We start from the raw sequence: 56,786 nt of genomic DNA, 5'->3' as shown, positions 1-56,786 counted from the left end.
TTGGTGACGTTTCCTCGGCGCGGATCGCGCAGTCGTCCCGCCTCGGCACGATCATGCTGTCGGGCCCCTCCAAAATCGAGGTCGAACGACAGACCGGTCCCGATGGCAGTGACCGGCTGTCGGCACGGCACGACGGCTATGTGAAGCGCTTCGGTGTCCTGCATGAGCGAGAGATCCGGATCAACGAGCAGGGCACCAAGATCGCCGGGCGGGACCGCCTGCTGTTGCCGGACGGCCTGCCGACTCCCAATCTGCCGGGTGCAGAGGTCATTGCGCGTTTCCATGTTCATCCGACAATCACCGTCGAGCGTTCCGACGATCGGAAGATCAGGCTGGTGGCTCCTGATGGCGAGAGCTGGTCCTTCTCCATCCCCGTCGGCGAAATCGCCATTGGTGAAGATGTCTTCTTCGCCGATGTTTCGGGCATCCGTCCGTCGCAGCAGCTGGAGATCGTCTTCGAGGGGCCGGAAATACGCTGGTTTCTCGCGCATCACGCCTGATGGCGGGCATCTTGCGGTTTCCTCACAGGTGAAGCTGTGCTAGGCGGCGGCATCGCGCCCGCTGCCGCATTTCCGGGCGCCCGCCAGCTCGGAGTGAACCATGGCCGTCGTTTCCAAAAAGATCCCCGCCCCTGACCTCGTGCGCGTGCGTACCGCACTTCTCTCGGTCTCCGACAAGACCGGTATCGTCGAATTCGCGCAGGCGCTGCACCAGCGCGGCGTACGTCTTCTGTCGACTGGCGGCACCCACAAGGCTCTTGCTGCGGCCGGCTTGCCGGTCATCGATGTCTCCGAGATCACGGGCTTCCCCGAGATCATGGATGGCCGCGTCAAGACGCTGCATCCGCTGGTCCATGGTGGTCTGCTGTCGATCCGGGATGATGCAGAGCATGTCGAGGCGATGAAGGCGCATGGCATCGAAGCCATCGATCTCTCGGTGATCAACCTCTATCCCTTCGAGCAGGTTCGCGCGGCCGGTGGCGACTATCCGACCACCGTTGAAAACATCGACATTGGTGGACCGGCCATGATCCGCGCTTCGGCGAAGAACCACGCCTATGTCACGGTCGTCACCGATGCTGCCGACTATGCCGAGGTGATTGCCGCGCTCTCCGAAAATGACGGCCAGACGACCTATGCGCTGCGCCAACGGCTTGCGGCCAAAGCTTATGCCCGCACCGCTGCCTATGACACTGCGATCTCCAACTGGTTTGCAGAAGCGCTCGAGATCGAGATGCCTGCCTACCGGACCGTTGGCGGCGTCTTGAAGGAAAAGATGCGCTACGGCGAGAACCCGCATCAGAGCGCGGGCTTCTATGTCACCGGCGACCACCGTCCCGGTGTTGCGACCGCGACGCTGCTGCAGGGCAAGCAGCTTTCATACAACAACATCAACGATACGGATGCGGCGTTCGAACTCGTCGCCGAATTCCCGCCGGAAAACGGCCCGGCCTGCGCGATCATCAAGCATGCCAATCCTTGCGGCGTCGCGACAGGTTCAAGCCTGGTCGAGGCCTACAAGCGAGCGCTCGCCTGCGACAGCACCTCGGCGTTCGGCGGCATCATCGCGCTCAACCAGCTCCTCGATGCCGAGACCGCGCAGGAAATCGTCAAGCTCTTCACCGAAGTCATTATTGCGCCTGAAGTCACCGACGAGGCCAAGGCGATCATCGCCGCCAAGCCGAACCTGCGCTTGCTGACCACGGGCGCCCTGCCCGATCCGCGCGCCCGCGGCGTCATGGCCAAGACGGTCTCCGGTGGTCTGCTTGTCCAGAGCCGCGACAATGTCATGGTCGAGGATCTCGACCTCAAGGTGGTGACCAAGCGCGCGCCGACCGCCACCGAGCTCGAGGATATGAAGTTCGCCTTCAAGATCGCCAAGCACGTGAAGTCGAATGCCGTCATCTACGCCAAGGACGGCCAGACCGCCGGCATCGGCGCCGGCCAGATGAGCCGCGTCGATTCCGCCCGCATTGCAGCGCTGAAGGCCGAAGACGCTGCCAAGGCTCTCGGCCTTGCGGCACCGCTGACCAAGGGTTCGGCCGTTGCATCCGAGGCATTCTATCCCTTCGCTGACGGTCTTCTGGCCGCGATCGCAGCAGGTGCCACGGCTGTCATCCAGCCCGGTGGTTCGATGCGCGACGAAGAAGTGATTGCAGCCGCCGACGAGCACGGCGTGGCGATGGTCTTTACCGGCGTCCGTCACTTCCGCCATTGAGGAAGCCCGATCGCTGATGAAAACAAATGGCCGGTGGGGCGATCCACCGGCCTTTTTTTATAGGCTCGTCCCCTTGTCCGTTGCCGGGTAATTCGTCCTCAAGAGAAGGACGAGGCCGCCAATCAGAAACACCAGCAGTGTGGCCATGCCGGCACGCGGCGAGCCCGACCATGCGGTGACCACAGAGAAGGACAGCGTCGCGAGGAAACTCGTCGCGCGGCCTGACAGGGAGTAGATACCGAAATAACGGCCGGCTTCGTGCAGTTCGACGCTGCGGGCGAGATAGGAGCGCGACGAGGCCTGGACAGGGCCGAAGGACATGCCAATCAACAGGCCGTAGAGGACATAGGCCTTTTCGGCGGGGGTGGCGAACAGTCCGTCGGTGCCTGTGATCGGCAGGCTCACCAGCCCGAAGAGGGTGAAGTCGACGCCGGTCGAGATGATCCCGAAGGTGGCAATGATCAGCAATCCCAAGCTCACCAGTACCACCACTTTGGAGCCGAGTGCCCTATCCACGCGACCGGCCACGAGGCAGCCGAAGATCGCGACGATGTTGAGGATGATCCCGTAGATGCCGATTTCCATCGTCGACCAGCCGAACATGGCGGCAGCGAAGACACCGCCCAGCACGAGAAGTCCGTTGACGCCGTCCTGGTAGATCATCCGGGCGATGAGGAAACGCAGGATATTGCTGCGGTGGCGTAATTCGCCAAGTGTCGAGCGGATCTCGCGAAGACCCGACCGGACGGCCGCGCCCAAAGCTTTGCCCTTCGCTGCATCCGGGGTGAAGAAGAACATCGGCAAGATGAAGATCAGATACCAGACCGCGGAAATCGGGCCGGTGATGCGAGCATCCTCGCCCGCTGCCGGGTCCAGCCCGAACAGCGGATCGAACCCGATCAGCGTCTTTCCGGTCGTCGGGTTGCCGGCAAGGAAGAGCACCACGAAGATCAGCACGATCATGCCGCCCATATAGCCCATGCCCCAGGCAATGTTGGACACCCGCCCGACATCCTGCTGGCTGACAAGGCGCGGCATCATGGAATCATTGAAGACGATGGAAAACTCCGCTGCGATACTGGCGAGGATCATCAACAGCATCACGAGAGCGACGGGCGAGCCCGGAGCGGCTGTCCAGAGAAGGGCGAGGCAGGCGATCTTGATCAGCGCGAAGAAGGCGATCCAGGGCTTCCTGGACCCGGACTCGTCGGCGATTGAACCGAGAATGGGTGCAAGGATGGCAATGATGACGCCGGAAATCGTCGCGGCATTGCTCCAGGCGGTCTGGGCGCTCACCGGATCATCGGTCATCCGTGAGACGAAATACGGACCGAAGATGAAGGTCGTGACTACGGTGAAGAAGGGTTGCGCTGCCCAGTCAAAAAACATCCAGCCACGGACACCCCTGTCGATGGGGCCGTGGCTGGTCTTCACGTCTTCACTTGTCGTCACAGGCATCCCCCAGAGGCTCTAAAGCCCCGGGACAGTGTCACCTCACGTGGTCCTGTGCAAGATCACCCAGAAGTCCGGCAGCGACCGCGAGTTTGGAAATGCTCGGTTCGCCGCTGTCGACGATCGATGCCAGTTCCTTGCCGATCCGCTCGACACGGTTCTTGTCCGTCGCGATCCATGCCTGAACCGGTTGTGGATCCCTGCCGTGGCTCGTCAGCGCCACACAGACGATCTGTCTGCGTGCCTGACCGATACGGTCGAGGCTGCGCGTCAGGGCCAGACTGTCATAGTGGTCCGTTGTCTGGATCCGTCCGGCATTCTCGATAATGCGGCCGATACGGAAGGCCTCGGAGACAGCGAAGAAGCCGCGCATGGCTCCGGCGAAATCGGCGCCGGTTCGTTCGGCAATCTGCAGGATCTCGGGCAGCAGCTGCATGGTCTGCAGATTGACGACCTCAGCCGCCAAGGCTTGCGGTGCGCCGGCTTCGATGAGGGCGGCAATCTGGTCGTCGAAATGCTGGCGAAGGGCGGCCGGAACCGTCTTCTTGAACACGGGTGACGCCGAAGCCACCGCAGCCTTCAACTGCGTCACGGCATCGCCGATCGATCCCTTGACGAAGCCGGTATCGATCAGCAACCGGGTCATGGCCGCATAGATCTCCGAGATGATCGCGTAGAGCCTGTTCTGCGTCTGCCCCGGGATGCGGGCGTCCAGGGCGTCGATCTTGTCCCAGAGCGGCGTCAGACCGAGCGCCTCGCGGGTGACCAGTGCGGCCTTGACGACGGTGTCAGGAGAGCTCCCCGTCGCGTCGCAGACCGAAACGACAAAGCCGGGGCCGCCTCGGTTGATGGCGTGGTTGGCAAGAACCGTCGCGATGATTTCACGGCGGAGGCGATGTGCAGCGATGTCGGTCGCAAAGGTATCGCGCATGGCGGCCGGGAAGTAGTTGAACAGCGTCGCCTCGCAATAACTGTCGTCCGGAAGATCCGACTCGATCAACTGATCGAAGAGCACGATCTTCGCATAGGAGAGAAGCACGCCGATTTCCGGTCGGGTCAGCGCCTTGCCCGAGACGTAGCGCTCTGCGACGCCTGCGGAATCCGGAAGTGTCTCGACCTTGCGGTTAAGGCGCCCCATGCCCTCGAGATAATCCATGAGCCGGCTCAGCTCTTCGCGGTTGCCGGCACCCTTGGCTTCAGTAAGTGAGATCGAGAGCGACTGGAGATAGTTGTTGCGCAACACGAGATCTGCAACTTCGTCCGTCATCTCGGCGAGCAGCACATTGCGCTTCTCGCGTGGCAGACGCCCTTCCAGCATGGCCGGGCTCAGGGCGATCTTGATGTTGACCTCGACGTCCGAGGAATTCACCCCGGCCGAGTTGTCGATCGCATCGGAATTGCAGCGACCTCCATTCAAGGCATAGGCGATACGGCCTTTCTGGGTGACGCCCAGGTTGGCACCTTCGCCAATGACCTTGGCACGGACATCCGCCGCGTGGACCCGGATTGCGTCATTGGCGCGATCACCGACTTCGGCGTCGGTCTCCGCCGCCGCCTTGATGTAGGTGCCGATGCCGCCGAACCAGAGGAGATCCACCGGCGCCTTCAAGATTGCCGTCATGATGTCCATCGGCGTGGCGGTGGTCGTTGCAAGGCCGATTGCCTCGGCCGCCTCCGGGGTGAGTTTCACGGATTTCTCTGCACGAGAGATGATCATCGCCCCGGCCGACAGGGTTGAGCGGTCATAGTCCTGCCAACTGGATCGCGGCAGGTTGAACATCCGCTTGCGTTCGGCAAACGAGATGGCCGGATCGGGATTGGGATCGATGAAGATGTCGCGGTGGTCAAAGGCCGCGATCAGCCTGATCTGTTCCGACAGCAGCATGCCGTTGCCGAAGACGTCGCCCGACATGTCGCCGACGCCAGCCACGGTGAACGGCGTCTTCTGGATGTCGGTATCGATTTCACGGAAGTGACGCTTGACCGTTTCCCAGGCGCCGCGGGCGGTAATGCCCATCTTCTTGTGGTCGTATCCAGCAGAACCGCCAGAGGCGAAGGCATCGTCGAGCCAGAAGCCGGCTTCCTGAGCGAGGCCGTTCGCCGTGTCGGAGAAGGTCGCCGTGCCCTTGTCGGCGGCCACGACGAAATAGGGATCATCGCCATCCGGCCGGAGGGTGTCTGCTGGCGGAACGATCTCACCGGCAACGATGTTGTCGGTGATCGACAGGAGGGTGCGGATGTAGGTCTTGTAGGCTTCCGTGCCGGCTGCGAACCAGGCTTCGCGGTTGGTCGCAGGGGGGAGCTGTTTGGGGAAGAAGCCGCCCTTCGCACCGACCGGCACGATCACGGCATTCTTGACTTGCTGCGCCTTGACGAGGCCAAGCACTTCCGTGCGGTAGTCCTGCGCGCGATCCGACCAGCGCAGACCGCCTCTGGCGACCTTGCCGAAGCGCAGATGGACGCCTTCGACCTCGACGCCGTAGATGAAGATTTCGCGGAACGGACGCGGTTCGGGTAGGCCTTCCAGCTTGTGCGGATCGAACTTGAAGGCAAGCATCGGGCGATCGCTCTGTTGATAGCCCTTCTGGTAGAAGTTGGTTCTAAGTGTCGCCTCGATCGCATTGATGTAGCGACGCACGATGCGGTCTTCATCAAGGATCTTGACGTCGTTCAGCTTGCTTTCCAGCGCGTCAAGCAGTTCTGCGTGGCGGGTCTTGCGGCTTTTCTCAGCCAGCGAGACATCGAAGCGGTTCTTGAAGAGGGTCACCAGGTCCGCTGCGATGGCCGGGTGCTTCGTCAGCGTTTCCGCCATGTAGGTCAGGGGATAGACCGCGCCGGCCTGCCGGAGATAGGCGGCATAGGCCCTCAGTACCGATGCTTCGCGGGCAGTGACGCTCGCCGCCAGGATCAGGCGGTTGAATGCGTCGTTATCGACCGCACCCGTAAAGGCCGCAAGAAAGGCCTCTTCAACCTGTATCGCATGCTGTTTGATGTCGAAGTTTATCCCGTCTGGAACCTGCAGTTCCATGTCGTGGAGAACGACAACACTCTGGTCGTCGTCGGAGCGACCGATGCCGATGTCGAAGGTACGCTCGCTTATCACCCGGAAACCGAGGTTTTCAAGCAGAGGGACACGACGCGACAGGGGCAGATGATCACCCATGTGGAAGATCTTGAGATAGAGAAGCGGGCCGCGCTCGTCCGTCACCTGGTGGAATTCGAGCGACAGCGGGGCTCCTGCGATGCAGGCCTTGATGTGCTTGAGATCGCTGACCGCCTCTTCGGGGGTAAAGGCTTCCTCGAATGCCTGCCCCACTTCAAGCGTCGGCGCGCCTTTGCCGGCAAGGGCCACGAACCGATCCGCCCAGCGAGCGGTGATCTGACGAACCGCCTCTTCAAGCGTCGCCTGGGGGATCTGAGGCGTCGTCCCTTCGCGTCGGCCGATAATGATGTGCACGCGGGCCACGCCGCCTTCGGGGAAGGCCGGATAGAAGGCTGAAACATGCCCCTTGTAGACGGACTGGAAATAGAGGCCGATCTTCTCGCGGACCATGGAGTTGTAGTCTTCACGGGGGACGTAAACGATCAGGGAGACGAAACGATCGAAATGGTCGATGCGCGGCAAGACGCGCACCCGCGGGCGTTCGGAGAGATCGTTGATCTGTTCGCAGAACTTTGCCAGCAGGTCCGGTGTGATCTGGAAGAGGTCGTCGCGGGGATAGTTTTCCAGCGTGTTCTGCAGCATGCGGCCGGAATGGCTACGAGGGTCGAAGTCGAAATGGGACACGACCTTCTCGACCTTGGCGCGCAAGAGCGGGATCTGATTGACCGAGCGCGTATAGGCGGTGGCTGTAAACAGGCCGACGATGCGGAGCTCGCCTGCGACCTTGCCGTTCGGTCCGAAGCGCTTGATGCCGACATAGTCCATGTAGGCGCGGCGGTGGACGACGGATTTGACATTCGCCTTGGTGACGATGAGGTAGTCGGGACCTTGCAGGAAGGCGAGGATCTCGGGGGTCGTCGTGACCTGATTCTGCCCCTGGCGAAGCACGCGAACATCAGGGTCCGAGAGAATGCCGAGGCCGCTGCCCTTGTCGCGCTCAACGGTCGCTTCGGCTCCATCGCCCGAATAGGTGTATTCCCGCATGCCGAGGAAGGTGAAATTGTTGTTGCGCAGCCACTCGACGAAGGCAACCGCCTCGTCGCGCTCGGCTTCGGTCCGCCCGGCAGACAGGTCCCGAAGCTCGGAAAGCGCTGTTTCCAGCAGATTGAGCATGGGCTTCCAGTCGGTCGCCGCCATCTTGACCTGCGCCAGCACGTTCTGGAGCCGCCCTATCAAATCGGCGGACTGCTCCGCCGAGAGCGGCGCCAGATGAAGTTGAATATAGCTGACCTTGATCGCGCCTTCCGGATCGGAGTCCGGGTTGGAGAGCGAGATGTCACCGCGCGGTGTCACGGCAAGGATAGGATGGACCGCCATATAGATGTCGCGATAGTGGCTGGTCACCTCGCCCATCAGCGAATCGTAGAGGAAGGACTTGTTATGGTCGACGATGGAGAGAACGCTGACCGGAATGCCGTTCGGGCTGACGCCCTCGATGGTATCGATGCTGATATGGGGTGTCGTGCGATCCCAACCCGCAATGTCACTTGCGGCTCTCGAGGCCGATCGCGCCAGCATGGACGCTTCGTAGCGATCCAGGTCGTCGTTGCTTGCCCTTCCGAATATGACTTTGGGCGATACATGGGCACCGCCCTGTTCTCGCGCCATCTGCTCCGCATTTTCCAGCAATTCATCCCGCTTGCTGAACCCGGTCCTGCCCATGTACCCCTCCGTAAATCGCGCCTTTGCGCTTCATCTTCACGCAAATGGCTTGCAAAAGTATGTATGGAACAGGAATAGGAAAAAATCAGGCGAAAATATGCGGTCAAATTCGTAAGATTCAGGAAATTTTTGTACCAGATGGTGTCTTTCCAGTTCGATTGCTGGCTTAGAAAGCGAATCACATAAAATGCGCGAATTCAGCAAGGGTGCAGTTATCGTCATTTCGAGCCATGTGGTCCGAGGATCCGTGGGCAACAGAGCCGCCGTGTTCGCCCTGGAAGTCCTGGGTCGGCCAGTCTGGGCACTTCCGACAATCGTGCTTCCCTGGCATCCGGGACATGGTCCGGCGACGCGTCTGCGATTTCCCGATGACGACTTCGACAGCGTGATCGATGACCTGATCAGGGCGCCCTGGCTCGGAGAGGTTTCCGCGATATTATCCGGATACTTCGGCAGCGCCCGCCAGCCGGCAGCCGTGGCTCGTCTCGTTGAGGCTGCAAAAGAAAAGAATTCGGATCTGATCTATGTGTGCGATCCCGTGATTGGCGATCTCGGAGGACTTTACGTGCCGGTCGAAACCGCAACGGCCATCCGAGAGCGGCTCATTCCGCTTGCCGATCTTGCGACACCCAATCGCTATGAACTGCAGTGGATGGCAGGACGCGAGCTGCCAAGCAATCAGGCGATCATAGAAGCGGCGGGCGATCTCGGACCGAAACGCATGCTGGTCACCTCCGCGGTGCCAATGATGGCCAAGGGAACAGGAAACCTCCTGCTCAGCGGTCGCTCGGCCCTGCTCGCCGAGCACCGGCTCATCGACAATCCGCCAAACGGTCTGGGCGATCTCCTGGCCGCCGTCTTTCTGGCGCGTCTTCTCGAAGGCATGGACGAAGAAAAGGCGCTGCAACTGGCGACGTCCAGTGTCTTCGAAATTCTGATGCAAACAGCCAAGCGCGGCGGTGACGAGCTGACTCTGGAGAGTGACGCCTCCAGCCTTTCGACCCCCATGGCCATGGTACAGATGCGCCGCCTCTTGCATCCCGCCCTGCGGAGGCCCGGTAGCGGCTCCTGATTTCCCAGGCAATTCTCTGGCGGCACTTGGTTGCCAGTGCCGTTCACGCGCTGTAATCGGTAGCGATGAGCCAATTTCCCTCCGCACTTCTCAACGGCTATCGCAACTTCATGAGCGGCCGGTATCACGATCAGCGTGACCGCTATCGCGTCCTTGCCGAGCAGGGGCAAAAGCCCAATACGCTGGTGATTGCGTGCTGCGATTCCCGGGCTGCGCCCGAGGTGATCTTCGATTCCATTCCGGGCGAGCTCTTCGTTGTCCGCAATGTTGCCAATATGGTGCCGCCCTACGAGCCGGACGGGCAGTACCACTCAACCTCGGCTGCCCTCGAATTCGCCGTCCAGGCCTTGCGTGTGCAGGACATCATCGTCATGGGCCACGGGCGATGCGGCGGTATTCGTGCAGCCCTTGATCCGAACGCCGAGCCACTCTCGCCGGGGGATTTCATCGGCAAGTGGATGAACCTCGTCGCGCCCGCTGCCGAGCAGATCCAGGGCAACTCCACCATGACGCCAGCCGAGCGCCAGACGGCCCTCGAGCGCATCTCCATCCGAAATTCGATTGCCAATCTGCGGACTTTCCCTTGCGTGAAGATCCTTGAGGAGCGCGGCAAGCTGCGCATCCACGGTGCCTGGTTCGACATCAGCAATGGGGAATTGTGGGTCATGGACCCGAAGACCAGGGACTTCGAACGTCTCGGCGCCGAGACCGGCAATTGATCAGCCGGTTATCGACTTTCGCCTTTACCTGAAATGCGAAACGGCGGCCTGTGGCCGCCGCTTTTTCTTCACTTATTCGGCGTCGATCTGCGCACCGATATAGGCAATCGCCTGCTGGTATACCTTTGCCGCGTTCCAGCCCTCAATGGCGACGAAATTCGGTTCGCCCTGCTGGTAACCCCACCCGGCTGCCAACCATGTCCGCGGAGGAAGTTGGCGGTTGACGCAAGCGCGTCTGAGCGCGAACGAACCATATCGATGTGGCCGTCACCATCGCCGTCAGTCCCGTAAAGAACGACGTTGCGCGGCAGAAACTGCGTCTGGCCGATTTCGCCGTGGGCTGCGCCCTTGGCGTTCACATCGAGGTTGCCGGCCTGAACGAGTTCCAGCGCTGCGTAGAACTGGTCGGTGAAGAATGCACTGCGGCGGCAATCGAAGGCGAGCGTGGCGACGGCCGAGAGGGTGTGCTCCTTGCCGAGGAAGGAGCCGAATCCGGTCTCCATGCCCCAGATGGCGATCAGCGGACCTGCCGGGACGCCATAACGCTTCTCAAGCCGTGCAAAGAGAGCCGCGTTGTTCTTCTTCATCGTCTTGCCGCGGTTGATGATAGTCTGTCCGCCGCGCTTCTGCATGAACTGATCGAAGGAGAGCTTGAAGCTCTTCTGACCGCGGTCTGCACTGATGGTGCTGCGGCTATAGTTGACCGCGGAGAAAACCTTATCGAACATGCGCGGGCTGAAGCCCTGGGCAGCAGCCTGCTGCTTGAAAGCGGCGCTCCAATCTTCAAAGCCAGCGGAAGTGTTGCTGCAAGCAGCGGCGGCGGCGTGTTGCGTGCCGGCGAACAGCGCGACGACGGAAACGAGAGCCGCCGACAAAGTGGATGTCAGTCGCATTGATGCCTCATAACGGACTGTGGAGGGCGATTCGGCCGCACCATGCCAGTGAAAGATGACTCTGTCATCCGTCCAAAGCTAATGTAGGGCCGTGAAGGTCTCAAATCGGATCACTTTCAGCTGAAAGCGCCGTTCGAGGCTTCCCGTGTTCAATCGGGAAGCCTCTGCTGCAATAGATCAAGCGGCTGCGCGGGGCTTGATCAAGCCGCGATTGACGAGCAGCTCGGCAATCTGGATGGCGTTGAGGGCTGCACCCTTGCGCAGGTTGTCGGAGACGACCCACATGTTGAGACCGTTCTCAACCGTCGCATCCTCGCGGATACGGGAAATAAATGTGGCATCTTCTCCGGCGCATTCGACGGGCGTGATGTAGCCGCCGTTTTCATGCTTGTCGATGACAAGGCAGCCCGGAGCCTCGCGCAGGATGTCGCGGGCCTGATCGGCTGTGATCTCGTTCTCGAACTCGATGTTGACGGATTCCGAATGACCAATGAAGACCGGAACGCGCACGGCAGTGCAGGTCACCTTGATCTTCGGATCGAGCATCTTCTTCGTCTCGGCCAGAACCTTCCACTCTTCCTTCGTGTAGCCGTCTTCCATGAAGCTATCGATATGCGGGATGACGTTGAAGGCGATGCGCTTGGTGAACTTCTTCGACTCGACCGGATCGGCGACGAACACGGCGCGGGTCTGCGTGAACAGTTCGTCCATGCCTTCCTTGCCGGCGCCGGAAACCGACTGGTAGGTCGAGACGACGACGCGCTTGATTTTGGCGACATCATGCAGCGGCTTCAGAGCTACGACGAGCTGGGCGGTCGAGCAGTTCGGATTGGCGATGATGTTGCGCTTCTTGAAATCGACGATGGCGTCCGGATTGACTTCCGGAACGATCAGCGGAACGTCCGAATCGTAACGCCAGGCCGAGGAGTTGTCGATGACGACGCAGCCCTGCGCGCCGATCTTCGGCGACCACTTCTGGGAGATGGTGCCACCGGCCGACATCAGGCAAATGTCCGTGTCGGAGAAATCATAATTGTCGAGGTTGGAAACCTTCAGGACCTTGTCACCGAAGGAGACTTCCGTGCCCTGCGAGCGCGCCGAGGCAAGTGCCACGACTTCCGATGCCGGAAAGCCGCGCTCGGAGAGGATGTTCAGCATTTCGCGCCCGACATTGCCGGTTGCGCCTACGACTGCAATCTTGAAACCCATGTCTATGCTCTCTTTCTGTCTCTCCTCGGGTGGTGAGGGGGAAGCTCGCGACGGGTGCGCAACCTTCCTTGTCCCCGGCCGTGCCGGGGAGAGAGCGGTGGCCGAAGACGTCAGACGGTTTTCGTCGTCGTTTTGGCCTTGGTCGTGGATGCAAGAGAAAGGCATGCGCCACCGGCAGCAGACTGCTGCAGGGGGTGGAAGACCGCAAAGGGTTGCCCGAAAGCGTGCATGGACCGAATTCCTCTTCGCGGCGAGGGATTACAAGGTTTTCAGCGCGAGTCAAGCCGACACACCCGCCGCTTCGGCGAAAAGCGAAGGTGTTGGGATCGATCGCAGTGTCACCGTTACACTCCGGCGCTTGTCTCGCCTGTCAGCACGTGGATAAACAAGCAGGTTGACCGGAGTAGTTGCATGAATCTCGAAATTCGCGATCTGATCCCTGACGACCTTCCGCAGGTGACTGCAATCTACGCAGACGCCGTGGTCAACGGAACCGCAAGCTATGAGCTCGTTTCGCCCGATCTCGAAGAGATGTCGGGGAGATTTGCCGCCCTCAAGGCCAAGGGCTATCCTTATCTCGCTGCTGTCGATGAAAAGGGATCGCTTGCAGGCTATGCCTATGCATCGGCCTTCAGAACCCGTCCGGCCTATCGATGGCTCGTCGAAGATTCCATCTATATCGCCCCTTCGGCTCGCGGTCGCGGTGTCGGGAAGGCTCTGCTGAGAGAACTGCTGATACGGTGCGAGGCGCTGGGTTTTCGCCAGATGATCGCGGTCATCGGCGGTGCGAGCGAGGCGTCCATGGCGGTGCATCGCAGTTGTGGCTTCGAACCCGCCGGACGCCTGGTCGGAACCGGCTTCAAGCATGACCTGTGGCTCGACACCGTCTTCATGCAGAAGGTGCTGGGCGAGGGGAATTCGACCATGCCCGATCTGTCCAGCTATCCCGGCACGATGCCTTGATCGTCAGTCGAGGGCTTTCAACGCCTTGTCAAAAATCTTGAGGACCTGGCGAAGGTCGTGGCCGCGCTTCAGGATCCGGCCATCCGTTGCGATGACCGAAAATGCGCCCTGCTTGGCCGCAAGCTTCGGATTCTTTTCGATGCGGTAGAGCGGATATTCGCCTGACCTTTTGAAGACGGAAAAAACGGCTCGATCCTTGAGGTGATCGATCGCATAGTCGCGCCATTCACCCTCCCCGACCATGCGGCCATAGATCCAGAGGATCGCGTCCAGTTCGCGGCGATGGAACGTGACGGGAAGAGGGTCGAGGGATTGCCTGTATATGCCGAGATCGACTACGCCGGTGGCGCTTTTCTCGGCTCCCTCGTCTTCACGGCGCTGCCCTTCCGGCTGCTCTGTCATCAATGCTCCATGAGCTGCGATTCATGACGGCTGGGTGACAGTGTGCCTGACATGCCCGAAATTGCAAGCTTATCGGGGTCCCGCGACCATGGTCTCAGCGTCCCCTGCTCAGGAATCGACTGAGCAGCAGCTCACGCAGCCGTGCTGCGATCGGCGACAGACGTTTGCCGCTCAGGGTGATCAGATGATAGGGCGTCACTTCGATCGGCGTATCGAGTTTCAGCGTGGTCAGGTCGCCGACGGGCGTCTGTCGACAGAGAAGATCGGCGACTTCACGCGACATGGGAGCGATCGCGTTGGACGAGGCGAGCATCGCGATCATGACCAGAAGAGATGTGGTGTTGACAATGTTGCGCGGAATGGGGGCGCCTTCTTCGATGAAGACATTCTCCACCGCCTGGCGCAGGGGGGTGCCGGGCGCCTGCATGACCCAGGGGAAATGGGCCATGTCCGAGATGTTGAGCCGGTCCACGTTGACCAGCGGATGAATGCGGTGCACGACGATCTCCACCTCTTCCATGGTCGCGCCGTCGACATGAAACTGTCGCGCGTCGATGCCGGCCGGGATGCGCCCGAGAACGAAGTCGTACTGGCCTGACAGAAGATCGCGGATCATCTCGCCGCTCGGTGCAACGTCGACATGTATGTCGACGGTGGAGGCTTCAGCCTTCAAAGCCCGGATGGCGGGCACAACGTAACCGACCGCTCCGCCGGTGACGGCGCCGATCCTGACCTTGCCTGTCAGCCCGCGCTGGATAGCTTCCACCTCGCGGGCGGCTTCGCGCATTTCCTCCAGTACGTTCTGTGCACGGCGAGCAAGCGCACTGCCGACAGCTGTCGGCTCCATGCCTTTGGGCGTGCGGACGAAGATCGGTGACCCGACATAGCGTTCGATTTCGCCCAACATGCGGGAAGCCGCAGGCTGCGTCAGCGCAAGCTCCTGAGCGGCCAAGCTTAATTGCCCGAGCTCCGCGATCGAGCGGATGAGGTTCAGATGCTTTGGTTGCAATCGGTGGACATGAATTTCGGCCATAAAGGACATATCAACCATGGTATGCAGAAAGTCAAAATAATCATTTGATCGGTATATTGGCCACGATAAGACTCGCCACGGAGCTGGGGGCTGCCGCGTCAGCCGCTCGTTCTTGTTTCAGCGAGTGCCAGGAGGAGCTTGGCCTCGCACGGTATGACCAGGGAGGTTACCATGAAGAAACTTGGCGCCCTGATTGCGTCGCTCGCAATCGGCATCGCATCATTCGCGCCCGCGTCCTTCGCACAGGACAAGGGCATGGTCGGCATTTCGATGCCGACGAAGACGTCGACCCGCTGGATCTCCGATGGTGAGACCATGGAAAAGCTGTTCCAGGACGCTGGCTACACGCCGGACCTGCAGTTCGCTGACGACGACATTCCGAACCAGCTGGCCCAGATCGAAAACATGGTCACCAAGGGTGCCAAGGTTCTCGTGATCGGCGCCATCGACGGCACCACGCTCTCCGACATCCTGCAGAAGGCCGCCGATGCCGGCGTCAAGGTCATCGCTTATGACCGCCTGATCCGTGACTCGGGCAATGTCGACTACTACGCCACCTTCGACAACTTCCAGGTCGGCGTTCTCCAGGCAACCAGCCTCGTTGATGGCCTCAAGGCCAAGTTCCCGGACACCAAGCCGTGGAACGTCGAACTCTTCGGCGGTTCGCCTGACGACAACAACGCCTTCTTCTTCTACGACGGCGCCATGTCGGTTCTGCAGCCGCTCATCGACAGCGGCGACATCGTGATCAAGTCCGGCCAGCAGGGCATGGACCAGGTCGGTACGCTGCGTTGGGACGGCACCGTTGCCCAGGCTCGTATGGAAAACCTGCTGTCCTCGACCTACACCGAAGACAAGCTGCATGGCGCTCTGTCTCCTTATGACGGCCTCTCGATCGGCATCCTGTCTGCTCTCAAGGGCGTAGGCTACGGTTCGGGCGACATGGCGATGCCGGTTGTCACCGGTCAGGACGCCGAGCTGCCCTCGATCAAGTCGATGCTTGCCGACGAGCAGTACTCGACCGTCTTCAAGGACACCCGCGAACTCGCCAAGGTTGCCGTCTCGATGGTCGAAGCCATCATGGAAGGCAAGGAGCCCGAGATCAACGACAACGAGACCTACAACAATGGTGTTAAGGTCGTTCCGTCCTACCTGCTGAAGCCTGTCGCTCTCGACAAGTCGAATGCCAAGGACGTTCTCGTCGGCGCCGGTTACTACACCGCCGATCAGATCGACAACTGATCCTTCGGATCGCATCCGGGTCCGCGATCCGTCGCGGACCCCTTTTCTATACGCATTGAGGGAGCTCGCGCCTCCGGCTCGATCCAGATAGGATCGCTGGCTTGGCGCAGGAATTCTGTACATGGACAACATCATTCTCGAGATGCGCGGCATCACAAAGACATTCCCCGGCGTGAAAGCGCTGGACAATGTCAGCTTCAAGGTGCGCGAGGGGGAGATCCACGCGCTGGTCGGCGAAAATGGCGCCGGCAAGTCCACGCTGATGAAGGTCCTGAGCGGCGTCTATCCTGCGGGCACCTATGACGGCGATATCTATTACGACGGCGAAGTCCGTCGCTTCGGCCGGATTTCCGACAGCGAGGAACTCGGCATCATCATCATTCACCAGGAACTGGCACTCGTGCCGCTCCTGTCGATCGCCGAAAACATCTTTCTCGGCAACGAGATCGCCGACAAGGGCGTGATCCACTGGCCCCAGACCTTCGCGCGGACGAAAGAGTTGCTGGCGAAGGTTGGCCTGAAGGATTCTCCTTCCACCCGCATAACCGACATCGGTGTCGGCAAGCAGCAGCTGGTCGAAATCGCCAAGGCGCTGTCGAAGAAGGTCCGGTTGCTCATCCTCGACGAGCCGACCGCTTCTCTCAATGAAACGGATTCGGACGCGCTGCTGACGCTTCTGATGGAATTCCGCAAGCAGGGGATGACCTCGATCATCATCTCCCACAAGCTCAACGAGATCCGCAAGGTCGCCGACAAGATCACCATCATTCGTGACGGTGGCACTGTCGAAACGCTCGACTGTCACACGCAGGAAATCACTGAAGACCGGATCATCAAGGGGATGGTCGGCCGTGACATGGAAGACCGTTATCCGAAGCGCGAACCGAAAATCGGGGACATGCTTCTCGAAGTGAAGAACTGGAACGTCTTCCACCAGAACCACCGTGATCGTCAGTTCCTGCACGATATTGCCTTCAACGTTCGGGCGGGTGAGGTCGTCGGTATCGCCGGGCTCATGGGCGCCGGCCGCACCGAGACGGCGATGAGCATCTTCGGCAAGTCCTGGGGTCACAAGATCACCGGTGACGTCTGGATGCATGGGAAGCCGGTCGACGTCTCGACGATCCCGAAGGCGATCGATGCGGGACTTGCCTACGTGACCGAAGACCGCAAGCATCTCGGTCTGGTCCTGCAGAACAACATCAAGGAAAACACCACGCTCGCCAATCTCGACGGCGTTTCCAGCGGCACCGTCATCGACGATCGCAAGGAAGCCAAGGTGGCGGCCGACTATCGTCAGAAGCTTCGGATCCGCTCACATTCGATCTACCAGGAAGCCGTCAACCTGTCCGGCGGCAACCAGCAGAAGGTTGTGCTGTCGAAGTGGTTGTTCACCAACCCCGAGATCCTGATCCTCGACGAGCCGACCCGCGGCATCGACGTTGGCGCAAAATTCGAAATCTACACCATCATCAACCAGCTTGCCGCCGAAGGTAAGGGCATTCTGATGATCTCATCGGAAATGCCGGAACTGCTCGGCACCTGCGACCGCATCTACGTCATGAACGAAGGTCGCATCGTCGCGGAACTGTCCAAGGAAGAAGCAAGCCAAGAGTCCATCATGCGTGCCATCATGCGCTCTGGGGAGAAACACTAATGGCCATCGACACAAGAACCGAAACCCCCAAGGTCTCCGTGGGCGACTATCTGCGCAACAACATCCGCGAATACGGACTGCTGCTTGCACTCGTCGTCATCATGTTGCTGTTCCAGTTCCTGACCGAGGGCGTTCTCTTCCGCCCGGTCAACATCACCAACCTGGTGCTGCAGAACTCGTTCATCGTCATCATGGCGCTCGGCATGTTGCTGATCATCGTGGCGGGGCATATCGATCTGTCGGTCGGCTCGATTGTCGCCTTCATCGGCGGCATATCGGCGATCATGCTGGTCAAATGGGGCTGGCATTTCTCCCTCGTCGTTCCGCTATGTCTGATGCTCGGCGGCATCATGGGTGCCGCCCAGGGCTACTGGGTCGCCTATCAGAAGATCCCGTCCTTCATCGTGACGCTCGCCGGCATGCTGGTTTTCCGCGGTCTGACCTATGTGGTCCTGCAGGGACGCCCTATCGGTCCGTTCCCGAAGGAATTCACGCTGCTGTCGACCGGCTTCATCCCGGATTTCATGCCGCTGACGGATGTTGCGACGACGGGTATCGCCAACCATGTCGCGATCATCGTGGTCGTGCTGCTCGTTGCTCTCGCCATCTTTAACGGCATGAAGCACCGTCGCCTGAACGAAGAGCATGGCACGGAAAACGAACCCTTCGTCTTCTTCGCCGTGCAGATGGGCATCATCAGCGTTGTCGCGATCTTCCTCGGCTATCAGCTGGCGACCTATCGCGGTCTGCCGAACGTGCTCGTCGTCATGGGCATTCTGATTGCCCTCTATTCCTTCGTCACCACCCGCACGACCATTGGCCGTCGCATCTATGCGCTGGGCGGCAACGAGAAGGCCGCAAAGCTCTCCGGCATCAACACCGAACGTCTGGTGTTCCTGACCTTCGTCAACATGGGCGTTCTCGCAGCGCTCGCCGGCATGATCATCGCGGCGCGCCTCAATTCGGCGACGCCGAAAGCCGGTGTCGGCTTCGAACTCGACGTCATCGCGGCCTGCTTCATCGGCGGTGCTTCTGCATCCGGCGGCGTGGGCAAGATTACCGGTGCTGTCATCGGCGCCCTGATCATGGGTGTCATGAACAACGGCATGTCGATCATGGGTATCGGCATTGACTACCAGCAGCTCATCAAGGGCCTCGTGCTTTTGGCTGCTGTCTTCTTCGACGTTTACAACAAGAACAAAGCAGTCTGAGGATAGGCTTATGTTTCTCTCGCAATTGAAGGCTGGCGGCATCATTTGCCGCCAGGGTGAGGCTGCGCGCCTTGTCCCTGGATTTAACTCCACATACGAACTGGCCAAGGCGGCGATAGCCGCCGGGACCTCCGTTGCCGCCCTGATCGAAAAGCAGGGCCAAGGCGACACCGTCGACCTCGTCGCGCTTGCGGCCGAAGGCAAGCTCGATTGCCCGGTCCGTCATCCGGATCCGGCCCACATGTACCTGACCGGTACGGGTCTCACCCATACGGGTTCGGCATCTGCGCGAGACAACATGCATGCGGACACCGCCGGCATGAGCGACTCGATGAAGATGTTCCGCATGGGTCTGGAAGGCGGCAAGCCGAAGCCCGGCGAAACCGGCGTACAGCCCGAGTGGTTCTACAAGGGCAACGGTTTCAACGCTGTCGCACCCGGCGACGACCTCGTGTCGCCATCGTTCGCTCTCGATGGTGGTGAAGAACCCGAGATGGCCGGTTATTACATCATCGGCGACGATGGCACCGCGCATCGCCTGGGCTTCTCCGTCGCCAACGAATTTTCCGACCACGTGACCGAGAAGATCAACTATCTCTTCCTCGCCCACTCCAAGCTGCGTCCGGCCTCCTTTGGTCCGGAACTGCGCGTCGGCGCCCTACCTGACCACGTCGAAGGTACCTCGCGCATCGTGCGCGGTGGCCAGACCGTATGGGAGAAGCCGTTCCTCTCGGGTGAGGCAAACATGTCGCACACGATCGCGAACCTTGAATACCACCATTTCAAGTATGCGCTCTTCTGCCAGCCCGGCGACCTCCACATTCACATGTACGGCACGGCGACACTGTCCGTGGCGGATGGTTTTGTGACGCAGGAAGGCGACGTATTCGAAATCGAGTCGCCGCAATTCGGTCTTCCGCTGCGCAACCGCCTGGCAAAGGCTGCTGTAGAGACCGTCAAGGTGAAGATGCTCTGAGCGGATCGGCCCTCCGACCCGCCCATTCAACAGAGACAGGACGATAGCCATGAGCAAGTTCAAACCGGCGGCCTGGCCGCGCCAACTGAGATCGCAGCACTGGTATGGCGGCACGTCGCGTGACACCATCTACCACCGTGGCTGGATGAAGAACCAGGGTCACCCGCACGACCTGTTCGACGGTCGTCCCGTCATCGGTATTCTGAACACCTGGTCCGACCTCACCCCCTGCAATGGCCATCTGCGCGAATTGGCCGAAAAGGTGAAGGCCGGCGTTTGGGAAGCCGGCGGCTTCCCGGTCGAGATCCCGGTTTTCTCGGCGTCGGAAAATACCTTCCGCCCGACGGCCATGATGTATCGCAACCTTGCGGCGCTCGCCGTCGAGGAAGCCATGCGCGCGCAGCCGATCGATGGTGCGGTCCTGCTAGTCGGCTGTGACAAGACCACGCCGTCGCTGGTGATGGCTGCCGCTTCCACCGACCTTCCGTCGATCGTCGTGACTGGCGGTCCGATGCTGAACGGCTATTTCCGTGGTGAGCGCGTCGGATCCGGCACCCACCTCTGGAAGTTCTCCGAAGCCGTGAAGGCCGGCGAGATGACCCAGGAAGAATTCGTCGAAGCGGAAGCCTCGATGTCGCGTTCCAGTGGTACCTGCAACACCATGGGCACCGCCTCGACCATGGCCTCCATGGTTGAAGCGCTCGGCATGGCTCTGTCCGGCAATGCCGCGATCCCGGCCGTCGACAGCCGCCGCAAGGTGATGGCGCAGCTTTCGGGTCGTCGCATCGTGCAGATGGTCAAGGATGATCTGAAGCCTTCCGACATCATGACCAAGGAAGCCTTCGAAAACGCGATCCGCGTCAATGGCGCGATCGGTGGATCGACCAATGCCGTCATCCACATGCTCGCCATGGCGGGCCGTGTCGGCATCGATCTCACCCTCGACGACTGGGATCGCCTGGGCCGTGATGTACCGATGATCGTGAACCTCATGCCGTCGGGCAAATATCTGATGGAAGAGTTCTTCTATGCCGGTGGCCTGCCTGTCGTCATCAAGATGCTCGGTGAAGCCGGCAAGCTTCACAAGGACGCACTGACTGTCTCTGGCGAAAACATCTGGGACGAGGTCAAGGATGTCCGCAACTGGAACGAGGACGTCATCCTGCCGGTCGACAAGGCGCTGACCCAGCAGGGCGGTATCGTCGTCCTGCGTGGAAATCTCGCACCCAAGGGCTGCGTGCTGAAGCCGTCGGCTGCCTCTCAGCATCTGATGAAGCATCGCGGCCGTGCCGTGGTCTTCGAAGACATCGATGACTACAAGGCGAAAATCAACGACGAGGCGCTCGATATCGACGAAACCTGCGTCATGGTCCTCAAATACTGCGGTCCGCGTGGTTATCCGGGCATGGCCGAGGTCGGCAACATGGGCCTGCCGCCGAAAGTGCTGCGCAAGGGGATCACCGACATGGTCCGCATCTCCGATGCGCGCATGTCCGGTACCGCCTACGGCACTGTCCTGTTGCACACCTCGCCGGAAGCGGCGCGTGGTGGTCCGCTCGCGATCGTCAAGAACGGTGACTTCATCGAAGTCGATGTCGAAGCCCGTCGGGTGCATCTCGACATCTCGGACGAGGAAATGCAGCGGCGTCTGGCCGAATGGCGCCCGCCGGTCGAGCCGCCGGCCAGTGGTTATGCCAAGCTCTTCCACGATCACGTCGAGGGTGCCGATACCGGAGCAGACTTCGACTTCCTGAAGGGTTGCCGCGGTTCGCCGGTCGGCAAGGACGCACACTGAGGGATATCAAGATGGCAGAACGTATCCCGCTGGCGCTGGTCGGCATCGGCAAGATTGCCCGCGACCAACATATTCCGTCGATCGCAGGCGGTGACGACTTTGTCGTTGCCGTCGGCGTCAGCCGGCATGGCAAAGTCGACGGTGCGGAAAACTTCACCGATTTCGATGAGTTTCTCGCAGCGCGCCCGGATATCAAGGTCGTATCGCTCTGCACGCCGCCTGAAGTCCGCTTCGACATGGCAAAGGCTGCGATTGCTGCCGGTCGCCATGTGCTGATGGAAAAGCCGCCTGCAACCACACTCGGCGAAGCGGAGGCCCTTTCGGAGCTTGCCGCCAAGGCCGGCGTCACCTTGTTTGCCACCTGGCATTCGCGCTTTGCGCTCGGTGTCGAGCCTGCGAAGCAGTGGCTCGCAGACAAGGTCATCCAGTCGATCTCGATCGTCTGGAAGGAAGACGTGCGTCGCTGGCATCCCGGCCAGGCCTGGATCTGGGAACCGGGCGGCTTCGGCGTCTTCGATCCCGGTATCAACGCGCTTTCCATTCTGACCGAGATCGTCCCCGGGCATATCATGGTCGAGAAGTCGGTTCTTGAGTTCCCTGAAAACAAGAAGCAGCCGATCGCCGCTTCCATCGCCATGCGGACCGTCGAAGGCGCGCCGGTTACGGCCGAATTCGACTGGCGACAGGAAGGCCCGCAGACGTGGGACATCACAGTCCAGACGAATGCCGGCGAGTTGCGTCTTTCAAAGGGCGGCTCGGAACTCTATATCGGGGGTAAGGAACAGGCGTCCGGCCCGGACCGCGAATATGCTGGAATCTACGAACGCTTCGCCCACCTCATCCGCTCCCGCCAGAGCGACACCGACTATCAGCCGCTGCGCATCGTGGCGGATTCGTTCCTTTGCGGGGAACGAAAAGTCGTCGCTCACTTCGAAGACTGACATCAAAAGGAGGCCCATCCCATGGCCTATACACCGACTGGAAAACACCTGATCGCCGGCAACTGGGTTGCCAGCACGGATACTTTCACCTCGTCGCCTGCCACGGGCTCCTCCCACACGTTTTCGAAGGGCACGCCTGCCCTGGTCGATCAGGCGGTCAAGGCCGCCGAAGAGGCCTTCGAAACCTATGCCTATTCGACGCGCGAAGAACGGGCCGCCTTCCTCGATGCCATCGCTGAGGAGATCGATGCACGCGGCGACGCGATCACCGAGATTGGCTCCCAGGAAACCGGCCTGCCGGAAGCCCGCCTGATCGGTGAGCGCGGCCGTACCACCGGCCAGCTTCGCCTGTTTGCCGCCCATATCCGCAAGGGTGATTATCTCGACCGCCGTCACGATGAAGCCCTGCCGGATCGCAAGCCGCTTCCGCGTTCGGACCTCAGAATGGTCCAGCGCCCGATCGGCCCTGTCGCCGTCTTCGGTGCCTCAAACTTTCCGCTCGCCTTCTCGACGGCTGGTGGTGATACGGCTGCAGCCCTTGCTGCCGGCTGCCCCGTCGTGGTCAAGGCGCATGATGCCCATCCGGGCACCGGCGAAATCGTGGCGTCTGCAATCGATGCCGCGATCAAGCGTTGCGGCGTGCATCCGGGCGTCTTCTCGCTGGTGCATGGTGGCAGCCGGGACGTCGGCCAGGCACTGGTCCAGCATCCGCTGATCAAGGCTGTCGGGTTCACCGGTTCGCTCGGTGGCGGTCGCGCGCTCTTCGATCTCTGCGCCCAGCGCCCTGAACCGATCCCGTTCTTCGGCGAGCTCGGCTCGGTCAACCCAATGTTCATGCTGCCCAAGGCTGTTGCCACCCGTGGCGAAGCCATCGCCAAGGGCTGGGTCGGTTCGCTGACCATGGGTGCCGGCCAGTTCTGCACCAATCCGGGCATCGTTGTGCTGCTCAAGGGCGCCGACGCCGACAAGTTCGTCGAGACGGCAACCGAGGCCCTTTCGGGTGTCGGACCGCAGACCATGCTGACCGACGGCATCGCCAAGGCCTATCGTGACGGCGCAACCCGCATCGCCGGTACCGAGGGCGTGCGCTCGGTGCTCACCTCGACCTGCGACCTGCGCAACGCTACCCCTTACCTGTTCCAGACTACAGCCAAGGACTGGCTCGACAATCACGTGCTCGGCGAGGAAGTCTTCGGACCGCTCGGCCTGATCGTCATCGCGGAAAGTGAAGACGAAATGGTTGCCATGGCCCGCAGCCTTTCCGGCCAGTTGACGGCATCTCTGCATGTTGACGCCGGTGACGAAGCGCTTGGCAAGCGGTTGATGCCGATCCTGGAGCGCAAGGCTGGCCGCGTGCTCGCCAACGGCTTCCCGACTGGCGTCGAAGTGGCCGATTCCATGGTTCATGGTGGCCCCTACCCGGCGTCCACGAACTTCGGCGCGACCTCGGTCGGTACGCTGTCGATCCGTCGCTTCCTGCGGCCGGTCTGCTTCCAGGACATCCCGGCGGCGCTTCTGCCGACCGATCTCGCCTGAGGACATCCCGTGACTGCATCAGCCTTTGCCGCGCTCGTCGATTGGGGCACCAGCAACCTGCGTATCTGGCTCGTTGACAGCCAGGGCGCGGTCCTTGGTGAAAGGCAGTCACCCGAGGGAATGGGCAGCCTGGATAAGGCTGCCTATCCTGCCGTGCTGGAAGGGCATCTTTCCGCACTCGGCGCACCATCGGATCTGCCGGTGGTGGTGGCCGGCATGGCCGGTGCCCGCACCGGCTGGCGGGAAGCACCCTATGTGGAAACGTCAGCACCCCTGGTCGGCCTGTTCCAGCATGCGGTCCAGCCGGAGGGCGTCAATCGCCCGGTCTATATCCTGCCTGGCGTCTGCCAGCGCGAGGGCGGTGCCTTTGACGTCATGCGCGGCGAGGAAACGCAGTTGGCCGGTGCCCTGGAGCAGGGCCTCGACAATGCCCTCTTCTGCTTGCCTGGAACCCATTCCAAATGGGCCTTGGTCGAGAACGGTCAGGTGAAACGCTTCTCGACCGTCATGACCGGTGAGCTATTCAATCTGATTAGCCGGCAATCGATCCTGCGGCTTTCCGTTCCGGAAGACGGTGATGCGGAAGCCGATCCCGACATTTTCGACGCTGCCGTCGATCAGGCGCTGCAGCCCGGGTTTGCGCTGACCTCCGTGCTGTTTTCGATCCGTGCCGAAAGCCTGCTTGCTGGCCAAGGCGCAAAGGTCAATCCGGCAGCTCGTCTTTCTGGCCTTCTCATCGGTGCCGAGATCGCTGCCATCCGCGATGACCTTCTGCGCCACGGAAAGGCCTATCTGATCGGTACGGGCAAGTTGACTCGTCTTTATGCGCGCGCCATCACCAAGGCCGGCGGTGAGCCTGTACTGCTTGATGGCGGCCTGCTGGTACGCCGTGGCCTGCTCGCCTCGGCGCTTTCGCTTTTCGATCATGAATTCAAGGACTGAACGATGACTGCCTCCGTTGCCTGGCCCGCCCTTCGCCGCAACCTCGTTGCCATCCTGCGCGGCATCAAGCCGACCGAGATCGAGGCAACCGTCGATGTTCTCATCGAGGCTGGCTTCGAAGCGATCGAAGTGCCGCTGAATTCCCCTGATCCCTTCGTCTCGATCGAAAAGGCGCGCAAGCGCGCTCCCGCAAACGTGCTGATCGGCGCCGGCACCGTGCTCGAGGTTGCCCAGGTCGATCGCCTTCATGACGTCGGCGGAAATCTGCTCGTCACCCCGAATGTCGAACCCGACGTTATCAGGCGTGCCGTCGCCCATGGCATGGTCGCAATGCCGGGCGTCTTCACGCCGACCGAAGCGCTCCTTGCCGCCAAGTGTGGTGCTGCTGCGCTGAAGTTCTTCCCGGCAAGCGTTCTCGGACCAGGCGGTATTTCGGCGATCAAGGCCATCCTGCCACCGAATCTGCCGATCGGCGCGGTCGGCGGTGTTTCCGATTCCAACTTTGCCGATTACTGGAAGGTCGGCGTTCGTGCCTTCGGTCTTGGCTCCAGCCTGTACAAGCCGGGCGACGATGCCAAGCTTATTGGCGAGCGTGCCGTCAGAAGTGTGGAGGCCTACGACGCCCTGCAGGGCTAAGTGGGAACGACCTTATCTGCATTAAGAGCCCGTCCGCCTGCCGGACGGGCTTTTTTCGTTTCAACTTATGAATATGGCGTGTGACCGATATCACGCGTCAAATCAGATAAACGTGCAGCTGCCCAAATTTGAACATACCTGCGCCGCTTTTTGCGATATAGTATAACTAACTTGGTTGGCGCGGTGCGCCAAAAGGTCCGGTCTGGCGCATTGACCCCTTACCCCCAGCCCCCCAATGCTTCCGGGCCGGACCACACCAGGTTGTTTTCCCTCACAGCGTATTCGGCTTCACCATCATCATCGTCGCACCGACGATATGGGAGGGGTTTCCTTTTTCATCTGCCGTTTGCAGCAGGATCGCACAGCCGTCGCTCTTGTCGTCGCCCATGCGTCTTGCGGGCAGCGTGATGTCCAGAGGCTTCCCGTCCCACATGCCGACAGTCTGCACATCGGTCACGCTGTGCCAGTAGTCCAGGTTCTGTCCGGTGTTTTCACCCTTCAGGACCTCGACGGTCTGATGCTGGCGGAAGTAAACGACGACAACATTGGCCTTGCCGCGACCGGCACCCACCGAAATCGTCAGCTGGTCGTCGTGCCGCGAGGCGCGGATGGGCACAAGCAGGCCCTTGCCGGCAGACTGGAGCTTCTGGAGGCGGCGGTCGATATCCGTTGCGTCGGTGCCCTTCAGGTGCTCACGACCGTTGAGAACCGCTTGGGGCGTGTAAACGCCGCTTCGGCCAAAGGCCTTCGCATAGGCGTATTGCCGCTCGGTGTTCTCGGGCGTGGCAAGTGTATCGGCCCAACCGAGATAATTCCAGTAATCGACGTGATAGGAGAGTGCCACCACCTCGCCCTGGCGGACCAGTTTCTCGAAGGCGCGATCGGCAGGTGGACATGAACGGCAGCCCTGCGAGGTGAAGAGCTCGACGACACCCTTAGGTTCGACAAATTCCTCGGCCGTGCCTTGCCCCGGAAAGAGGAACAGGCTTGCGGCGGCGAGGGCCACCATTGCCCATGCCGTGACCCATGCCGTTGTCTTGTCAGAATTCTTGTGCCGCATGCTATCGAGATGCCTTCACTTGAGTGCAGCACTGATAGCGCCAAGAGCGCCATGCGGGAAGTCACGATGGGGTGAAACTTTCGGCACCGGCCGAGCGTGCTGGTGCAAAAGAGAAGGCCGCCGGTTTCCCGGCGGCCTCTCTTGGTTTTGTGCTTTAACCGATCAGGCGGCGAGATCGCGCAGAACGGTCTGCAGGATGCCACCATTGTTCATGTAGGTCACTTCGTCGAGCGTATCGATGCGGCAGAGCAGCGGTACGTCCTTCACGGTGCCGTCGGAGTAGGTGATCTTGGCGATCTTCTTCTCGCGCGGCCTGATGTCGCCTTCCAGGCCTTCGATCGTCACGATCTCGTCGCCCTTGAGGTTCAGCGAAGCCCAGGTGGTACCTTCTTCGAAGGTGAAGGGCACGACGCCCATGCCCACGAGGTTCGAGCGGTGGATGCGCTCGAAGGACTGGGCGATCACGGCCTTGACGCCGAGAAGGTTGGTGCCCTTGGCTGCCCAGTCGCGCGACGAACCGTTGCCGTATTCGACGCCGGCGAAGATGACGAGCGGAACGCCCTCTTCCTTGTACATCATGGCTGCATCATAGATCGACAGCTCTTCCTTGGACGGATAGTGGACGGTGTAGCCACCTTCCTTGCCGTTCGGGCCGAGCATGTGGTTGCGGATGCGGATGTTGGCGAAGGTGCCGCGCATCATGACTTCATGATTGCCGCGGCGTGTGCCGTACTGGTTGAAGTCCGCCACGCCGACGCCGTTGTCGGTCAGGTAGGCACCTGCCGGAGACGCTGCCTTGATCGAACCGGCCGGAGAGATGTGGTCGGTGGTGATCTTGTCGCCGAAGAGACCAAGGACGCGGGCGCCGTTGATGTTCTTCAGGCCCGAGCCAGTCTTGCCCATGCCGACGAAGTAAGGCGGGTTCTGCACATAGGTCGACTTGTCATCCCAGGCATAGGTCTGACCGGCGGGGACCTGAACGGCCTGCCAGTTTTCGTCGCCCTTGAAGACGTCGGCATACTTCGATTCGTAAAGTTCGCGCGTGACGTATTTCAGGATGAATTCCTGGATCTCGTGCGAGGTCGGCCAGATGTCCTTGAGGAAGACCGGGTTGCCGTTCTGGTCTTCACCGAGCGGCTCCGTGGTCAGGTCCTTCTGGACCGTGCCGGCAAGCGCGTAGGCAACGACCAGCGGCGGAGATGCCAAGTAGTTGGCCTGGACGTCAGGCGAGATGCGGCCTTCGAAGTTACGGTTACCCGAAAGTACGCCTGCGGTGATCAGGCCCTTGTCGTTGATCGTCTTCGAGATTGGCGCCGGCAGTGGGCCGGAGTTGCCGATGCAAGTGGTGCAGCCGAATCCGACGAGATTGAAGCCGAGGGCATCGAGTGAAGTCTGAAGGCCCGACTTGGCGAGATATTCGCCAACGACCTGAGATCCCGGCGCAAGCGAGGTTTTCACCCACGGCTTGGACTTCAGGCCCTTGGCAACGGCGTTGCGCGCGAGAAGGCCAGCTGCAATCAGCACGCTCGGGTTCGAGGTGTTGGTGCAGGAGGTGATTGCGGCAATCGCCACGTCGCCATGGCCCAGGTCGAAGTCCGTGCCTTCAACCGCGTAGCGGTTCGAGAGCTGGCCGGGCTTCTTGTAATCGCCTTCGAGCGCCGTTGCGAAGTTAGGAGCAATGGTTTCGAGCGGCAGGCGGCCTTCCGGACGCTTCGGGCCGGCCATGGACGGGACAACGTCGCCGAGATCGAGTTCCAGCGTGTCGGTGAAGACGAGATCCGAACCGTCGCTGTCACGCCACATGCCCTGAACCTTCGAATAGGCTTCGACGAGGGCGATACGGTCCTTGGTGCGGCCGGACATGGTCAGGTAGTTGATGGTTTCGCCATCAACCGGGAAGAAGCCGCAGGTCGCGCCGTATTCCGGACCCATGTTGCCGATCGTTGCACGGTCGGCGAGCGACATCGAATCAAGGCCGGGGCCGTAGAATTCGACGAACTTGGAGACGACGCCCTTCTTGCGCAGCATCTGCACGACGGTCAGAACGAGGTCGGTCGCGGTCACGCCTTCCTTGACCTTGCCGGTCAGCTTGAAGCCGATGACTTCAGGCAGCAGCATGGAGACCGGCTGGCCGAGCATGGCGGCTTCAGCTTCGATACCGCCAACGCCCCAGCCGAGAACGCCGAGACCGTTGATCATCGTGGTGTGGCTGTCCGTGCCGACGCAGGTGTCCGGGTAGGCGGTGGTTTCGCCGTCCTCATCCTTGGTCCAGACGGTCTGGCCGAGGTATTCCAGATTGACCTGGTGACAGATGCCGGTGCCGGGCGGCACGACGCGGAAGTTTTTGAATGCCTGCTGGCCCCACTTCAGGAAGCGGTAGCGCTCGCCGTTGCGCTCGTATTCGAGTTCGACGTTGCGGGCGAAAGCTGTCGGCGTGCCGAATTCGTCGACGATGACCGAGTGGTCGATGACGAGGTCGACAGGAACCAGCGGGTTGATCTTTTCCGGATCACCACCGAGATTGACCATGGCGTCGCGCATGGCGGCGAGGTCGACAACGGCGGGAACGCCGGTGAAGTCCTGCATCAGCACGCGGGCCGGACGATAGGCGATTTCTGCCTCGGTCAGGCCCTTGTTAGCAAGCCATTCGGCAACGGCCTGAATGTCCTTCTTGGTGACCGAACGGCCATCTTCGTTACGGAGAAGGTTCTCGAGAAGCACCTTCATCGAGTAAGGGAGCTTCGATACACCGGCAAGACCGTTCGCTTCGGCCTTCGGGATGCTGTAGTAGACATAGTCTTTGCCGTCAACGGTCAGGACCGACCGGCAATTGAAGCTGTCGAGAGATTTAGCCACGGATAGAAACCCCGCATATTCTGATAGCCAACACAATCGTGCGGACGCCTATGCACTTCATGCACATCAGGATGCGGGTACGACCATTTCCGCTGTCCGCACGTGAAAATCGCTCCTCGCGATATTCAAGTTCGGCACAAGGATGAACTTCACGCCGGCCGCTGGCGTGGTTGCAGGTCTTATAGATAATTTCTAAGAAAGGCGCCAGACCGACGAAGGACGAAAACGGAATTTTTTATGAGGCAGGCCTCATCCTGCCAGAAGGCGACCATGATCAGGTTCGAAGCCGAAAATCTCTCAGCGCGCCGTGGCGAGGATCTGATTTTCGTTAATGTTTCCTTTAAGTTGGCTCCAGGAGAAGCGATGGTTCTGACGGGCCGAAACGGCTCCGGAAAATCGACGCTTCTGCGCGTCATTGCCGGACTTCTTCGTCCGGAGACAGGCCGGGCGGTCTGTGTCTCCGACGCGGACGTAGAGGCCCGGCCCGCCGGAGAATTCAGCCATTACCTCGGCCATCGAAACGGCATGAAGCGCGAACTGACGGTCGCCGAGAACCTCGCCTTCTGGAAATCCTTCCTCGGCGATATCCGCGGAGGAGTGGGGCTCAGCGTGGAGGAGGCGGCTGCGGCCGTCGATCTTTCCGGCATCACGCATCTTCCGTACGGCTATCTTTCTGCCGGACAGCAGCGGCGCTTCGCCATGGCGCGGCTTCTTGTCGCGCATCGCCCGGTCTGGATCCTCGACGAGCCGACGGCCGCACTCGACCGCAAGGCGGACGCGATGTTCGAAGAGCTCGTGCGCCGTCACCGGCAGTCTGGCGGTATCGCACTTGCCGCAACCCATCAGCCGCTCGGGATGGAAGGAGCCCAGACCTTGGAGATGCTCGGCTTCGATGGCGTCGAATTGGAGTATTCCGCATGATGGCGCTTTTTCTCCGGGATCTGAAACTCTCCGTCCGTGCCGGCGGCGGCGCGATGATCGGTGTCCTGTTCTTCACCACGGTCGTTGCCGTCATCCCCTTCGGTGTGGGGCCGGATCTCAATCTGCTCTCGCGGATCGGACCTGCCATCGTCTGGATCGGGGCCCTGCTCTCTGCCCTGCTCGGCCTCGATCGGCTGTTCCAGGCCGAACGCGACGACGGGTCGCTCGACATTCTGCTAATGCAGGAAACACCGCTCGTGCTCACAGTGCTCGTCAAATGTCTGGCGCATTGGGTTGCGACCGGTCTGCCGCTGGTGATCGCCTCGCCGCTTCTCGGCCTTTTCATGAACATGGATGAGGTCGCCATCGGCGCCGTGATGCTGACACTGCTGGTCGGATCGCCGGCGATCACCTTCATCGGTGCGGCCGGTGCCGCGGTCGCCGTCGCCCTGCCCCGCGGTGGTCTGCTGGTGTCCATTCTCGTGCTGCCGCTTGCCGTCCCCGTGCTGATCTTCGGTGTCAGTGCCTCCTATGCGGCGGTGGAGGATCCTGCCCCTTTCCTGCCGCCCTTCATGTTCCTTTCGGCCATCACGCTTCTCTTTGCCGTGATCGGACCCGTGGGTGCGGCCGCCGCCTTGCGCAGTTCAGGCGATTGAGACAATTCGGCTTGACTAGGATCAATTGCAGGGCCGGCTGAGACAGGCTAGAACAAGGCATGACCGACAATAGCATCGCCCTGACCAAGATTATCGATCTCGCCAACCCGACGCGATTCCTCGCTTTTGTCGAGCGGGCCCTGCCGTGGTTTGTCGGCATCACCGCGCTCCTCTTTGTCGTGGGGCTATACCTTGGTTTCACGTCAGAGACGGACTACCAGCAGGGTGATACCGTGCGCATCATGTATGTGCATGTGCCTGCCGCCTGGCTCTCGATGATGTGTTATTCCGTGATGGCACTCTCGGCGATCGGCACGCTGGTCTGGCGTCATCCGCTGGCGGATGTCAGCCACAAGGCTGCTGCCCCGCTCGGGGCGGCCTTTACGCTGATTGCTCTCGTCACCGGTTCGCTGTGGGGCAAGCCGATGTGGGGCACCTGGTGGGTCTGGGATGCGCGCCTCACCTCGGTCTTCGTGCTGTTCCTGATGTATCTGGGCCTGATTGCGCTTAATCGATCCATGGACGACCCGTCCAAGGCTGCGCGTGTCAGCGCCGTCCTGATCCTGGTCGGCTTCGTCAACATCCCGATCATCAAGTTCTCGGTCGACTGGTGGAACACGCTGCACCAGCCGGCCAGCGTCATGCGCCTCGACGGTCCGACCATCCATCCCGAGTTTCTCTGGCCGCTCCTCGTCATGGCTTTGGCCTTCACCCTCCTCTTTTTCACGCTGCATCTGATGGCGATGCGCAACGAGATATGGCGCCGCCGTGTCGGCGCACAGCGCCGCATGGCAGCCCGTCAGGCTGGCCGGGAGCATCAGGCATGACGCACGCCTTCTACGTCATTGGATCTTATGTACTGACAGCTGCCATCTGTCTCAGTTTGGCCGTCTGGATCTATCTCGACGGTCGGGCCCGACAGGCGGAACTGAAAGCACTTGAAGGACAGGGCATTCGCCGCCGTTCGGCCTCTGCCGGACAGGACACGTCGGCATGACCGAGCGCAGCGAAACCGAAGTAGCCGGTTCCAAGGGGCGTGGGCGGTACTTCATTGCCGCCTTGCCGCTCGTCCTGTTTGCCGGTCTGGCTGCGGTCTTCATGACCCAGCTTCAATCCGGTCGCGACGTATCGGAGATCCCGTCGGCCCTGATTGGGACCAAGGCACCGGTACTCGATCTTGCCGCTCTTGAGGGCTCCGAGCGCCCGGCGCTGACCACGGCCGCCATTTCCGGCAAGCTGACGCTGGTCAACGTGTTTGCCTCCTGGTGCGTGCCCTGCCGCCAGGAACACCCGATGCTGCTCGAACTCTCCAAGGACCCACGCGTCAATGTCGTCGGGATCAATTACAAGGACCGCAACGACAACGCGCTGCGGTTTCTTGGCGAACTCGGCAATCCCTACGACGCGATCGGGGTTGATCCAAATGGCAAGGCTGCCATCGATTGGGGTGTCTATGGCATTCCGGAAAGCTATCTCGTGGGACCCGATGGCATGATCCTCTACAAGAAGGTCGGTCCCTTCGATCCGGAGAGCTTCAAGACCCAGCTGATGCCGGCGATCGAAAAGGCCCTGGCCGGCAGCTGAGCCTCCTCGATCAGAGAGCTCCCTGCCATGTCTTCACCGCCTCGATCGGCCAAACCAGCATGACGACGTTTAGCGTCAGGTTGTCTCTGATGACGATGGCCGTCAGGATTTCGAACGCGATCGTGAGCACCACCGTCAGCCAGATCGGCGCGCGCACCGCAAAGAAGAAACCGGCGATCATCGCGACCATATCCATCCCCGAGTTCAGGATGCTGTCGCCGCTATAGCCGACCGCCATGGTGGCCGTCCGATAGCGGTCGAGGACAAGAGGCGAGTTTTCCAGGATTTCCCAGCCGGCTTCGATCAACGCTGCGAGCGCGAGCTTTGCCGCGAGCGGCTTTTTGCGCAGCACGAGCCAGCCGAGGCCATAAAAGAGGAAGCCGTGAATGATGTGAGACGGAGTGTACCAGTCAAACAGATGCTGGGAGTTTCCAGGCGTGTTCACGCCCGCTTCGAAAAGCTTCACATAGCCGCATTCGCAGATCCAGAGCCGCCCCATCAGATACTGGGAGACAACCTGAACGAGGATGATGACGAAGGTCACCGCCAGCCAGAAATGCGTCGTCGAGTTCTCGCCCGCCTGGCTGGTCGTATCGGTCATTCCGCTTCCTTCTCTTCCAGCGAGTGCTTCATGATCAGCGGCATCTGGGCGAGCGTAAAGAGGATGGTGATCGGCATGGTGCCCCAGACCTTGAAGCTGACCCAGACATCATCGGAAAAATTGCGCCAGACGACCTCGTTCAACACGGCGAGGAAGAGGAAGAAGATGCCCCAGCGGAGCGTCAGCTTCCGCCAGCCTTCAGCGTCCAGCTGGAAGGCAGCGTTGAACACGTAACCCAGAAGCGAGGTGCCGAAGGCCAAGCCCCCGAGCAGAACGACGCCGAAGAGCGTGTTGACGATCGTCGGCTTCATCTTGATGAAGGTGTCGTCCTGGAGCCAGATCGACAGGCCGCCGAAGACCAGGACGACAATGCCCGAGACAAAGGGCATGACCGGCAGGTGCTTGAAGACGATCTTCGAAATGATCAGCGAGAGGATGGTTGCGGCCATGAAGAGGGCGGTCGCAATCAAGAGCGGCCCGCCGATCGCTGTCAGCTCCGGAAATGTCCGGGCCAGCCATTCGCCGCGCAGGTTGCCGAAGAAGAAGATCAGGAGCGGCCCGAGTTCAAGCGCCATCTTCAGCAGGGGATTCTGTTTCTCGGCCTTGGAGGCGTGGGTATCGGTGGATGTATCCGACATGATGTCGTTCCCTAAAGTTTCCGGCGCTCAGCGCGCGATGCCGGCAATGGCGCTGGCGAAGTCTTCCGCCTCGAAGGGTTCGAGGTCGTCGATGCCTTCGCCGACGCCGATGAAATAGACTGGCAGTTTGTGTTTTGCCGCGATGGCAACCAGTATGCCGCCGCGCGCCGTGCCGTCGAGCTTGGTCATGATCAGGCCGTTGACGCCCGCCACATTGCGGAAGATCTCGACCTGCTGCAGGGCGTTCTGGCCTGTCGTGGCATCCAGCGTCTGCAGCACCGTATGCGGCGCATCCGGATCCAGCTTGCCGAGAACGCGGACGATCTTTTCGAGTTCCGCCATAAGCTCCGTCTTGTTCTGCAGCCGGCCGGCGGTATCGATGATCAGGACATCGGATTTTTCCGCCTTGGCCTTCTCGAAGGCTTCATAGGCGAGGCCTGCGGCATCGGCGCCGAGCTTGGTGCCGATGAAGGTCGAGCCGGTGCGGTCTGCCCAGATTTTCAGCTGCTCGATGGCGGCCGCACGGAAGGTGTCGCCGGCGGCGAGCATAATCTTGAGACCCGAGCCCGACAGCTTGGCGGCCAGCTTGCCGATGGTTGTCGTCTTGCCGGTTCCGTTCACACCAACGACGAGAATGACATGCGGCTTGTGGCTGAGATCAAGGGCCAGTGGCTTGGCGACCGGCTTCAGCACCTTGACGATCTCTGTCGCCATGATCTTGGTGACGTCCTCACCGGTCACATCCTTGCCGTAACGCTCGGAGGCCAGCGTGTCGGTGACGCGGAGCGCCGTTTCGACGCCAAGGTCGGCCTGGATCAGCAGGTCTTCCAGCTCCTCGAGCGTCTCGTCATCCAGCTTGCGCTTGGTGAAGAGCGCGGTGATCTGGCTCGTCAGCTGCGAGGAGGTGCGGAAGAGGCCGGCTTTCAGGCGCTGGAACCAGCTCAGTTTCTCCGCCTGGGCGGGTGCTTCGGGTTCTGGCGCTCTGGTCTCAGCGGAGGCGAAACCCTTGGGCAGGACGGGGACCACGGGCTCCGATACAGAATCCAAGGCGGCCGCGGTTTCAATTTCTGCTTCCGGCTCGTCGGCTTCCGCCTCGAGCAAGTCTAGCGGCACCATGGAGAGATCTTCAGGCGACAGATCGTCCGCCGGTCCGCCGGCCGTTTCCATCTCTTCTGCGAGAACCGGGTCCTTGGCCACGACTAAATCTTCGTCGTGATCTTTCGGCTCGCTTTCGGCATAGATCGCAGCCTTCTCCTCGGCCGTCAGCTCCGCCGGTGCTGCGGGCGTTTCTGCCGGCTTCTCCTTGCCGAAGGTGAAGACTTTCTTGATGAAGCCGAGGGCCATGGTCACTCTATTCCGTCTCTCAGGCAGCCGCGTCAGCCGCTGCCGATACAATCGTCAGATGGCGACCGTTATGGCCGCCTATCGAGACCTCGACGAGGCTGCCAGGGTTCATGCCGGGCGCTGCAACGAGGGTGAAGTCTTCCGTATGCGCCATTTCGTTGCGCTCGACCAGCAGCTTCTGCCGGGTCCCGACACGCGAGGCGAGATGGATAGCCTGCAATTGATCGGCGACGGCCCGAAGGTCTGCGGCACGCGCCTTGACGAGTGCCCGGTCCAGCTGCGGCATGCGCGCTGCCGGCGTGCCAGGGCGGGGGCTGTAGGGAAAGACATGCAGGTGCGCTATGCCGATCTCCTCGGCAAGGCGCGCGGAGTTTGCTGCCATCTCCTCGGTCTCCGTCGGGAAACCGGCGATCATGTCGGCGCCGAAGGCAAAGCCGGGGCGCAGCCGCCGGACCTGCTCGGCAAAGGCAATCGCGTCGGCGCGCGAGTGCCGCCGCTTCATGCGCTTCAGGATCATGTCGTCGCCATGCTGCAGCGATAGATGCAGATGCGGCATGAAACGCGGTTCCTCGGCGATCAGGTCGAAGAGATGGCTGTCGGCCTCGATGCTGTCGATCGAGGAGAGGCGCAGCCGCAGGATCTCCGGCACCTGCTTCAGGAGCGTCTTGGCGAGAAGGCCAAGCGTCGGATTGCCAGGCAGGTCCGCGCCATAACTCGTCGCATCCACCCCGGTCAGCACCACTTCGCGATAGCCGTTCTCGACAAGCTTGCGCGCCTGGTCGACGACGGCGCCCATCGGCACGGAGCGCGAATTGCCGCGGCCATAGGGAATGATGCAGAAGGTGCAGCGGTGATCGCAGCCATTCTGCACCTGCAGGAAGCCGCGCACATGGCCGTCGATATGCGCCACCATCTGCGGTGCCGTTTCGGTCACGCTCATGATGTCGTTGACGGCAACCTTCGCTTCCGCCGAGACACCGAAATCCGGCAGGCGGCGGTAGTGCTCGGCCTTGAGCTTTTCCTCGTTGCCGAGGACGGCGTCGACCTCGGGCATATCAGCGAAGTTTTGCGCCTCCGTCTGGGCAGCACAGCCGGTGACGATGATACGGGCTCCCGGGTTCTCCCGGCGCGCCCGGCGGATCGCCTGGCGGGCCTGGCGCACGGCCTCCGAGGTGACCGCACAGGTGTTGACGAGGATCGCGTTGTCGAGGCCGGCCTTGGCGGCTTCGGCCTTCATGACTTCGGATTCATAGGTGTTGAGGCGACAGCCGAAGGTGATGACCTCGACAGAACCCTTTTGCACGGAAGTCACGGGGTGGCGGCCTCTGCATCGGCGCTCATATCGCGCTGCCAGCTGCCGGTGGCCGGATCAACCATGCCCGACCATTCCCATTCCGCGGGGCCGGTCATCACGACCTTGTCGTCGGCGCGCCAATCGATGGTCAGCGTGCCGCGATTGGGGCTCGACGCCACCGTGATCGTTACCTTGCGCTCGGTGCGGCCGGTGCGCGCAGCAGACACGCCAGCGGCGCAGGCAGCAGACCCGCAGGCAAGCGTCAGGCCGGCGCCGCGTTCCCAGGTGCGTGTCACCATTGATGTCTTCGAGATGACCTGGGCCAGCGTGATATTGGCCTTTTCCGGGAAGATCGGATGGTTTTCGAGGAGCGGCCCGAAACGTTCCAGGTCATAGGTCATCGGGTCGCGATCGACCCAGAACACAGCATGCGGATTGCCCATCGACATGGCCGAGGGCGAATGCAGGATCGGCGCGTCGATCGGACCGATCTGCAGCTCGATGCGGCTGGTGTCGTGGAATTCTTCCGAGAGCGGGATCTTGTCCCAGGCAAAGACTGGCTTGCCCATGTCGACGGAGATCGTGCCATCCGCATGCTCTACGGCGTTGAGGATGCCGGCGATGGTCTGGAAGGTGAAGCTCTTGCGACCGGTTTCGCTGGCGAGTGCCTGCACCACGCAGCGCGTGCCGTTGCCGCAGGCCTGCGCCTTCGAGCCATCGCAATTCAGGATGTCGATATAGGCGTCCGTGCCGTCGACCTTGGGATCATGGATGGCCATGATCTGGTCGAAGGCCGTTGCCTGTTCGGCGGCGAGCGCGACTGCGGCAGCCGGGGTCACCCGGTCGGTGCGACCGCGCATGTCAATGACCAGGATCTTGTTGCCAAGCCCGTTCATCCTAGCGAATTCGACCCGATCCGACATCGTCACTCCATACAACTGCACTTTCAGCCTATATGGCGGAAATACAGCCAAATTACCAGTAGAGCGACCAAAACCGCGCAACCATGGTCAACGCCATGGCTCGGTGACTCCAAGCCATTCGCGAGTTCGCGCCTCCGGATCGGCATTGAGCGTGATGTCGGTGACCACGGCCGCACTGTCGCCACCTGCCGCAAAGACACCGGGAAGCCGGTCGGGGCGAAGCCCGCCGATCGCGACCAGGGGCAGGGGGGCGATCTTTTCTTTCCACATGGTCAGCCGTTCCAGGCCCTGCGGGGCCCAGGGCATCTTTTTCAGGATCGTCGGATAGACAGGGCCGAGGGCAACATAATCAGGCTTGGCGGCGAGCGCGGTTTCGAGTTCGGCCTCGTCATGGGTGGAGAGGCCGAGCTTCAGGCCCGCGCTGCGGATCGCTGCGAGATCGGCCGTTGCCAGATCCTCCTGGCCGAGATGGACGAAGTCGCAGGCCTCGTCGATGGCGATCTGCCAGAAGTCGTTAACGATGAGCTGGCAGCCTTGGTCGGCACAACATTGCCGGGCGCGGCGGATGTGCTGGCGAAGCACAATTTCCTCTGCGTCCTTCATCCGCAGCTGCACTAGCTTCACACCCAGCGGCACCAGCCGCTCGATCCAGTCGGCATTGTCGACGATCAGGTAGAAGGGATCGAGCTTCATGCGAAAACCCCCTTTCCGATGACGGGGGTGGATGGCACGGCCATGTCGCGCGGTTCCAGCATGCCGGCATGATGGGCGATATGTCCTGCCTCGATTGCCTTGGCAAAGGCCTCGGCCATATCAGCCGGATCGCCGGCGCTGGCGACGGCGGTGTTGAGCAACACGGCGTCATAGCCGAGTTCCATCACAACAGTCGCATGGGAGGGACGACCGATGCCGGCATCGATGATCAGCGGCACGTCGGGGAATTCCGCCCGCATGGATTTGAGTGCCGGCAGATTCTGCGGCCCCATGGCACTGCCGATCGGGGCGCACCAGGGCATCAACACCCGGCATCCGGCGGCGAGCAGCTTCTCCCCGACCACCAGATCGTCTGTCGTGTAGGGGAAGACCTCGAAGCCTTCGGCGTTCAAGATCTTCGCCGCGTCCACCAGTTCGAAAACATCAGGCTGCAGCGTGTCGTGATGGCCGATCACCTCGAGCTTGATCCAGCTGGTGCCGAAGACCTCCCGCGCCATCTTTGCCGTCAGCACCGCCTCGCGGGCGCTGTGGCAACCGGCGGTGTTGGGCAGGACGTGGACGCCGAGGTCGCGGATCAGCTGGAAGAAGGCCCCGCCCGCCTTGCCGCCTGCGGTTTCCCGGCGCAGCGACACGGTGACGATCTCGGTCTTCGATCGCCGCACCGCCTCCGCCAGGATCGCGGGCGAGGGGTAGCGCGCCGTGCCGAGCAGCAGGCGCGAGGAGACGGTCTTGCCATAGAGTTCCAGGGCCATGTCAGCCTCCCTGCATGGGCGAGAGGATCTCGATCCGGTCGCCATCGTTCAGTGCCTGCGACGATCGCTCCTCGCGAGGAACCAGGTCGCCATTGACGGCGGTTGCCAGCCAGTCGCCCTCGTAGTCGAGCTTGGCGAGGAGATCGGCGAGGTTGCCGGCATCGAGCTCCAGAGCTTCTCCGTTGACGGTGAGCTTCATGCGCTCCTCCTTCTCTCGATTGCGTTTGTGGTCGTGAGCCTGTCCGCCGCCTCACGCGCCAGTGCTGGAGCCAGCAAAAAGCCGTGGCGGTGCATGCCGGCCACTGCCAGGCCGTCTGAGGTTTTGATGAGGCGTGGCACATTGTCCGGGAAAGCCGGGCGGATGCCGGTGCCGGTTTCCACGATGCGCGCCTCGGCAAAGGCCGGGTGCAGCGCATAGGCGGTGTTCAGCAGCTCCATCATCGAGCGCGCCGTGATCGGTCCGTCATCGTCAGTCTCGATCATGGTCGCGCCCAGCATGAAAAGCCCGTTGCCGCGCGGCACGATGTAGAGGGGGTGGCGGGGATGCAGCAGACGCACGGGACGGGAGAGGGTGACGTCACCCGTCTCGAGATAGAGCATCTCGCCGCGCACACCGCGCAATCCGTCGATCTCACCGATCGCCTGTGGTCCCCGGCAATCCACGACGCTCGCATAGCCTCCCGCATCAGCGGCCTCCTCCCCGAAGCGGAAGGAGACACCCAACTGCCGCGCTGCCTGATAAAGACGCCGCAATGCCTTGCGGGGATCGAGATGGGCCTCTTCTGAGAAGAAGAGGCCGCTGCCGAAGCGCCCTTTGAGATCCGGCTCAAGCTCTGCGATCTCGTCCTCGCCCAGCCAGCGATGGCCGCGCGTGCGGGTCGCAAAGCGCTTGAGGTCGGCGAGATCACGCGGGTTGGCCAGCACCAGCGTGCCCCGGCGCTGGACGAGACCGGGCACGGCCTCGTCCCACCAGTCGGCAGCGGCAAGCCCTGATGTCAGCACGATCTCTTCCGCCGCCTCCCGCTCGCAATAGGGGGCGAGCATGCCGCCCGCCCAATGGGAGGCGCCAAGCCCGATATCGGCCCGGCGCTCCACGACCTCGACGGAGACGCCCTTTCGCGCCAGTTCCAGCGCCGTCGCCAGCCCTCCGACACCGGCGCCCTTTAGGAGGATGGTCATCACCGCTCTCCCGTCTCAAGCGCTGCGATCTCGTCTGCCGTCATGTAGAGATCGCCGCCGGCCCGGTATTTCTCCGCCATGGCGGTCAGGCCCTCCTTCTGGGCCTCGGCGCGGATGTCATGCGAGATCCGCATCGAGCAGAATTTCGGCCCGCACATCGAGCAGAAATGCGCAACCTTGTGCGCCTCCTTCGGCAGGGTTTCGTCATGGAAGGCGCGGGCCGTTTCCGGGTCGAGCGAGAGGTTGAACTGATCCTCCCAACGGAATTCGAAGCGGGCCCGGCTGAGTGCATCATCGCGCAGCTGCGCTGCCGGATGGCCCTTGGCGAGGTCGGCGGCATGGGCTGCTATCTTGTAGGTGATGACGCCGGTCTTCACATCGTCACGGTCGGGCAGGCCCAGATGCTCCTTCGGCGTGACGTAGCAGAGCATCGCGGTGCCAAACCAGCCGATCATCGCGGCACCAATGCCGGAGGTGATGTGGTCATAGCCGGGTGCGATATCCGTCGTCAGCGGCCCCAGCGTATAGAAGGGGGCCTCGCCGCAGGTCTTCAGCTGCTTGTCCATGTTCTCCTTGATCTTGTGCATGGGAACATGGCCGGGCCCCTCGATCATCACCTGGCAATCTCTCTCCCAGGCAATCTTGGTCAGCTCACCCAGCGTCTCCAGTTCGGCAAACTGGGCGGCATCATTGGCATCGGCAATCGAGCCGGGGCGCAAGCCGTCGCCCAGCGAGAAGGAGACGTCATAGGCGCGGCAGATGTCGCAGATTTCCTCGAAATGCTCGTAGAGGAAGCTCTCCTTGTGATGATGCAGACACCACTTGGCCATGATCGAACCGCCGCGCGATACGATGCCGGTCACGCGGTTGACGGTGAGCGGGATGTAATGCAGCCGCACGCCGGCATGGATGGTGAAATAGTCGACACCTTGCTCGGCCTGCTCGATCAGCGTGTCGCGATAGACCTCCCAGGTCAGATCCTCGGCAATGCCGCCGACCTTTTCCAGTGCCTGGTAGAGCGGCACGGTGCCGATCGGGACGGGCGAATTGCGGATGATCCAGTCGCGGATGTTGTGAATGTTGCGGCCGGTCGAGAGATCCATGACCGTGTCGGCTCCCCAGCGGATCGCCCAGACCATCTTCTCGACTTCCTCGGCCATGGAGGAGGTGACGGCGGAATTGCCGATATTGGCGTTGATCTTCACCAGGAAATTCCGGCCGATGATCATCGGTTCGAGTTCGGGATGGTTGATGTTGGCGGGGATGATGGCCCTCCCTGAGGCGATCTCCTGGCGGACGAATTCCGGCGTGACGTGATCCGGGATAGCGGCGCCGAAGCTTTCACCGTCACGGACAAGCGCTTCCTTCGCTGCCTTGCGGCCGAGGTTTTCTCGGATCGCGACAAATTCCATTTCCGGCGTGATGATGCCGGCGCGGGCATAGGCGAGCTGTGTGACGGCCTTGCCGCCCGTTGCGCGAAGGGGTTGATGTTTCACGGGAAACACCGGGGTCATCTTGTCGGCAGAGACGAAGCCGTTGTCTTCGGGCTTGATCGCGCGGCCGTCATAGGCCTCGACATCGCCGCGTGCCTCGACCCAGGCTGTCCGGTGCCGCCAGAGGCCCTGATCGATGGCGATAGTGGCTTGCGGATCGGTGTAGGGTCCCGATGCATCGTAGACATTGACCGGCGGTTCGCCGGAGGTCGGATGCAGCGCGATCTGGCGCAGGGGCACGCGGATATCCGGGTGCATATCGCCCGGCAGGAAGATCTTGGTCGAGGCGGGAAGCGGCCCGGTGGTGACGTCGGGTCTGTCGAAATGCGGGGCAATGTTCATCATGGAGCTCCAAGTGTTCAGGTTGGAGACCCAGTCATGTCAGCCGGAATGATGGAAAGACGCCACGGGATTCGGATTCCGAATCGTCGTTTTTGCAGCGCTCGCACCGTCCCTACGCCAGTATGAACTGGATCAGGTTCAACGGGTCATCGCGCTGCTTGTCCCTTGCGGTTTGGCGTAGCGAAATCTCAGCCCCTTGTCGGGACACCCCTGGTGAATGCATTAAGTCTGGCCAAAAGCGGCCGGTCTGTCAACGCGGAAGGTGAGCCTCAGGCGCCGGCGCGAGGCACCTCGAACTGCTGGCCGGGGCGCAATCCCTTGAAGCGCTCATTGCCAATGCCGGCCGCAGACATGGCCACGCCCAGTGCCTTCGGCGGATCGTCGATGCCTTCATTGGTCAGCTGGAACGTGCCGAAATGGTGGCCTATGCCGAAGGCCGCGCCGCTCAAGCGAAAGCCTTCGATCGCTTCTTCCGGGTTCTGGTGCTGCGCCTTCATGAACCAGCGCGGCTCGTAGGCGCCGATCGGCATGATGGCGATCCTGATGTCGCCATGCTTTGCCTTGATCTCGCGATAGTGCTTTCCTTCGGCATAGCCGGTATCGCCGATGTGATAGATCTTGCCGCCTGGCGTCTCGATGACGAAGGCAGCCCAGAGCGCCATGCGCCGGTCGCCCATACCGCGCGCCGACCAGTGATGGCAGGGCTCGCAATGGATGGCCACGCCCTTACCGATCTCGACCCGGTCACCCCAATCCATGACATCAGCCACCATGCCCGGCATGTCGTCGCGCATGATGGTGTCGTTGCCGAGCGGGGTGACGATGCGGGGATTGTCCCGCCTGAAAAGGCGCCTCAGCGTCGCCGTGTCCAGATGGTCGTAGTGATTGTGGGTGACGATGACGATGTCGATTTTCGGCAGGTCGTCGAAGGTTACACCCGGCGGATTGTTGCGCTTTGGTCCGGCAAAGGAGACGGGGCTTGCGCGCTCCGACCAGACCGGGTCGGTCAGGATGTTCAGCCCTGCCGTCTGGATGAGCAGGGTCGCATGGCCGACCATGGTCACGACAAGCCGGCTTCCCTCGACACGTGGTTCCGGTTTCGTCGTCACGACATCGGCAGCCTGCGCCGGTCGCGGCCACTCGATCTTGCCGCCGCCGAACTGCCAGCGGAGGAACTCCGAGAAGCCGCGTGGCTCCTCTCCGCCCGGGTTGAAGAACACCTTGCCGTCGAAATGATCTGAGGCCGGACCGGAATAATAGCGGTTGCCCGCATGTGCCTCGCGCAAGCCGAGACCTCCGAGTGTTGCGGCAACGAGGCCGAAGCCCGACCATTTGAGAAAGCTGCGTCTGTTCATGGCTTACCCATATGTGGTTTTGTCAATTCTACGGCAATAGGCCCGCCGCAGATTGCTGGATGCAGCGGATCTCCCGAAAAATCGGGGCTTTGCTTGACTTCCCGACCGTTTTCCTGTTTATCCGCCGCAATCTGCGAAGAGACGAGCACTCCGAGCCGCCGACCGGGACCCGAACAGGTATAAAGAGATCCCGGAGGTCAACACCCGAAAGCGCGTTGCGCCCTCGGGTGCTTTTTGGCTTTGCGTCTTGTTTTCCGCGCGGAGAAGACCGAGGTTTGGGGTTCCCCGAACCATGCAAGGAAGAGCCGATGTTTGAGAACCTCCAGGACCGTCTTGGCTCCATTCTGAATGGACTGACCGGCCGTGGCGCACTGTCCGAGGCGGATGTCTCGGCTGCTCTGCGCGAGGTCCGTCGTGCCCTTCTCGAGGCCGATGTTGCTCTCGAGGTGGTCCGCGCCTTCACCGACAAGGTTCGTGAAAAGGCTGTTGGCGCCTCGGTCCTGAAGTCGATCAAGCCCGGGCAGATGGTCGTCAAGATCGTCCATGACGAGCTGGTCGAGATGCTTGGCACCGAAGGTGTGTCGATCGACCTCAATGCCGCAGCTCCCGTTGTCATCATGATGGTCGGTCTGCAGGGCTCGGGTAAGACGACGACCACCGGCAAGATCGCCAAGCGGCTGACGGATCGTGACAAGAAGAAGGTCCTGATGGCCTCGCTCGACACGCGTCGTCCGGCCGCCCAGGAACAGCTGCGTCAGCTCGGCGTGCAGACCGGCATCGATACCCTGCCTGTTATCGCCGGTCAGTCGCCGACCGATATCGCGAGCCGCGCCGTCCAGGCCGCGAAGCTCGGCGGCCATGACGTGGTCATCCTCGACACCGCCGGCCGTACGCATATCGACGAGCCGCTGATGATGGAAATGGCCGAGATCAAGTCTCGCGCCAAGCCGCATGAAATCCTGCTGGTCGCAGACTCGCTGACCGGTCAGGACGCCGTCAATCTCGCCCGCAATTTTGATGAACGCGTCGGGATCACCGGCCTCGTTCTGACCCGCATGGACGGCGATGGCCGCGGCGGTGCGGCGCTCTCGATGCGCGCCGTCACCGGCAAGCCGATCAAGCTGATCGGTGTCGGCGAGAAGATGACGGAACTCGACGAGTTCCATCCCCGCCGTATCGCCGACCGCATCCTTGGCATGGGCGACATCGTCTCGCTGGTCGAGAAGGCTGCCGAGAACATCGACGCGGACAAAGCCCGCGCCATGGCCGAGAAGATGGCCAAGGGCAAGTTCGACCTCAACGACCTCGCCGAGCAGATCAAGCAGATGCAGGCCATGGGCGGCATGGGCGGGATCATGGGCATGATGCCGGGCATGGCCGGCATGAAGGACAAGATCTCGGCCGCCGGCCTCGATGACAAGGTGTTCAAGCGCCAGCTCGCCATCATCTCCTCGATGACCAAGGCTGAGCGCGCCAATCCCGACGTTCTGAAACATTCCCGGAAGAAGCGCATCGCAGCCGGCTCCGGCACCGATGCCTCCGACATCAATAAACTGCTCAAGATGCATCGCCAGATGGCCGACATGATGAAAGCCATGGGCGGCAAGAAGGGCGGCGGCATGATGAAGCAGATGATGGGCGGTCTCGCGTCGAAGATGGGCCTCGGCGGCATGGGTGGCGGCATGGGCATGCCGGATCTGTCGAAGATGGATCCGAAGCAGCTCGAGGCGCTTGCCAAGCAGGCGGAAGCGGCCGGCATGAAGCCTGGCAGCTTGCCAGGTCTGGGTGCTGGTGGCCTGCCGGGTCTTGGTGGTCCGAAGCTTCCCGGCCTCGGTGGTGGCGGTTTCCCGGGCCTTCCAGGCCTGCCGAAGAAGAAGTGAGAGGGCGCCGATGATTGATCCGTCCGTCAAGGAACAGCTTTCCGGCTATCGCCAGTCGATCGACAATATCGATGCGGCGCTGGTCCACATGCTGGCGGAACGCTTCCGCTGCACCAAGGCCGTCGGCGTGCTGAAAGCCACACACGAATTGCCGCCCGCCGATCCGGCGCGCGAGGAATACCAGATTACCCGCCTGCGCCGTCTGGCTCAGGATGCCAATCTGGACCCGGATTTCGCCGAGAAGTTCCTGAACTTCATCATCAAGGAAGTCATCCGGCATCATGAAGCCATTGCCGCCGAACATGGCGGTGTAACCGAAAAGACCGCCTGACGGCGGCCTCAACAAGAACAGGGTTTGCTGCGGCGACCTGAACTAAACCTCAAGGAGTATTCACATGTCCCTCAAGATTCGTCTCGCCCGCGGTGGTTCCAAGAAGCGCCCGTATTACCAGATCGTCGTTGCCGACGCCCGCGCACCGCGCGACGGCCGCTTCCTCGACAAGGTCGGTTCCTGGAATCCGATGCTCGGCAAGGACAACGAAAAGCGCGTCGAGCTGGACGCAGACGCCATCAAGGCCTGGGTTGCCAAGGGCGCCCAGCCGACCGACCGCGTTCTGCGCTTCATGGCTGAAGCCGGTCTCGCCGAGCGCGCGACCCGCAGCAACCCGGACAAGGCAAAGCCGGGCAAGAAGGCTCAGGAGCGCGCTGCCGAGCGTGCCCAGAAGGCTGCTGACGCTGCTGCTGCCGCTTCGGAAGCTGCTGCAGAATAATCGGCATAATGCCGTTTCCAGCGGGCGGTGGGTCATCCCACCGCCCGTTTTTGCGTTTTCTTTCCGGTCGCTTCCGCCTGATACCAAGTGTCAATGATAGGAACCGATAGGATGGCTTATTGTGGGTTTCTGGCTAGGCGCGGCGCGCCGGGCGATGCTGTCGCATCGGTCAAGCGGCGCAACAACGCCAGAGGCCCACAATAAGCCACCTTTGGTCGGCTTCCCGCCCGTTCTGGCGTCGTCGAGTTCCTTGATCGATGCGCCAGCATCGCTCTTCGGACCTCTCCTAGCCAGAAAGGGCGGTCGAGCCGATCCTATGGGTTCCTATCATCGACACTTGGTATAAAAGGAATGTCGAACCGAGGTGTGTGCAGGACCGTTCCCACTCATGAGCAAGCTTGAAAATCCGATACTGATGGCCGTGATCGGTGCCGCCCAGGGGCTCCGGGGCGAGGTGCGGGTCAAGACCTTCACCGAGGATCCGCTCGGTCTCGGTGACTATGGCGTCCTCTATGCGGCTGACGGGCGAAAATTCGAGATCCTCGAAATCCGTGACGGCAAGACGGTTGCCGTTGTGCGTTTCCGCGGGATCAACGATCGCAATGCCGCTGAAGCACTCAACGGCACCGAGCTTTTCGTCGATCGTGATGCGCTGCCGGATGACGATCTCGACGAGGACGAATTCTACTACGCCGATCTCGAAGGTCTCGAGGTCTATGATGCCGAGAACAATCACTACGGCGCGGTGACCGCCGTCTATGATTTCGGCGCCGGTGACCTGCTCGAGTTGAAGGGCCCCGGCAAGCGCCCCGTGCTTATTCCCTTTTCCGAAGCGGCCGTGCTCGAGATCGATCTCGAAGGCGGACGCCTGCTTGTCGATCCGATTGCAGCGGGCCTGAAGGATGACGGGGAAGAGAAGCCTTACGGCAATGCCGGCGGCAAGCCGCGGCCGAACAATGGCCGCTGACCGCGCCATGCCCTTCAAGGCCTCCATCCTGACGCTCTATCCGGACATGTTTCCCGGCCATCTCGGACTGGCCTTGGCGGGCCGGGCGCTGGAGCGGGGCGACTGGGCGATCGAAGCAGTCCAGATCCGCGATTTCGCCGAGGACAAGCACCGCAGCGTTGACGATACGCCGTCGGGCGGCGGTGCCGGGATGGTGCTTCGGCCCGATGTGCTTGCGCGCGCAATTGATTCCATAGCCGACGATGGACGGCCGCGGCTGCTGATGAGCCCGCGCGGTCGTCCGCTGACGCAGGAACGTGTTCGGGAACTCGCTGAAGGCGAGGGCGTAGTCATCGTCTGCGGTCGTTTTGAAGGCGTCGATCAAAGGGTTATCGATGCGCGCCAGCTCGAAGAAGTCTCGATCGGTGATTACATTCTTTCCGGCGGCGAGCCGGCAGCGCTGACGCTGCTGGATGCAGTGGTGCGCATTTTGCCCGGCGTGATGGGCAACCAGTTGTCCGGCGTGCATGAAAGTTTCGAAGGCGGGCTGCTCGAACATCCCCAATACACGCGCCCCCAGGTATTCGAGGGGCGGGAAATTCCCGAAGTGCTGACGTCGGGAAATCACGCAGCCATTGAAAAATGGCGCCATGAGCAGGCGGTGAAGCTTACCCGCGAACGGCGCCCTGACCTGCTGCCCAATCAGCCGGTCAAGAAGTAGTAGGCGGCAAGGCCAAGTCCGGCCGCCACGACCAGCCAGCGCAGCACGTTCTGCGGCACTTTCTTGGCCATCGCGACGCCTGCATAACCGCCCATCGCCACAGCGGGGATCATGATGGCCGCATGCAGCCAGGATAGTGCGCCTGCACTGGCGAAGATCACGATGGCGACGGCCGCGATAACGATCGACAGGAAGTTCTTCAGCGCGTTCAGCCGGTGATAGTCGCCGCCGCTTGCCAAGCCCAGCGAGGCGAGCATCATGATGCCCATTCCAGCGCCGAAGAAGCCACCGTAAAAGGATGTGACAGCCTGCATCACAAGGCCCAGAGGGCTTGCGGGATGGCTTTCACCCTTGGTCTTCGGCCTCAGCTTGGGGCCGGCTGCAAAAATAGCGGTCGCACCGAGCAGCAGCCAAGGGACCATGGAGCGGAAGGCCGGGTTCGACAGCGAGATCAGGAAGAGCGAACCGCCAACCGCTCCGACTGCCGAAACGATGCCGAGCACAATTGCGCCGCGCTTCATCTCCTTGAGCTCGGCGCGATAGGCAAGCGTAGAGGTGATATAGCCCGGAAACTGCGTGACCGATGAGGTCGCGTTGGCGCTGATCGGGGGAAGGCCGGCGAGGGTCAGCGCGCCGAAGGTCAGGAAGGTCCCACCGCCCGCAATGGCATTCACTGCTCCCGAAAGAAAGCCGGATGCGAAGAGCAGGGCGATCAGAGCCATAGACATGCGAACTATCTCCACCGTGATGAGGAGGACGTGATAGGAGGAGAGTTCCTGCGCCGCAAGGCTTCGCACGGGATCGGCCATGCAAAAATTCGCCGCGTTAGGGGTGACAAGCGGAGCGTCTTGGTGTATTGGCCGCCTCGGAAATGGGCTCTTCGCCCGTCTGCCACAACAAAGAACTGCGAATTCGCTCCGGCCCGTCAGGGTCAATATCCTCAGGCTCGTTCCAAGGGATCATCGTTGAGCGCTCTGGCTGTTTCAGAAGAAAACCGAGGTTAGACATGAACATCATTCAGCAGCTGGAAGCCGAACAGGCCGCCAAGATCGAAGCCAAGCGCAAGCTTCCGGAATTCTCCCCGGGCGACACGGTCCGCGTCAACGTTACCGTCAAGGAAGGCAACCGTACCCGCGTACAGGCCTATGAAGGCGTTTGCATCGCTCGTTCGGGCGGCGGCATCAACGAGAGCTTCACGGTTCGCAAGATCTCCTACGGCGAAGGCGTCGAGCGCGTATTCCCGGTCTACTCGCCGCTCGTCGAAAGCGTCGAAATCGTTCGCCGCGGTAAGGTCCGTCGCGCCAAGCTCTACTACCTGCGCGATCGTCGCGGCAAGTCGGCTCGTATCGTCGAGAACACCGGCACCCGCGCTCGCAAGCTGAACGACGCCGAACGCGCCGCCGTTGCCGAAGAAAAGGCACGTCTGGAAGCCGAGAAGGTCGCCGCAGCACAGGCACTGGCCGCCGAAAAGGCAGCAGCCGAAGCCGCTGAAAAGGCCGCTGCCGCTGAAGCTGCAGCAGCCGCAGAAGCTTCTGCCGAATAAGCAGCTGCCAGCATACGAAATGACGAAAGGCTCCGGTTTCCGGAGCCTTTTTTCGTTTGGGCGGTCTGTCAGAGACTGACGCTGATAGCGCCGCCGGCCACGATGACGCATGCCACCAGGCGCCGGAACGTCAGAGGCTCACCCAGCAGTAGCGCGCCGATCAGAACCGCGAAGACAACGCTCGTTTCGCGCACCGCCGTGACGAGGCCCGCCGGGGCATAGGCGTAGGCCACGACGACGAGGCCATAGGCGAACATGGCAACGACGCCTCCGCCGGCCGCCTTCCAGGTCAGCGGCGAGCGCAGGTCGATCACCAGGCCCCTGCGTGTCACGGCAAAGGCGATCGTGATCATGATGCCAAAGAGAAAGAGCACCCAGAGAGCATAGGCGATGGGTTCTTCGACCAGCTTCACGCCGCGCGAATCGACCGTCGAATAGCAGGCGATGATGAGGCCGGTCGTCAGCGCAAAGAGGATCGACGAAGTTGCAGCCCGGGTTTTGCCCAGCGACAGGCTCATGATGCCGGTCGCGATCAGGATCACGCCCAGTGTTTGCCAGGGTCCCAGTACCTCACCAAAGAAGACGAGGCCACCCAGCGTGACAAGCAGAGGCACGGTGCCGCGAACGATGGGATAGACCTGGCCGAGCTCGCCATGCCTGTAGGCTGCGACCAGGAACAGGCTGTAACCCACCTGCAGACCTGCCGAGGCCAGGATATAGGGCCACGCGGCGGCGCCCGGGATGGCAACGGTAAAGAGTAGGGGAAGCGTGATGATGCTTCCGGTCAGGCTCATGACGGTGATCGACCAGAGTCGATCGGCTCCGGTCCTCAAGAACGCATTCCAGCTGGCGTGCAGGATCGCGGCGACGAGCGCCAGCCCAATGGCAACGGCACTCACGATCGCGACCGGCGGTGCGAGAGGGCAAATTCACTGATGTTCATGGGAGTTCCGCGGGCGGTATGTGACAGTTTTACGACATCGCGACGATAGCCGCTTCGCCTGCCTTTGCAACGGGGCGCCAAAAAGAAACCGCCCGCTTTTCAGCGGACGGTCATTGATGTCATCCGTCTGATGCCGACTTACTTGAAGCTGCGGATGTCGACGAAGTGGCCGGCAACGGCGGCTGCGGCTGCCATGGCCGGCGATACCAGGTGGGTACGGCCCTTGAAGCCCTGGCGGCCTTCGAAGTTGCGGTTCGAGGTCGAGGCGCAACGCTCGCCCGGCTTCAGGCGGTCGTCGTTCATGGCGAGGCACATGGAGCAGCCCGGCTCGCGCCAGTCGAAGCCGGCAGCCTTGAAGATCTTGTCGAGGCCTTCGGCTTCCGCCTGTTCCTTAACGAGGCCAGAGCCCGGAACGATCATGGCGGAAACAGTCGAGGCGACCGTCTTGCCTTCGACGACCTTGGCCACTTCGCGCAGGTCCTCGATGCGGCCATTGGTGCAGGAGCCGATGAAAACGCGATCAACCGCGATATCAGTGATCTTGGTGCCCGGCTTCAGGCCCATGTAGTCGAGTGCACGCCATTTGGAGGTGCGCTTGTTTTCATCCGCGATCTCATCCGGGTTGGGAACGACGCCTTCGACGGAGACGACGTCTTCCGGCGAAGAGCCCCAGGAAACGATCGGCGGCAGGTTCGCCGCATCGAGCACGACGACGCGATCGAAATGCGCGCCTTCGTCGGACTTCAGCGTCTTCCAGTAGGCAAGCGCCTGCTCGAGGGCTTCGCCCTTGGGCGCGCGCGGCTTGTCCTTGATGTATTCGAAGGTCTTTTCGTCAGGCGCGATGAGACCGGCGCGGGCACCGCCTTCGATCGTCATGTTGCAGACGGTCATACGGCCTTCCATCGACAGGGCTTCGATCGCTTCGCCAGCGAACTCGATGACGTGGCCGGTGCCGCCGGCCGTGCCGATCTCGCCGATGATGGCGAGGATGATGTCCTTGGCCGTGACGCCTTCGGGCAACTTCCCGTCGACGCGCACCAGCATGTTCTTCGCCTTCTTCTGGATCAGCGTCTGGGTGGCGAGCACGTGCTCGACCTCGGACGTGCCGATGCCATGCGCGAGTGCACCGAAAGCGCCATGCGTCGAGGTATGGCTGTCACCGCAGACGATGGTCATGCCCGGCAGGGTAAAGCCCTGTTCCGGACCGACAATGTGCACGATGCCCTGACGCTTGTCGGAAGCCGAGTAGTATTCGACGCCGAATTCGGCTGCGTTGGTGGCAAGCGCCTCGACCTGGATGCGGCTTTCCTCGTTCTTGATGCCAAGGTGGCGGTCCGGCGAGGTCGGGACATTGTGGTCGACGACTGCCAGCGTCTTCTGCGGGGCGCGGACCTTGCGGCCTGCCATGCGCAGACCCTCGAAGGCCTGCGGGCTCGTCACTTCATGCACGAGGTGACGGTCGATATAGAGAAGACAGGTGCCGTCATCCTGACGATCGACGACGTGGTCGTCCCAGATCTTGTCGTAAAGGGTGCGAGGTGCGCTCATGGGTGAGTTCCATCCAGACTGAAGTAACGGGATTTCTTGAAGTGTGAGGTCTTATCGCGCCGGTTGTCCGGTCGCAGGAGCTCAGCCGCGAAGGCTCGCAAGGGCCCCTTGAACGCGCGCGAAGAAGCGTGCCGGCAGACGCTTGTGGTCCTGCAGCACGATGAACTGGTTCGCGAGGCATCCGAATTTCGATCCCATGACCGGCGTCATACCAGTTTTCATGAATGTCGGCAATTGCTTCGAGTGCCCCATGACATGCGACTGTCATGAAGCTTTCTTGCAAGCATGATTGATCTTCGTCAGTATCGAACTCCATTCGGAACCGGCGCCATGAACGAAGAGATCCACCGCATCAAGACCGAACTCCTCGACAGCTTCGACGAGGAACTGGAGCAGCAGCTGGAGGAGGATCGTCTCGACCAGCTCGTCGCCGACGGCATGTCCGAACCGATGATCGACCGGAAGATCTACTTTCGCGAACTCTTTCGCCTCCAGCACGAGCTGGTTCGGCTGCAGGACTGGGTTCAATACAAGAAGCTGAAAGTGGTCGTGCTGTTCGAGGGCCGTGATTCGGCTGGCAAGGGAGGCGCGATCAAACGCGTGACCCAGCGGCTCAACCCGCGCGTCTGCCGGGTCGTCGCCCTGCCGGCGCCGACCGAGCGCGAGCGCAGCCAATGGTACTTCCAGCGCTATGTGCAGCATCTGCCGATGGCGGGTGAAATGGTGCTGTTCGACCGCTCCTGGTACAATCGCGCCGGTGTCGAGCGGGTCATGGGTTTCTGCACGCCGGACGAGCTCGAAGAGTTCTTCCGCTCCGTCCCGGAATTCGAACGCATGCTGGTGCGCTCCGGCATCATCCTCGTCAAATACTGGTTCTCGATCACCGACGAGGAGCAGGAATTCCGCTTCCGGATGCGGATCAACGATCCCCTGAAGCAGTGGAAGCTCTCGCCGATGGATCTCGAAAGCCGGGTACACTGGGAAAGCTATACCCGCGCCAAGGAAGAGATGCTGGAGCGCACGCATATCCCGGAGGCACCCTGGTGGGTCGTCCAGGCCGTCGACAAGAAGAAGGCGCGTCTCAACATGATCGCGCATCTGCTGAAGCAGGTGCCTTACGAGCATGTGCCGAAGGAAACGATCGAGCTTCCCGCGCGGGTGCGCAATGAGGACTATATCCGCCATCCCGTGCCGGCGGACATGTATGTCCCTGAAACCTATTGACGGTTCATCCAGGCTGAAATTCGCGCGTCTGCTGAAAGAAAAGGTGGCTGAAGGCTGACGGGGGAAGCTGTCCCGTCGCTTCGAAATATTTCTGGAGCACCAGCAGGGAGATCTTGCGCTCGGTCTTTCGATCGCAGAACGAGGCAACATAGGCGTTGGCGTTCGCCACGATGTCCTGTGCCCAAAGCGGATCCCGTTCCAGCGCCGCAATCTTGTCTTCTAGGTCGCTGAAATCGGGGCGCACCTCGACGAAGTGGCAGTCGGGGATCAGGCCGCCTTCCATGAACCATGTCTCGTAGCGCCCCTTTGGCATCACGCAAACACTGCCGGAGGCCATGATCCATTTCAGGTTGGTGGCGACATCGAAGCCCTCGATGGACAGGATATAGCGATAACCCATCTGGTCCTGCGGGCTCAGAAATCCTTTTGACCTGAAGCCCTCCTTGGTGTCCCCGACATGGCCGACATCGGCAAACGCGCTCTCATGATGCCGGCGGAGCAGTTCAGAGCGCAGCGGATTGTTGAGCGCTCCGCGCCACACGGCCATGGGCTTCTTCTTCTCCCAGGGCGTGTCATCGTAGCACAGCCGGAAATGCCTGAGCTTGTCGAGGTTCAGAAGCACGGAGTTTCCGTTCTCCCCGTCAGTCGGGCGACTTTTGACAAGGCTTGGCGCGTTCGGAACCCAGGTCACGTCACCGAAGAGATAGTTGACCTTCAGTTGGGTGGGAAAGTAGCGCAGATACTCGTCCAGATCGAAGTAGTAGCGGCTCCGGCCTCGATCGACTGCATCAAGCCTCACACCCGGTTTTGCGACACCGTGACCCAACTTGTTGCAGTAATTCGCGCGCCGAACGAGTTCATCGAGTTCCGGCGCGTCTTCCAGATCGCGCAGGATCGACTTGCTTCTTTGTAGAAACCACTCCCTCGGCAACGCGTGACGGGCAATTCCCGTCGCATAATAGCGGACCCGGTTGATGGTCGTCGCTGTGCCGCCAAGTGAAGGGAGCTTCATCCGCGACGCTCCCTCATGCGCTGTTCAAAGCCTCGCAGGAGGATCGACAGGCCGATTGTGAGCACCAGATAGACATAGGCCACGATTGAATAGGTCTCGAAGAAGCGAAACGAGCCGGAGGCGTAGACCTTGCCCATCTGGGTGATGTCGGCAACCCCGAGGACCGAAACGAGGGATGAATCCTTCACCATGGCCACGAAGTCGTTCGACAGAGGTGGGAAGATGACGCGGATCGCCTGAGGGAAGACCACCAGACGAAAGCGCTGGCCGCGGCTCAAGCCAAGCGCCTTGGCCGCCTCGATCTGACCCTTGTCGATCGACTGGATCCCGGCGCGGAAGATTTCGGCGATGAAGGCCGAATAGCCGATCATCAGCGCAATGATCGCACGCCACATCAGGGAGATGTCACGCACCACCATCGGCTCGGCAAGGCCCGCCGATACGAGGGGTGACGTTACGAGGTTGTAGAGCGCGACGAAGCCGGGCGCACCGACAAAGGCGATGTAGAAGAGCAAGACGATGATCGGAATGCCGCGCACCACTTCGACGTAGAAACGGGCGATCTGGCGCAGGACAAGGCTGTCCGACATTCCCATGAGTGCAATCAGCAGGCCAAGCGCCGTCGCCAGGGTAAAGCCGATCAGCGTGACGAAGATCGTCACCCAGAGCCCCTTGGCCACCGTGTTGAAGACCTGGGCATAGAGGTCGCTGACGAAGATGACGCCAGCAAGGGCTGCCGCCAGCACAAGGAAGGCGATCAGCCACCAGGGCCGATCGCCTTTCTGGTCACCCTGGGGAAGGGTCTGAAATGCCATCAGTCACCCGTCTTCAGGTCGCAGGCACGGACGCGGTTCATTCGCCCATCTTGTAGTCTAGGAACCACTTCTTGTTCAGCGTCTCGATGGTGCCGTCGGCCTTCATCGCGGCGATCGCAGCATTGACGGGAGCGACGAGTTCGGAGCCCTTCGGGAAGATGAAGCCGAAGTCTTCCGAACCGAGCGGGCCACCGACGAGCTTCAGCCCGCCATTCGAGGCATCGACATAGCCCTTGCCGGCGGTGCCGTCCGTCAGCACCACGTCGACGTCACCGGTCTTCAGTGCCTGGACGGTCGCGCCGAAGGTTTCGAACAGCTTGATGCGCGGGTTCTGCTCGTTGCCGTCGAGGATCTCATAAACGGCCGTGTAGAAGGGGGTCGTGCCCGGCTGTGCGCCAACAAGACCGTCTTCAACGGCGGCGAAGCTCTTGCCGTCGGTAAACCGGCTCTCGTCACCGCGAACCAGCATGAACTGCTCGGAGCGCATGTAAGGGTCGGAGAAATCGACCTTCTCCTTGCGGTCTTCCTTGATCGTGATGCCGGTCATGCCGATCTCAAACTGGTTGTCCGACACGGCCTGAATCATCGCATCCCAGGAGGTGTTCTGATACTCGACGGTGAAATTCAGCCGCTTGGCGATCTCGTTCATCGCATCATATTCCCAGCCGATCTGCTGACCCGATTTCGGGTCGACAAACTGCAGCGGTGGATAGGCATTTTCCGTCACCACGACGACCGTCTTGCCGCCGAGATCCGGCAGTTCGGTTGCATGGGCCGAAAGAGGCAGCAGGGCAAGAGCGGAGAGACCGGCAAGGACAGCGCGGCGAAACAGCATGGAAATCTCCCGAATTGTGGCAGCGCACAGTGTCACATCTTGTTCAGGGATGGCAAGAAGCGCCCATACAGGAGAGCATCTCCGGCTCCTTGTTCTTGTGGAGCAGATCTCGTGGCGGTTCTGTTTTGCAGACTTCGGCTGAAAAAACTGCCTTCTACCTGCATCGGGCATCAAGCGATATCAACGGATGGTCTTCCCTTGCTGTCTTTGAGGTTGAAACCATGATCAAGCAATCGGCCGTTCTTGCCGTTACCCTCAGCCTGTTTTCACTGCTGGCCCATCCCGCACCGGTTTTCGCTCAGGAGGCTGTGGTTGCCGCGGCCGACAAGGAGGCTCTGTTCACGAGCGCCGATCCAAAGCTGCATGCCAACAAGCAGGTCGTCTATCACATCATGCGGGACCTTCTGGAGGCCGGGCACTGGGACCAGGCCGACCGCTTTTTGACGGAGCGTTACATCCAGCACAATCCGAACGTCGCGTCGGGCCGGGATACCGTCGTCGCGTTTTTCACAGAGGTCCTGAAAGTCGAGAAGAAACCGATCCCCGAGAAGCTTTCGACCCCCGTGGCTTTCGTCACAGCCGAGGGCGATCTGGTGACCGTCGGCATCGTCCGTGAGGAGAAGGATCCCAAGGATCCGTCGAAGACCTACACCACTACATGGTACGACACCTGGCGGATCGTCGATGGCAAGGCCGACGAGCACTGGGATTCGGCCGTCAAACAGTGAACGGCAAACGGGCCGCCTCCTTCTCGGGAGGCGGCCCGTCTCATGTCGGTCCGCAGTGTCTCACGTGAATCAGAAAGTTGCCGTCTTTGGATCCGGTCCGATACGGGCGCCCGCATCGTCGAGACCGTTTAACGTATCCAGATCTTCCGCAGACAATTTGAAGTCGAAGACCTTGAAGTTCTCGCTGATCCGCGACGGCGTGACCGATTTCGGAATGACCACAAGACCATTGTCGATGTGCCAGCGGATGATGACCTGAGCCGGCGTGCGACCGAGCTTGGCGGCGATATCGGCAATGGTAGAATGACCGAGCAGCTTGCCTTGGCCCAGCGGGCTCCAGGATTGCGTCGCAATGCCATGCTTCTCATGGAAGGCGCGCGCCTCGCGC

At 61.4% G+C, this 56,786-nt stretch carries 53 protein-coding genes, 1 pseudogene and 1 riboswitch (2 of these 55 cut by a window edge); of the genes and pseudogenes, 27 read left to right on the top strand and 27 right to left on the bottom strand.

Annotated elements, in window-relative coordinates; all coding sequences use genetic code 11:
• Both GH983_RS19740 and purH read left to right on the top strand, forming a co-directional pair.
• Positions 1–500, top strand: partial view of a heparinase II/III family protein gene (locus tag GH983_RS19740; protein WP_153763298.1) — the 3' portion only. The gene continues 1,177 nt to the left of window position 1, outside the view; the window shows 500 of its 1,677 coding nt (coding positions 1,178–1,677); the start codon falls outside the window, past its left edge; the stop codon is at positions 498–500.
• Between the two features lie 100 nt (positions 501–600).
• Positions 601–2,217 (top strand): bifunctional phosphoribosylaminoimidazolecarboxamide formyltransferase/IMP cyclohydrolase, encoded by a 1,617-nt coding sequence (gene purH / locus GH983_RS19735; RefSeq protein ID WP_153763297.1) that lies wholly within the window; start codon positions 601–603, stop codon positions 2,215–2,217.
• 57 nt (positions 2,218–2,274) lie between these two features.
• On the opposite strand, the gene GH983_RS19730 is transcribed toward purH, so the two are convergent.
• Positions 2,275–3,606, bottom strand: a complete 1,332-nt coding sequence (locus GH983_RS19730) for an MFS transporter (protein ID WP_246727587.1) — start codon at positions 3,604–3,606, stop codon at positions 2,275–2,277.
• 100 nt (positions 3,607–3,706) lie between these two features.
• Positions 3,707–8,494 (bottom strand): NAD-glutamate dehydrogenase, encoded by a 4,788-nt coding sequence (locus GH983_RS19725; RefSeq protein WP_153763295.1) that lies wholly within the window; start codon positions 8,492–8,494, stop codon positions 3,707–3,709.
• 187 nt (positions 8,495–8,681) lie between these two features.
• Between GH983_RS19725 and pdxY the strand changes: the two genes are divergently transcribed.
• Positions 8,682–9,566: a pyridoxal kinase PdxY gene (gene pdxY / locus GH983_RS19720; protein WP_153763294.1), complete on the top strand. Its 885-nt coding sequence runs from the start codon at positions 8,682–8,684 to the stop codon at positions 9,564–9,566.
• A gap of 65 nt (positions 9,567–9,631) precedes the next feature.
• Positions 9,632–10,285, top strand: a complete 654-nt coding sequence (locus tag GH983_RS19715; RefSeq protein WP_069042752.1) for a carbonic anhydrase — start codon at positions 9,632–9,634, stop codon at positions 10,283–10,285.
• Between the two features lie 72 nt (positions 10,286–10,357).
• On the opposite strand, the pseudogene GH983_RS19710 reads toward GH983_RS19715, so the two are convergent.
• Both GH983_RS19710 and GH983_RS19705 read right to left on the bottom strand, forming a co-directional pair.
• A pseudogene (locus GH983_RS19710) lies at positions 10,358–11,178 on the bottom strand (lytic transglycosylase domain-containing protein).
• A gap of 177 nt (positions 11,179–11,355) precedes the next feature.
• On the bottom strand, positions 11,356–12,387 hold the full coding sequence (locus GH983_RS19705) for an aspartate-semialdehyde dehydrogenase (protein ID WP_054150039.1): 1,032 nt from the start codon (positions 12,385–12,387) through the stop codon (positions 11,356–11,358).
• A gap of 411 nt (positions 12,388–12,798) precedes the next feature.
• On the opposite strand from GH983_RS19705, the gene GH983_RS19700 reads away from it, so the two are divergent.
• Complete coding sequence (locus GH983_RS19700) at positions 12,799–13,350, top strand: GNAT family N-acetyltransferase (protein WP_153763293.1); 552 nt, start codon at positions 12,799–12,801, stop codon at positions 13,348–13,350.
• Between the two features lie 3 nt (positions 13,351–13,353).
• On the opposite strand, the gene GH983_RS19695 is transcribed toward GH983_RS19700, so the two are convergent.
• Positions 13,354–13,752: a DUF2794 domain-containing protein gene (locus tag GH983_RS19695; protein ID WP_054150041.1), complete on the bottom strand. Its 399-nt coding sequence runs from the start codon at positions 13,750–13,752 to the stop codon at positions 13,354–13,356.
• A gap of 94 nt (positions 13,753–13,846) precedes the next feature.
• Positions 13,847–14,785, bottom strand: coding sequence for a LysR family transcriptional regulator (locus tag GH983_RS19690; RefSeq protein ID WP_054150042.1), 939 nt, complete (start codon positions 14,783–14,785; stop codon positions 13,847–13,849).
• Between the two features lie 171 nt (positions 14,786–14,956).
• On the opposite strand from GH983_RS19690, the gene chvE reads away from it, so the two are divergent.
• From chvE to GH983_RS19645, 9 genes are all read left to right on the top strand, one after another.
• Positions 14,957–16,027, top strand: coding sequence for a multiple monosaccharide ABC transporter substrate-binding protein (gene chvE / locus GH983_RS19685; RefSeq protein ID WP_054150043.1), 1,071 nt, complete (start codon positions 14,957–14,959; stop codon positions 16,025–16,027).
• Between the two features lie 121 nt (positions 16,028–16,148).
• Positions 16,149–17,684, top strand: a complete 1,536-nt coding sequence (gene mmsA / locus GH983_RS19680; protein WP_069042753.1) for a multiple monosaccharide ABC transporter ATP-binding protein — start codon at positions 16,149–16,151, stop codon at positions 17,682–17,684.
• A complete protein-coding gene (gene mmsB, locus GH983_RS19675; protein ID WP_153763292.1) occupies positions 17,684–18,895 on the top strand; it encodes a multiple monosaccharide ABC transporter permease in 1,212 nt (403 codons plus the stop codon). Before mmsA ends, mmsB begins: the two co-directional genes overlap by 1 nt.
• Before the next feature lie 10 nt (positions 18,896–18,905).
• Positions 18,906–19,871 carry an AraD1 family protein gene (gene araD1, locus GH983_RS19670; RefSeq protein ID WP_069042754.1) on the top strand — a complete coding sequence of 322 codons (966 nt, stop codon included), beginning with the start codon at positions 18,906–18,908 and terminating at the stop codon, positions 19,869–19,871.
• A 49-nt stretch (positions 19,872–19,920) separates the two neighbouring features.
• Entirely contained in the window at positions 19,921–21,666 is a 1,746-nt protein-coding gene (gene araD, locus GH983_RS19665) for an L-arabinonate dehydratase (RefSeq protein WP_054150047.1), read from the top strand.
• Positions 21,667–21,677: 11 nt separating this feature from the next.
• Positions 21,678–22,607 (top strand): Gfo/Idh/MocA family protein, encoded by a 930-nt coding sequence (locus tag GH983_RS19660; protein ID WP_069042756.1) that lies wholly within the window; start codon positions 21,678–21,680, stop codon positions 22,605–22,607.
• 21 nt (positions 22,608–22,628) lie between these two features.
• Positions 22,629–24,143, top strand: a complete 1,515-nt coding sequence (locus GH983_RS19655) for an aldehyde dehydrogenase (NADP(+)) (protein ID WP_054150049.1) — start codon at positions 22,629–22,631, stop codon at positions 24,141–24,143.
• 9 nt (positions 24,144–24,152) lie between these two features.
• Positions 24,153–25,085 carry a 2-dehydro-3-deoxygalactonokinase gene (locus GH983_RS19650; RefSeq protein ID WP_153763291.1) on the top strand — a complete coding sequence of 311 codons (933 nt, stop codon included), beginning with the start codon at positions 24,153–24,155 and terminating at the stop codon, positions 25,083–25,085.
• A gap of 3 nt (positions 25,086–25,088) precedes the next feature.
• Positions 25,089–25,721, top strand: coding sequence for a 2-dehydro-3-deoxy-6-phosphogalactonate aldolase (locus tag GH983_RS19645; RefSeq protein ID WP_153763290.1), 633 nt, complete (start codon positions 25,089–25,091; stop codon positions 25,719–25,721).
• Positions 25,722–25,992: 271 nt separating this feature from the next.
• Here GH983_RS19645 and GH983_RS19640 read toward each other — a convergent pair whose 3' ends face one another.
• Together GH983_RS19640 and acnA are read right to left on the bottom strand one after the other, a co-directional pair.
• On the bottom strand, positions 25,993–26,781 hold the full coding sequence (locus tag GH983_RS19640) for a thioredoxin family protein (RefSeq protein ID WP_054150052.1): 789 nt from the start codon (positions 26,779–26,781) through the stop codon (positions 25,993–25,995).
• Between the two features lie 162 nt (positions 26,782–26,943).
• Positions 26,944–29,637, bottom strand: coding sequence for an aconitate hydratase AcnA (gene acnA, locus GH983_RS19635; RefSeq protein WP_153763289.1), 2,694 nt, complete (start codon positions 29,635–29,637; stop codon positions 26,944–26,946).
• A gap of 273 nt (positions 29,638–29,910) precedes the next feature.
• Between acnA and ccmA the strand changes: the two genes are divergently transcribed.
• From ccmA to GH983_RS19610, 5 genes are read left to right on the top strand one after another with little or no spacing between them, the layout of a single operon-like run.
• Positions 29,911–30,558, top strand: a complete 648-nt coding sequence (gene ccmA, locus GH983_RS19630) for a heme ABC exporter ATP-binding protein CcmA (RefSeq protein ID WP_153763653.1) — start codon at positions 29,911–29,913, stop codon at positions 30,556–30,558.
• On the top strand, positions 30,555–31,214 hold the full coding sequence (gene ccmB, locus GH983_RS19625) for a heme exporter protein CcmB (protein WP_054150054.1): 660 nt from the start codon (positions 30,555–30,557) through the stop codon (positions 31,212–31,214). Before ccmA ends, ccmB begins: the two co-directional genes overlap by 4 nt.
• A 59-nt stretch (positions 31,215–31,273) precedes the next feature.
• Complete coding sequence (locus tag GH983_RS19620; RefSeq protein ID WP_054150055.1) at positions 31,274–32,041, top strand: heme ABC transporter permease; 768 nt, start codon at positions 31,274–31,276, stop codon at positions 32,039–32,041.
• On the top strand, positions 32,038–32,211 hold the full coding sequence (ccmD, locus tag GH983_RS19615; RefSeq protein WP_054150056.1) for a heme exporter protein CcmD: 174 nt from the start codon (positions 32,038–32,040) through the stop codon (positions 32,209–32,211). Before GH983_RS19620 ends, ccmD begins: the two co-directional genes overlap by 4 nt.
• A complete protein-coding gene (locus tag GH983_RS19610) occupies positions 32,208–32,798 on the top strand; it encodes a DsbE family thiol:disulfide interchange protein (RefSeq protein ID WP_153763288.1) in 591 nt (196 codons plus the stop codon). The genes ccmD and GH983_RS19610 overlap by 4 nt, the downstream gene beginning before the upstream one ends.
• 10 nt (positions 32,799–32,808) lie before the next feature.
• Here GH983_RS19610 and GH983_RS19605 read toward each other — a convergent pair whose 3' ends face one another.
• From GH983_RS19605 to GH983_RS19555, 11 genes are all read right to left on the bottom strand, one after another.
• Positions 32,809–33,399: a DUF2585 domain-containing protein gene (locus tag GH983_RS19605; RefSeq protein ID WP_153763287.1), complete on the bottom strand. Its 591-nt coding sequence runs from the start codon at positions 33,397–33,399 to the stop codon at positions 32,809–32,811.
• Positions 33,396–34,037 (bottom strand): septation protein A, encoded by a 642-nt coding sequence (locus GH983_RS19600; RefSeq protein ID WP_069042761.1) that lies wholly within the window; start codon positions 34,035–34,037, stop codon positions 33,396–33,398. Before GH983_RS19600 ends, GH983_RS19605 begins: the two co-directional genes overlap by 4 nt.
• 27 nt (positions 34,038–34,064) lie before the next feature.
• Entirely contained in the window at positions 34,065–35,381 is a 1,317-nt protein-coding gene (ftsY, locus tag GH983_RS19595) for a signal recognition particle-docking protein FtsY (protein ID WP_069042762.1), read from the bottom strand.
• Between the two features lie 19 nt (positions 35,382–35,400).
• Entirely contained in the window at positions 35,401–36,618 is a 1,218-nt protein-coding gene (gene mtaB, locus GH983_RS19590; RefSeq protein ID WP_246727586.1) for a tRNA (N(6)-L-threonylcarbamoyladenosine(37)-C(2))-methylthiotransferase MtaB, read from the bottom strand.
• A gap of 71 nt (positions 36,619–36,689) precedes the next feature.
• Positions 36,690–37,598, bottom strand: a complete 909-nt coding sequence (gene dapF, locus GH983_RS19585; protein WP_153763286.1) for a diaminopimelate epimerase — start codon at positions 37,596–37,598, stop codon at positions 36,690–36,692.
• An 87-nt stretch (positions 37,599–37,685) separates the two neighbouring features.
• Positions 37,686–38,291 carry a thiamine phosphate synthase gene (locus GH983_RS19580; protein WP_153763285.1) on the bottom strand — a complete coding sequence of 202 codons (606 nt, stop codon included), beginning with the start codon at positions 38,289–38,291 and terminating at the stop codon, positions 37,686–37,688.
• On the bottom strand, positions 38,288–39,064 hold the full coding sequence (locus GH983_RS19575) for a thiazole synthase (protein ID WP_153763284.1): 777 nt from the start codon (positions 39,062–39,064) through the stop codon (positions 38,288–38,290). Before GH983_RS19575 ends, GH983_RS19580 begins: the two co-directional genes overlap by 4 nt.
• A 1-nt stretch (position 39,065) precedes the next feature.
• The gene (gene thiS, locus GH983_RS19570) at positions 39,066–39,263 is read right to left on the bottom strand and encodes a sulfur carrier protein ThiS (protein ID WP_153763283.1); all 198 of its coding nucleotides are present in this window, start codon (positions 39,261–39,263) and stop codon (positions 39,066–39,068) included.
• A complete protein-coding gene (gene thiO / locus GH983_RS19565) occupies positions 39,260–40,243 on the bottom strand; it encodes a glycine oxidase ThiO (protein WP_153763282.1) in 984 nt (327 codons plus the stop codon). Before thiO ends, thiS begins: the two co-directional genes overlap by 4 nt.
• Positions 40,243–42,078, bottom strand: a complete 1,836-nt coding sequence (gene thiC, locus GH983_RS19560) for a phosphomethylpyrimidine synthase ThiC (protein ID WP_153763651.1) — start codon at positions 42,076–42,078, stop codon at positions 40,243–40,245. Before thiC ends, thiO begins: the two co-directional genes overlap by 1 nt.
• 91 nt (positions 42,079–42,169) lie before the next feature.
• Positions 42,170–42,300: riboswitch (TPP riboswitch) on the bottom strand.
• Positions 42,301–42,347: 47 nt separating this feature from the next.
• The gene (locus GH983_RS19555; protein WP_153763281.1) at positions 42,348–43,433 is read right to left on the bottom strand and encodes an MBL fold metallo-hydrolase; all 1,086 of its coding nucleotides are present in this window, start codon (positions 43,431–43,433) and stop codon (positions 42,348–42,350) included.
• 308 nt (positions 43,434–43,741) lie between these two features.
• Between GH983_RS19555 and ffh the strand changes: the two genes are divergently transcribed.
• The 5 genes from ffh to trmD all read left to right on the top strand — a co-directional run bounded on the left by ffh (position 43,742) and on the right by trmD (position 47,750).
• Entirely contained in the window at positions 43,742–45,313 is a 1,572-nt protein-coding gene (ffh, locus tag GH983_RS19550) for a signal recognition particle protein (protein WP_153763280.1), read from the top strand.
• Between the two features lie 10 nt (positions 45,314–45,323).
• Positions 45,324–45,644, top strand: coding sequence for a chorismate mutase (locus tag GH983_RS19545; RefSeq protein ID WP_153763279.1), 321 nt, complete (start codon positions 45,324–45,326; stop codon positions 45,642–45,644).
• Between the two features lie 64 nt (positions 45,645–45,708).
• Positions 45,709–46,083, top strand: a complete 375-nt coding sequence (gene rpsP, locus GH983_RS19540; protein ID WP_054150068.1) for a 30S ribosomal protein S16 — start codon at positions 45,709–45,711, stop codon at positions 46,081–46,083.
• 388 nt (positions 46,084–46,471) lie between these two features.
• Positions 46,472–47,050 carry a ribosome maturation factor RimM gene (gene rimM / locus GH983_RS19535; RefSeq protein WP_054150069.1) on the top strand — a complete coding sequence of 193 codons (579 nt, stop codon included), beginning with the start codon at positions 46,472–46,474 and terminating at the stop codon, positions 47,048–47,050.
• Between the two features lie 7 nt (positions 47,051–47,057).
• Complete coding sequence (gene trmD, locus GH983_RS19530; RefSeq protein ID WP_069043992.1) at positions 47,058–47,750, top strand: tRNA (guanosine(37)-N1)-methyltransferase TrmD; 693 nt, start codon at positions 47,058–47,060, stop codon at positions 47,748–47,750.
• Here trmD and GH983_RS19525 read toward each other — a convergent pair.
• Positions 47,732–48,478, bottom strand: a complete 747-nt coding sequence (locus GH983_RS19525; protein ID WP_054150084.1) for a sulfite exporter TauE/SafE family protein — start codon at positions 48,476–48,478, stop codon at positions 47,732–47,734. The two genes, trmD and GH983_RS19525, sit on opposite strands and share 19 nt — an antisense overlap.
• Before the next feature lie 278 nt (positions 48,479–48,756).
• On the opposite strand from GH983_RS19525, the gene rplS reads away from it, so the two are divergent.
• Positions 48,757–49,293 (top strand): 50S ribosomal protein L19, encoded by a 537-nt coding sequence (gene rplS, locus GH983_RS19520; protein WP_054150070.1) that lies wholly within the window; start codon positions 48,757–48,759, stop codon positions 49,291–49,293.
• 68 nt (positions 49,294–49,361) lie between these two features.
• Here the strand turns inward: rplS and GH983_RS19515 are convergent, their stop codons facing one another.
• The 3 genes from GH983_RS19515 to GH983_RS19505 all read right to left on the bottom strand — a co-directional run bounded on the left by GH983_RS19515 (position 49,362) and on the right by GH983_RS19505 (position 52,006).
• Complete coding sequence (locus tag GH983_RS19515; RefSeq protein WP_054150071.1) at positions 49,362–50,192, bottom strand: DMT family transporter; 831 nt, start codon at positions 50,190–50,192, stop codon at positions 49,362–49,364.
• Positions 50,193–50,374: 182 nt separating this feature from the next.
• Positions 50,375–51,784, bottom strand: a complete 1,410-nt coding sequence (gene leuC / locus GH983_RS19510) for a 3-isopropylmalate dehydratase large subunit (RefSeq protein ID WP_054150072.1) — start codon at positions 51,782–51,784, stop codon at positions 50,375–50,377.
• 81 nt (positions 51,785–51,865) lie between these two features.
• Positions 51,866–52,006, bottom strand: coding sequence for a hypothetical protein (locus tag GH983_RS19505; protein ID WP_153763278.1), 141 nt, complete (start codon positions 52,004–52,006; stop codon positions 51,866–51,868).
• 108 nt (positions 52,007–52,114) lie between these two features.
• Here GH983_RS19505 and ppk2 point away from each other — a divergent pair, with 108 nt between their 5' ends.
• Complete coding sequence (gene ppk2 / locus GH983_RS19500) at positions 52,115–53,008, top strand: polyphosphate kinase 2 (RefSeq protein ID WP_054150073.1); 894 nt, start codon at positions 52,115–52,117, stop codon at positions 53,006–53,008.
• A 4-nt stretch (positions 53,009–53,012) separates the two neighbouring features.
• On the opposite strand, the gene GH983_RS19495 is transcribed toward ppk2, so the two are convergent.
• Genes GH983_RS19495 through GH983_RS19485 form a run of 3 tightly spaced genes read right to left on the bottom strand, consistent with a single transcriptional unit; the run spans position 53,013 to position 55,670 of the window.
• Positions 53,013–54,020 carry a glycosyl transferase family 90 gene (locus GH983_RS19495; RefSeq protein ID WP_153763277.1) on the bottom strand — a complete coding sequence of 336 codons (1,008 nt, stop codon included), beginning with the start codon at positions 54,018–54,020 and terminating at the stop codon, positions 53,013–53,015.
• Positions 54,017–54,835 carry an amino acid ABC transporter permease gene (locus tag GH983_RS19490; protein WP_069042773.1) on the bottom strand — a complete coding sequence of 273 codons (819 nt, stop codon included), beginning with the start codon at positions 54,833–54,835 and terminating at the stop codon, positions 54,017–54,019. The genes GH983_RS19495 and GH983_RS19490 overlap by 4 nt, the downstream gene beginning before the upstream one ends.
• Before the next feature lie 37 nt (positions 54,836–54,872).
• The gene (locus GH983_RS19485) at positions 54,873–55,670 is read right to left on the bottom strand and encodes a transporter substrate-binding domain-containing protein (RefSeq protein WP_054149795.1); all 798 of its coding nucleotides are present in this window, start codon (positions 55,668–55,670) and stop codon (positions 54,873–54,875) included.
• Between the two features lie 221 nt (positions 55,671–55,891).
• Between GH983_RS19485 and GH983_RS19480 the strand changes: the two genes are divergently transcribed.
• Positions 55,892–56,398: a nuclear transport factor 2 family protein gene (locus tag GH983_RS19480; protein WP_153763276.1), complete on the top strand. Its 507-nt coding sequence runs from the start codon at positions 55,892–55,894 to the stop codon at positions 56,396–56,398.
• Between the two features lie 69 nt (positions 56,399–56,467).
• On the opposite strand, the gene GH983_RS19475 is transcribed toward GH983_RS19480, so the two are convergent.
• On the bottom strand, positions 56,468–56,786 hold the 3' end of the coding sequence (locus GH983_RS19475; protein WP_153763275.1) for an aldo/keto reductase. It continues 512 nt past the right edge of the window; 319 of the gene's 831 nt are visible here — the last part of the coding sequence; its start codon lies beyond the right edge, outside the window; its stop codon occupies positions 56,468–56,470.

Origin of the sequence: Agrobacterium sp. MA01 (assembly GCF_009650195.1) — a bacterium.
In the GTDB taxonomy this organism is placed as follows: Bacteria; Pseudomonadota; Alphaproteobacteria; order Rhizobiales; family Rhizobiaceae; genus Allorhizobium.
The sequence above is the reverse complement of the archived record's forward strand: the minus strand, read 5'-3'. Positions and strand labels throughout refer to the sequence as shown.

Coding starts and splice junctions, on each gene's coding strand:
- GH983_RS19700 (WP_153763293.1), top strand. CDS start 12,799: ATGAATCTCGAAATTCGCGATCTGATCCCTGACGACCTTCCGCAGGTG.
- GH983_RS19705 (WP_054150039.1), bottom strand. CDS start 12,387: ATGGGTTTCAAGATTGCAGTCGTAGGCGCAACCGGCAATGTCGGGCGC.
- GH983_RS19580 (WP_153763285.1), bottom strand. CDS start 38,291: ATGAAGCTCGATCCCTTCTACCTGATCGTCGACAATGCCGACTGGATC.
- leuC (WP_054150072.1), bottom strand. CDS start 51,784: ATGAGCGCACCTCGCACCCTTTACGACAAGATCTGGGACGACCACGTC.
- GH983_RS19645 (WP_153763290.1), top strand. CDS start 25,089: ATGACTGCCTCCGTTGCCTGGCCCGCCCTTCGCCGCAACCTCGTTGCC.
- thiS (WP_153763283.1), bottom strand. CDS start 39,263: ATGAAGCTCACCGTCAACGGAGAAGCTCTGGAGCTCGATGCCGGCAAC.
- GH983_RS19620 (WP_054150055.1), top strand. CDS start 31,274: ATGACCGACAATAGCATCGCCCTGACCAAGATTATCGATCTCGCCAAC.
- ftsY (WP_069042762.1), bottom strand. CDS start 35,381: ATGGCCCTCGGCTTCATCAAGAAAGTCTTCACCTTCGGCAAGGAGAAG.
- GH983_RS19490 (WP_069042773.1), bottom strand. CDS start 54,835: ATGGCATTTCAGACCCTTCCCCAGGGTGACCAGAAAGGCGATCGGCCC.
- GH983_RS19495 (WP_153763277.1), bottom strand. CDS start 54,020: ATGAAGCTCCCTTCACTTGGCGGCACAGCGACGACCATCAACCGGGTC.
- GH983_RS19610 (WP_153763288.1), top strand. CDS start 32,208: ATGACCGAGCGCAGCGAAACCGAAGTAGCCGGTTCCAAGGGGCGTGGG.
- dapF (WP_153763286.1), bottom strand. CDS start 37,598: ATGTCGGATCGGGTCGAATTCGCTAGGATGAACGGGCTTGGCAACAAG.
- rimM (WP_054150069.1), top strand. CDS start 46,472: ATGAGCAAGCTTGAAAATCCGATACTGATGGCCGTGATCGGTGCCGCC.
- GH983_RS19605 (WP_153763287.1), bottom strand. CDS start 33,399: ATGACCGATACGACCAGCCAGGCGGGCGAGAACTCGACGACGCATTTC.
- ccmB (WP_054150054.1), top strand. CDS start 30,555: ATGATGGCGCTTTTTCTCCGGGATCTGAAACTCTCCGTCCGTGCCGGC.
- GH983_RS19480 (WP_153763276.1), top strand. CDS start 55,892: ATGATCAAGCAATCGGCCGTTCTTGCCGTTACCCTCAGCCTGTTTTCA.
- GH983_RS19600 (WP_069042761.1), bottom strand. CDS start 34,037: ATGTCGGATACATCCACCGATACCCACGCCTCCAAGGCCGAGAAACAG.
- GH983_RS19640 (WP_054150052.1), bottom strand. CDS start 26,781: ATGCGGCACAAGAATTCTGACAAGACAACGGCATGGGTCACGGCATGG.
- GH983_RS19715 (WP_069042752.1), top strand. CDS start 9,632: ATGAGCCAATTTCCCTCCGCACTTCTCAACGGCTATCGCAACTTCATG.
- GH983_RS19575 (WP_153763284.1), bottom strand. CDS start 39,064: ATGGCCCTGGAACTCTATGGCAAGACCGTCTCCTCGCGCCTGCTGCTC.
- pdxY (WP_153763294.1), top strand. CDS start 8,682: ATGCGCGAATTCAGCAAGGGTGCAGTTATCGTCATTTCGAGCCATGTG.
- araD1 (WP_069042754.1), top strand. CDS start 18,906: ATGTTTCTCTCGCAATTGAAGGCTGGCGGCATCATTTGCCGCCAGGGT.
- GH983_RS19505 (WP_153763278.1), bottom strand. CDS start 52,006: ATGAAAACTGGTATGACGCCGGTCATGGGATCGAAATTCGGATGCCTC.
- trmD (WP_069043992.1), top strand. CDS start 47,058: ATGCCCTTCAAGGCCTCCATCCTGACGCTCTATCCGGACATGTTTCCC.
- chvE (WP_054150043.1), top strand. CDS start 14,957: ATGAAGAAACTTGGCGCCCTGATTGCGTCGCTCGCAATCGGCATCGCA.
- GH983_RS19555 (WP_153763281.1), bottom strand. CDS start 43,433: ATGAACAGACGCAGCTTTCTCAAATGGTCGGGCTTCGGCCTCGTTGCC.
- ffh (WP_153763280.1), top strand. CDS start 43,742: ATGTTTGAGAACCTCCAGGACCGTCTTGGCTCCATTCTGAATGGACTG.
- mtaB (WP_246727586.1), bottom strand. CDS start 36,618: ATGAAGGCCGAAGCCGCCAAGGCCGGCCTCGACAACGCGATCCTCGTC.
- GH983_RS19690 (WP_054150042.1), bottom strand. CDS start 14,785: ATGGCCGAAATTCATGTCCACCGATTGCAACCAAAGCATCTGAACCTC.
- thiC (WP_153763651.1), bottom strand. CDS start 42,078: ATGAACATTGCCCCGCATTTCGACAGACCCGACGTCACCACCGGGCCG.
- purH (WP_153763297.1), top strand. CDS start 601: ATGGCCGTCGTTTCCAAAAAGATCCCCGCCCCTGACCTCGTGCGCGTG.
- GH983_RS19525 (WP_054150084.1), bottom strand. CDS start 48,478: ATGTCTATGGCTCTGATCGCCCTGCTCTTCGCATCCGGCTTTCTTTCG.
- ppk2 (WP_054150073.1), top strand. CDS start 52,115: ATGAACGAAGAGATCCACCGCATCAAGACCGAACTCCTCGACAGCTTC.
- thiO (WP_153763282.1), bottom strand. CDS start 40,243: ATGACCATCCTCCTAAAGGGCGCCGGTGTCGGAGGGCTGGCGACGGCG.
- GH983_RS19660 (WP_069042756.1), top strand. CDS start 21,678: ATGGCAGAACGTATCCCGCTGGCGCTGGTCGGCATCGGCAAGATTGCC.
- GH983_RS19695 (WP_054150041.1), bottom strand. CDS start 13,752: ATGACAGAGCAGCCGGAAGGGCAGCGCCGTGAAGACGAGGGAGCCGAG.
- GH983_RS19725 (WP_153763295.1), bottom strand. CDS start 8,494: ATGGGCAGGACCGGGTTCAGCAAGCGGGATGAATTGCTGGAAAATGCG.
- mmsA (WP_069042753.1), top strand. CDS start 16,149: ATGGACAACATCATTCTCGAGATGCGCGGCATCACAAAGACATTCCCC.
- mmsB (WP_153763292.1), top strand. CDS start 17,684: ATGGCCATCGACACAAGAACCGAAACCCCCAAGGTCTCCGTGGGCGAC.
- GH983_RS19485 (WP_054149795.1), bottom strand. CDS start 55,670: ATGCTGTTTCGCCGCGCTGTCCTTGCCGGTCTCTCCGCTCTTGCCCTG.
- GH983_RS19655 (WP_054150049.1), top strand. CDS start 22,629: ATGGCCTATACACCGACTGGAAAACACCTGATCGCCGGCAACTGGGTT.
- rpsP (WP_054150068.1), top strand. CDS start 45,709: ATGTCCCTCAAGATTCGTCTCGCCCGCGGTGGTTCCAAGAAGCGCCCG.
- GH983_RS19730 (WP_246727587.1), bottom strand. CDS start 3,606: ATGTTTTTTGACTGGGCAGCGCAACCCTTCTTCACCGTAGTCACGACC.
- GH983_RS19545 (WP_153763279.1), top strand. CDS start 45,324: ATGATTGATCCGTCCGTCAAGGAACAGCTTTCCGGCTATCGCCAGTCG.
- rplS (WP_054150070.1), top strand. CDS start 48,757: ATGAACATCATTCAGCAGCTGGAAGCCGAACAGGCCGCCAAGATCGAA.
- araD (WP_054150047.1), top strand. CDS start 19,921: ATGAGCAAGTTCAAACCGGCGGCCTGGCCGCGCCAACTGAGATCGCAG.
- ccmD (WP_054150056.1), top strand. CDS start 32,038: ATGACGCACGCCTTCTACGTCATTGGATCTTATGTACTGACAGCTGCC.